Genomic DNA, 57,671 nt, shown 5'->3' with positions numbered 1-57,671 from the left:
ATGCTCATATTGCCCAATGTGAAAAGTTATTCAGCGCAGCTAAAACAGAATTCAAAACACTTGAATACTTTTATTTCCACAATTGTCTCTATGACTATGTTTGGAAAGATAACTACCGAAGAACAGCTACGCGTATGAATACATGGGATTTGTTTCATACTTACGGACGCGACTATCGTGTAATTGTGGTAGGTGATGCCAGTATGGCACCGTATGAGCTGAAATCGGTAGGTGGCTCGGTTGAATATATGAATGATGAGGCAGGTGAAATTTGGTTACGCCGCCTACGTCAGCATTTTGATAAAACAGCATGGTTAAATCCTGAAACAGAAGGGTATTGGCATTACACACAAACAATTGGTTGGATTAAAGAGATTTTTGAAAACCATATGTATCCAATGACCCTAAAAGGCATTGAGGATTTAACGCGTTACCTTTCTCGATAAACTTGATAACTTTAATAATTTAAAATAGAGGGATGATATGCAACATCAAATTAATGGTATTGCTTTACCGAATGAACAAGGATTTTTTGGTGAGTATGGAGGGCAATTTATTCCTCCACATTTAAAAGAAGCAATGGATGAAATTAATGTTGCTTATGAAGAAATTCGCCACACACCAGAATTTCAAAATGAATTATCGGATCTCTTTGCAAATTATGTAGGTCGTCCTAGTCCTTTATTTTATGCAAAACGTCTTTCAGAACAGCTAGGCGGCGCACAAATTTATTTAAAGCGTGAAGACTTAAATCATACGGGTGCCCACAAAATTAATCACTGCTTAGGTGAAGCTTTACTTGCTAAATATATGGGCAAAAAGAAAGTCATTGCTGAAACTGGAGCAGGTCAACATGGAGTTGCTTTGGCAACAGCGTGTGCTTTAGTGGGTATTCCGTGTGAAATTCACATGGGTCAAGTTGATATTGAAAAAGAACATCCAAATGTCGTCAAAATGAAAATTTTGGGTGCACATTTGGTGGCAGTTACACGTGGTACAGCAACCTTAAAAGATGCGGTAGATAGCGCATTTGAAGAATATTTAAAAGACCCTAAAAACTTTATTTATGCCATTGGTTCTGTGGTTGGACCACATCCATTTCCTAAAATGGTTCGAGATTTTCAATCTATTATTGGTAATGAAATTAAAGATCAAACGCATCAGCGCTTTGGTAAAAATCCAGATTATGTGGTGGCATGTGTTGGTGGCGGTTCAAATGCTATCGGTGCGTTTACTGCGTTTTTAAATGATTCGGATGTAAAACTTGTTGGGGTTGAACCAGCTGGACATGGTTTAGAAACCAATATGCACTCGGCAACCTTAACTTTAGGTAAGCCAAGTCAAATTCATGGTATGGCGTGTTATGTGCTTGAAAATGAGGCTGGTGAACCTTTACCAGTGCATTCTATTGCTTCAGGACTAGACTATCCGGGTGTTGGGCCACAACATAGTTTCTTAAAAGATTTAGGTCGTGTGGAATATAGCACTGCAACCGACCAAGAATGTTTAGATGCTTTTATGACACTTTCTCGTGTAGAAGGAATTGTTCCAGCGCTTGAAAGCTCACACGCTGTTGCATGGGCAATTCGTGAAGCGCCAAAGCTGCCGAAAGAAACCATGATTGTGGTGAATCTTTCTGGACGAGGAGATAAAGACTCCGATTATGTTGCAGAAAAGCTTAAGCTTTAAGCCAACTAGAGTTCATAAGCGGTCAGTATTTAAAGGCCGCTTTTTTGTTTCAGAGACTACATATTGCGCTACTTATAAAGTTCATTATTTCTTAATTAAAACAAAGTATTCTAATTTAAAGCCGTGATTTATATAGATTGGGATGTAAAACACTGGTTCACAAGGCAAAGCGTTGCGTTGCTTTGTCTCACTCAGTAGAATAGTCACTTTGCAAAAATTGCCTTTGGAGACGCCTAAGTGGAGCGACCGACGATTAGCCCTGAACATTTACAGGAAGCTGCTGAAAATCTATCAACAATTCGGGACTTTATTCGTTTTGGGGTATCAGCATTACGTCAACATGATGCACATTTAGGACAAGGTACTGAAGATTATTTTGCAGAAAGCTCTGCATTAGTTTTACAAACCTTATCTCTTGAATGGTCAGCAGATGCAGAAATTCTAGATGCTAAGCTTTTACCAAGTGAAAAAGCAGAATTCTTAAGCTTGCTGGAGCGTCGTATTAATGACCGTATTCCAACTTCTTATTTATTAAATTTAGCTTACTTCTTCAATAAGCCATTTTATGTTGATGAACGCGTACTTATTCCTCGTTCACCAATTGCAGAGTTAATTGAGCAACGTTTTGCACCATATTGCTTAGATGAAAATGGTCAAATGCGTGAAGCACTCAACAACTTACCAGAAAATACCAAGCCTAAGACTCCGCAACGTATTTTAGACATGTGTACAGGTTCTGGTTGTATTGCTGTGGCTTTAGCTTATGCTTATCCAGATGCTGAAGTGGATGCAACAGATATTTCTAAAGAAGCTTTAGAAGTAGCTTCAATCAATGTTGAACACCACAATAAGCAATATCAAGTTGCGTTACTTGAATCTGATTTATTCGCCAAGATTCCAGCTGAAAATCAGTACGATTTAATTGTAAGTAACCCGCCATATGTTGATGCCGAAGATATGGCTGACTTACCAGAAGAGTTTTTACATGAGCCTGAACTTGCATTGGCAGCGGGTCAAGATGGTTTAGACTTAGTACGTAAAATGCTTGCTCAAGCAGCAGATTATTTGACAGAAGATGGTTTAATTGTCATTGAAGTGGGTAACTCTGAATGGGCAATGCGTCAGAACTTCAATACAATTGACTTCAACTGGCTTACTTTCCAAAAAGGCGGTTCAGGTATTTTTGCTTTGACTGCTGAACAATGTCGTCGTTATAGAAAATTATTTCCAGAACAATCTTAAGGAGTTGTACGTATGGCAGGGAACACTATTGGACAACTCTTTCGTGTAACTACATGTGGTGAATCACATGGTGTTGGCTTAATGGCAATTGTTGATGGCGTGCCACCGGGCCTTGCATTGACCGAAGAAGATCTGCAAATAGATTTGGATCGCCGTAAGCCTGGTACATCGAAATTTGCAACTCAACGCAAAGAACCTGATCAAGTTGAAATTATTTCAGGTGTATTTGAAGGGAAAACCACAGGTACTCCAATTGGTTTACTCATTCGTAATACTGACCAAAAATCGAAAGATTATGGAAATATTGCGCAAACCTTTAGACCGGGTCATGCGGATTATACCTATACACAAAAGTATGGTTTCCGTGATTATCGTGGTGGCGGTCGTTCAAGTGCTCGTGAAACTGCTATGCGCGTTGCAGCAGGCGCTATTGCGAAGAAATATTTAGCAGAAAAATTTGGTGTCTTGATTCGTGGTCACGTCACTCAAATTGGTAATGAAGTTACCGAGAAACTAGATTGGAATGAAGTTCCAAATAATCCATTTTTCTGTGGCGATGTAGATGCTGTTTCTCGCTTTGAAGCATTGGTTACTTCTTTACGTGAACAAGGCACAAGCTGTGGCGCTAAACTAGAAATTTTAGCTGAGAAAGTTCCTGTAGGTTGGGGTGAGCCTGTTTTTGACCGTTTAGATGCTGACATTGCACATGCAATGATGAGTATTAATGCGGTGAAAGGTGTGGAAATTGGTGATGGTTTTGCAGTTGCTGGACAGTTTGGTCATGAAACACGTGATGAATTGACGAGTCATGGCTTCTTAGCAAATCATGCTGGTGGAATTTTGGGTGGTATTTCAAGTGGTCAAACCATTCGTGTAGCGATTGCCCTAAAACCAACAGCAAGTATCACAACTCCGGGGAAAACGATTAATTTAAATCGTGAAGATACTGATGTATTAACTAAAGGGCGTCATGATCCGTGCGTCGGCGTTCGAGCAACTCCAATTGCGGAAGCAATGCTGGCTATTGTTTTAATGGATCATTTCCTACGCCATCGTGCTCAAAATGCAGATGTTGTTCCTCCATTTGCTCCGATTGAACCTTAGCCATAGCTCTGGTTGAATTAAGAAAAGCCACATAATTTAAAGTATGTGGCTTTTTATTTATTGATAGCAATTTTTTTAATTATATAAACTTATAAATAACTAAGTTAAGTCTACAATTTGTTCTTCATTTACAGCAATTTGATATTGATTACGACCATTTGTTTTTGCTTGATAGAGTGCATGGTCTGCGCGGCTAACAAAGGCAGAAATTGAATCATTTAAACGCGGAACAGTCGTTGCGACACCCACACTAATGGTTACATACGGTGAAACACTGCTACATGGATGAACAATTGCAATTTTTTTAATTGCGTTCATTAATCTTTCAACTTGAATTTGAGCCTGTTGTGGGTTTGTCATAGGGAAAAGAAGTAAAAACTCTTCACCACCATAACGAGCAACCAAATCTCCACTACGAGCGGCAATAGATGAAATTGCAGTAGCAATATCTCTTAAGCACTGATCACCCTTAAGATGGCCCAAGGTGTCGTTATATGACTTAAAAAAGTCGATATCGACCATCATAATGGTAAGTGATGTCTCATGACGTAGTGCACGTCGCCATTCATTATCTAGTGTTTCATCAAGATAACGTCGGTTAGCAAGCCCAGTTAAAGCATCTTGTTGTGAAAGCAAAGATAGCTGCTGCGCTTGTTGCATAAGTTCAATACGGTTGAGCTCAATCATACAGTTTTGTAAATAGTTTTCTCGGTGTTGACGGTCTGTCGCGTAAGCAAGGGTCATTCCTAAGAAACTACTAAACGTATATGAACGGTTTAAAAAGGTCCAATCAATGTCACCTTTTACATAAGTACTGACTAAAATACCAACAAAACCACCAATCCATCCGGCAATAATGGCAGTATAAAAGCGCATACCTACAGCACCGTAGATAATCACAATTGCATACATCATCGCTGCATGAAAAAGAACATTATCTTGGCCATTTTCTAAAACGTTAATTAAAATAAAGGTGATAGCAACGGCGGAAGCAGAGCCAATTCCGACATAATAATCAAACCACTGATTTAATTTTTTAATAAATGATAAAATCCATGCAATTAAAACTATTATACCCACCCAAGAATAATAGTTTAACCAGGATAAAACTTGTTCAGTCGGTAAAACTTGGTATATACCAAAGCTTAAAAATAAATATAATATTAAAATAATAGGTGCTCTATAGCGAAACTCATAGGCCGCACCTTCTTGATATTGAAAACGATAAATCGTTTCAAGTTGCTTTGGAAACCTGAGGAAATTTAATCCGCGTGTGGTTAATAAATCTATTTGTTCCTGTCCCAATATATTGGAACCTTGCAACTTCATAATTAATGCTCTCTATATTGGAAGTTGGCATAAAATGAGACTTGGTTTATTAAAGTTCCATCTAAAAGTATTGGTTATATAATGTGTGGATTATTTAAAAATAATAATACAGATTTTTTAAAAAAGTAATGATTTTTATACTCTCTAATTGTGATAAAAATCACGACATTTCAATGATTAGCGTCACAATTATCTAAAGACCCCAAACCTTTGAGAAAAAATGACAAATGGTCGATTAAAGATTGTATCTTTATCATTTTCGGATAGACTTATAGCCGTGAAGTACAGATGATTGCTGTCATATAAATAGGAAAATTAGCAATGACTGCTTTAAATCAATATGGAATTAATTTAGAAATTACAGCGCATAATGAATGGTCTCAGCGATTTTGGGATGATCTTTTACCAGTTAAGGAGCGAGTCAGTAAACATCCGTTTTTTACTGAAATGGCCAATGGGGGATTGAGCCTAGAGAGTTTCCGTTATGCATTACTTAATTTCTATCCATTAGTAGCGCACTTTCCATCATATATGGCTGGTGCATTAGCTAAAGCGACTGCTTTTGCTGAACCAGGTGTAACGGAAGCACGAGACTGGTTAATTCAAAATATTAAAGTCGAAGAACGCCATTTGCGGTGGTATCGTGATTGGGCTAAAGGTTTTGGATTAACTATAGAACAGCTTGATAGCGTGAGACCGCCGGCTGCAATGAATGCGGTGAACCATTTTCTATGGAACATGAGTCATCGTGGTAATTTAGCTGAATGTTTAGCTGCCACCAACTTAGCAATTGAATGGGCGACAGGTGACTGGTCTATTCAAGTCTATAAAGGTATTCATGCTTATACAGATCACCCTGAAGTTACGATTGATAAGCGCTCTTTAGCTTGGTTGCGTGCCCATGCGCATTATGATGATTTACATCCTTATGAAGCCATGGAGTTGATTAAACGTTTGTCGAATGACCGCCCCGATTGGCAGCAAAAAGCATTTCATGCTGCTGAAGAAGGATTGCGTTATTATGAGCTGGCTTTAGATGATTGCTATAGGATACAGCTTAAAGCTTCTGCTTAAACTGATCTTGAAAAGGGAGAATATTTATACAATATTCTCCCTTTTATTTTATTCAAGCAATTTTAAAAGCTTTACTCTATAAGGTGTATCCTCAGGTAATAATTCAAGTAAGCGTTCAACAGCATCAACTCGATCAGGCACACGACTGACTACACGTAACAGTTGATCTATATCATCAATTTGATAAATCACATGGCTCAATCGAGCATCAAAACAATCTCTCCAAGCGCATAAGAATGGGCTTTCTGATTTGGCTAAAAAACTACCTCTGTAGAGTGTTAAAGTGGTTGCAGTAAACCCTAAGTTTAACGCCTGCTCAGCCATAAGAAAGTCACATTGAATTTCACAGTTGAGTCTATATGGCCGTGACTCGATAACATCTGGAATTAAGTTTCGAAGTTGAGAGAGTTCAGATTTTAATGTGGTTGTACTCACTGGGCGGTCGCCATATAAAGCGTAGTGCAGTTCTTCTAAGTTTATACCTTCTGGACACAAGGCAAGAATACATAATATTTCGATTTGACGCTGCGTGAGTGTTAAGCCATGTTGATTGTATTGAATTTTAGGTGTGCCTAGAGCCTTAATATATAAAATGTTTTTTTGATGAAGTTGAATGGCTTGTTTTACAAGATCTGCACAGCGTTCAACTGCTAAAATTCCAAGTGAATTATGCTTTTGATACTTAGTTGATAAGTTCATAATGCCATAAAACTGGCCTGTGTTTGCATCGGTGATTGGGGCTGCATAACATACCCAGTCTCTAACGCTGTTCATCTGGTTTTCGTGTGAGTAAACACAGCTTGCTGAATGTGTATTTAGGGCAAGACCAATTGCATTTTGACCAACCGCTTGAGTGGACCATTGCCCACCTTCAACAAAGTGAACTTGTTCAGCAGATGAACGCATAGGTGTACTACTCCATGTCCAGAGTAAAGTACCGTGAGGATCTGTCACGCCAATTGCCATATCCGCATCTTCAGCAATATGCATCAAATTTCTATGGCACTCTTGGATTGAACGACCAAATAAGGAATGTTGCCATTCCTGATCAAGGTCAAATAAAGGGGCTGCATCTAAATCGAGTGATGGCTTTTTCACTGAATAGGCTGTTTCAGAGGTTATTTCCGTTCTAAAGAAAGACGGAAGGTTATCTGTAGAAGGCAATAATAGTTGTTTTGACATATCCATATCGAAATTCCTTTATCGTTGAAATGACGTATCCTTAGCCGCTCAACAGGTTTAACTTTATTATTGTGACAATTTCCTCTTATTTCATTTACCTTAAATAGTTTTAATGGGTTTGACCATTAGCCAATTGGATAAGTTTTGTTATTTCGGATTGCGCTAAGACAAAACATCTTCTCTTGAAAATGGCTTCGGTACAGGTTCTCCAAAGTATTGCCGATCGGCAAAATAGCTAGAACGTACCATTGGTGCACTCCAAATATTTTTAAAGCCTAAACGCTTTCCATGCTGAGTGTATCTTTCAAATTCTTTTAAATGGACAAAACGATGAATAGGGGCATGTGACTTTGAGGGCTGTAGATATTGCCCAATAGTGATTAAATCTACATCGTGATCTTTTAAATCATTGAGTAGAGCAAGCACCTCAGCTTCAATTTCTCCTAATCCAACCATCAGACCACATTTGGTTTTAATATCTGGACAGTATTTCTTAAAACGTTTTAATAAATTTAACGAATGCTGATAGTCCGAACCAGGGCGCATCGCACTATATAAACGCGGTACTGTCTCAATGTTATGATTAAACACATCGGGTGGCGATAAACTTAATGTCGAAAGTGCAGTTTCTAAACGACCACGAAAGTCTGGAACTAAAATTTCAATCAGCGTGTCTGGACAACGGTTTCTGATTTCTTCAATGCATTTTACAAAATGTGCTGCACCACCATCGTGTAGATCATCGCGGTCTACAGAGGTAATCACGACATATTTTAAGTTTAAGTTTGCGACCGTTTCTGCCAGATGCTTAGGTTCATTTTCATCTAAAGGCATTGGACGACCATGAGCTACATCGCAGAAAGGGCATCGTCTTGTACAAATATCTCCCATAATCATAAATGTTGCCGTACCGCCACCAAAACACTCAGGTAGATTTGGGCATGCGGCTTCTTCGCAAACACTATGTAGTTTTTGTTGACGTAATAAATTTTTGATACGTTGAATTTCTTCGAAATCCGTTATTTTTGCTCGAATCCATTCTGGTTTTTTAGGTAATTCTTCGGTAGGTAAAATCTTAATCGGAATACGAGAAACTTTATCTATTCCTCTTAATTTAATACCTGCCTCTATTTGCCTTTTTAAGTTCATATATAAAATTCCATTTTATATTAAATTCATTTGAAATTAGGTTGTGTATAATAGAATCTTAATTTATAAAATAATAAAAAATGAATTTATTAATACACACAGTACACAGCAAATATTATAAATTAACAAAGGTTGGTTAAAGGTTTGTTTTATAAGTTAATGAAATGAATTAAAATTTTTTGATTTTATTTTTGCATTGTAAGTTTGTGAAAAATAAAAACTAATAGTTAAAAAACTTATTTAAAACTTTTTAGTCTAATAGCATATTAAATTAAATTGAGCTTTATTGTTTATAGAGAAATATATATCTCTCGCTGAAACTTGGTTGATTTTCAATAATCAAGATAATAAAGGAAAAGGATATGCAATTAACGGAAGAGCAATTACTCGCAGCATACAAACGCATGCGTGATATTCGTGAATTTGAGGATCGACTTCACGAAGAAAATACCAATGGTGATATTCCCGGTTTTATTCATTTATATAGCGGAGAAGAAGCTGTTGCAGTCGGGATTTGCGAAAACTTAACCGACAAAGACTATATCACTTCAACACACCGTGGACATGGACACTGTATCGCAAAAGGCTGTGACATTCACGCCATGATGCTGGAAATTTTCGGTAAAGATGACGGACTATGCCGTGGAAAAGGCGGTTCTATGCATATTGCCGATTTAGATAAAGGTATGCTTGGTGCCAACGGGATTGTGGGTGGTGGGCCTCCTTTAGCAATTGGTGCAGCGTTGACAGCGAAAACCTTAAAGACTGGCGGCGTCGGACTGTCTTTTACAGGTGACGGCGGTTCAAACCAAGGTCTTACTTTTGAAGCAATGAACATGGCGGTTGTGCTTAAACTTCCAGTGATTTTCGTTTTTGAAAATAACGGTTTTGGCGAGGGGACTGGTCATGATTACGCTGTAGGAAGTAAGGACATAGCTGGTCGTGCAGCAGGTTTTGGTTTACCTGCGGTTAAAGTTGATGGTACAGACTTCTTTGCTGTCTATGAAGCTGCTCAAACTGCCATTGAACGTGCACGTCGTGGTGAAGGACCAAGCGTGATTGAAACCATTACAAACCGTTTTTATGGCCACTTTGAAGGTGACCCTGGCTTGATTCGTTCTAAGGAAGAAGTCGAGTTTATTAAAGAAAACAAAGATCCTTTGAAAATTTTCCGCGAAAAAGTCAAAGGCAAAATTGATGATGCCAAACTAGACGAGATTGATGCAGCTTCAAAGGCAAATGTTGATGATGCCGTTGCAAAAGCTCGTGCTGCGGCATATCCAAAACCAGAACAACTCCTTACCGACGTCTATGTCTCTTACTAAAGGAATAGTAAAGATGCCAAATAAAAATTTTCGTAATGCAATTAAAGAAGCCATTGAATCAGAAATGCGCCGCGACCCAACCGTATTTGTTGTTGGTGAAGATGTTCGCGGTGGACACGGCGGTAAAAACACTGAAGACAACCAGTTAGAAGGTTTCGGTGGGGTACTTGGCGTAACCAAAGGCTTATGGACAGAATTTGGTTCGGAACGTGTTATTGATACGCCAATTACCGAGTCTGCAATTATCGGTATGGCCGCGGGTGCTGCTGCAACAGGTTTACGTCCTGTTGCCGATTTAATGTTTATGGATTTCTACGGCGTGTGCCATGACATGCTCTATAACCAAGCCGCTAAATTCCGTTATATGTTTGGCGGAAAGGCAAAAGCACCCATGGTTGTACGTGGCATGATTGGCGCAGGTTTTTCTGCGGCAGCCCAGCATTCTCAGTCACCATATAACGTATTTGCCGCGGTTCCGGGCTTAAAAGTTGTAGTTCCATCTAGCCCATATGATGTGAAAGGGCTGTTAATTCAGGCTATTCGTGATGATGACCCTGTGGTGTTCTGCGAGCATAAAATGCTTTATGACATTAAAGGCGAAGTTCCTGATGAGGCCTATACCATTCCTTTTGGTGTAGCAAATTACACCCGTGAAGGGACAGACGTGACCATTATTGCTTTAGGCCTGATGGTACACCGCGCCAATGAAGTAGCAGACAAACTGGCAAAAGATGGTATTTCGGTTGAAGTAGTAGACCCTCGTACGATTTCCCCTCTGGATGAAGAAGGAATTTTAGAGTCTGTTGCGTCGACTGGACGAGTGGTTATTGTGGATGAATCAGCAGCACGCTGTGGTTTTGGACATGATGTGGCTGCACTAATCGCCCAAAAAGGTTTCCACTATTTGAAAGCACCTGTTGAACTCGTAACGCCACCACATACGCCTGTTCCATTCTCTCCAGTTTTAGAAAAAGAATGGATTCCAAGTGTAGAGCGTATTGAGCAAGCTGTGCGAAAAACATTGGAGGCTTAGGATGAGCGAAATTAAAACGCTGGAGATCCCAAAATGGGGATTATCCATGGAAGAAGGTACGATCGCCCAATGGTTGATTAAAGAGGGTGATGGCTTTAATAAGGGCGATGAGATTTGTGAAATTGAAACCACAAAAATCGTCAATGTGTTAGAAGCGCCTTTTGCTGGAACGCTCCGTAAAATTTTAGCAAAAGACGGTGATACTTTACCTGTTGGTGGTCTTATTGCCGTATGTGCTGATAGTGAAGTTTCTGATGCAGAAATTGAAAAGTTTATCGCATCACTAGGTGGTTCAGCAGCTCAAGCACCTGCAGCACCTTCGGAGCAAAGTAAAGCAGAAACATCTGCACCTATTGTTGAAAAAGCAGAACAGCCACAGACTTTAACAGCTAGCGCTCCAGCTCCTGAAAAGGTAGCGAAAGATGATTACGCTGTACCAGAGTCATTACTAGGTTATCAAATATCTAATGAGCTGTTTGTAACACCGCATGCGTTAAAGCTTGCAGAAAAGTACAATGTAAACTTGGCAAAAGTTACAGGTTCTGGTCGTGAAGGACGTATTAGTGTTCAAGACATCCAGAAGGCTGTACAAGCTGCTGGTGGTCAGTGGCCTGATGTTAAGCAGCAAACTCAAGCTAAAGTAGTTAAATCTACTGCCGATGATAGCCAAGTTTTAGCGACACCTGTAGCACGCCGTTTAGCAAAACAGTGGGGCATTAACCTAAATGATTGCCGTGTTTCAGGTACTCGTGGCCGTGTCTGTAAAGAAGATGTTGAGGCAGTTTACTATCGTAACAACCCAATGCCAGTAAATGAACAATCTGTGCAATGTGCTGCTCAAGCACAATCGACCGTTACTACTGTCGCGATGAATGGGATGCGTAAGGCGATTGCTTCACGGCTACAGGCTGCAAAACGTAATGCACCACATTTTCGCTTAGTGGTCGATCTAAACGTAGAAGCTTTGCAAAATTTACGTAAGCAGATTAATGAGACTGTTCCACAAGTGAAACTTTCTATTAATGACATGCTAATTAAGGCAGCGGCAGCGGCGCTGATTAAAGTACCTGAGGTGAATGTTCAATTTGATGAGGCGACTCAATCAATTTTACAGTTCTCTCAAGCGGATATTTCGGTGGCTGTAGCGATTCCAAACGGTTTAATTACACCGATTGTAAAAGCAGCAAATCAGAAGTCATTAGCACAGATTTCCGATGACATGCGTGATTTGGCAACGCGTGCCAAGACTGGCAAGTTACAACCTGATGAGTTTCAGGGCGGCAGCTTTAGCATTTCAAATTTAGGAATGTTAGGCATTAAAGAGTTCGATGCCATTATTAATCCACCGCAAGGTGCAATTATGGCATTAGGTGCTTCTGAATCACGTGCTGTTGTTGAAAATGGCAATGTAGTGGTTCGTGAGATTGTCACAGCGACATTGTCTTGCGATCACCGAGTCATTGATGGTGCAGTTGGGGCGAAATTCTTGGCCAGCTTTCAGCAGTTTGTTGAAAACCCTGCTTTAATTTTGGTGTAGGAGAACCCGCATGTCAGAAGCTCAATTTGATTTAATTGTGATTGGCGCGGGACCGGGTGGGTATGTGGCTGCAATTCGTGCAGCCCAGCTCGGGTTAAAAACCGCAATTGTAGAAGAGCAACATTTAGGCGGAATTTGTCTAAATTGGGGCTGTATTCCAACTAAAGCTTTGCTTGCAGGGGCAGAGCTTGCAAACCAGTTTAAACATGCTGGACAGTTTGGTTTTCAGGTATCCCAACTCGATTTTGATATTCAAAAGCTTGTGCAACATAGCCGACAAGTGTCAGCTCAATTAGTACAAGGCATCGACTACCTGCTGAAAAAGAATCATGTGACAGTGCTTAATGGCCGTGCTCAACTTACGGCTAAAGAAAAACTTGAAGTGACAGATGCTCAAGGTAAAAGTCAGGCTTTGAGTGCACCGCATATTATTTTGGCAACTGGAGCTAAAGCTCGACATGTTCCTCAGCTTCCTGTCGATGGAACCTATGTCTGGAGCTATAAAGAGGCTCTTGTTCCAGAGCAGTTACCGAAAAGTTTACTGGTTGTAGGTTCAGGTGCAATTGGTAGTGAGTTTGCGAGCCTTTATCAAGACTTGGGTTGTCAGGTCACGCTTATTGATTTAGCCAAGCAGATTTTACCAACTGAAGATGCGGAAGTTGCTCAATTTGTTAGAAAGCAATTTGAACAAAAAGGCATGAAAGTCTTAACCGATGCTGTTGTTCAAAGTATTCAAATTGAAAATGATCAAGTCCACTGTGTAATTGAAACGGCAAATGACGTTCAAACCCTTGTTTTTGACCGTGTGCTTTCGGCAATTGGTGTACAGCCGAATACCACAGGGTTAGGACTAGAACGTTTAGGTGTAGAACTTAATCCACAAGGTTTTGTGGCAATTGATGACTATTGTAAAACCAACGTAGCAGGGCTTTATGCCATTGGTGACGTGGCTGGAGCACCGTGTCTTGCCCACAAAGCAAGCCACGAAGCCATGATATGTGTCGAGAAAATCGCTGGTGTGATAAACGTCCATTCACTCGACCGTAGTCAGATACCGGGTTGTATTTTTACACATCCACAAGTGGCCAGTATTGGTTTAACGGAAAATGCAGCAAAAGCTCAGAATTTACCTATACGAATCGGAAAGTTCTCTTTAACTGCAAATGGCAAAGCTTTGGCAATTGGAGATGCGTCAGGTTTTGTGAAAACTATTATTCATGCAGAAACGGGCGAACTGCTTGGTGCACATATGGTAGGCCATGAAGTAACCGAACATATCCAAGGATTTGCTATTGCCAAATACCTAGAAGCAACTGATGAAAGTTTAGCTCAAGTGATTTTCCCGCATCCAACATTATCAGAAGCTATGCATGAATCCATTCTAGCTTCAATGCAACGAGCGATTCATATGTAAAAATTCTGCATTTACAGGAGTTGAACATGGTTAAGGGATTAAAAAATAAAGTTGTTTTAGTGACGGGGGCAGCTCAAGGCATTGGCCGTGGGATTGCCCTGCGCTTGGCGCAAGAAGGGGCACATATTGCATTAGTGGATATGAAACAAGATCGACTGAACGATGTGCAGCAGGAAATTCACGCTTTAGGTGTATATGCGAGCACATTTATTGCCGATGTCAGTGACCGCGAGCAAGTGTATGCCGCTATAAATCATGCTGAGCAGACACTTGGCGGGTTTGATGTCATGATTAATAATGCTGGAATCGCTCAAGTTCAAGCGATTGCCGATATCACACCTGATGAATTTCAAAAAATTGTTGATATCAATATTGGTGGAGTGCTGTGGGGCATACAGGCTGCAGCAGCAAAATTTAAGCAACGCCAACATAAAGGTAAAATCATTAATGCCTGTTCAATTGCAGGCCACGACGGATTTGCTTTACTCGGTATTTACTCGGCAACCAAATTTGCGGTACGAGCACTTACGCAAACTGCGGCAAAAGAATATGCCAGTCATGGTATTACGGTAAATGGATATTGCCCCGGAATTGTCGGAACTGACATGTGGCTTGAAATTGATAAACGTTTTGCTGAAATTACGGGTGCCGCAATTGGTGAAACTTATAAAAAGTATGTAGAAGGCATTGCTTTAGGTAGAGCCCAAACACCAGATGATGTAGCTGCATTAGTTGCTTTTCTGGCAAGTGAAGATTCGGACTATATTACAGGTCAATCCATTTTAACGGACGGTGGAATAGTCTATCGCTAAAACAACATCCTGATTTGAGGGAGATAATAATGAAAGCAGCGCGTTTTTATGACAGAGGTGATATTCGTATTGAAGATATCCCTGAACCAAAAGTCAGTCCTGGCACTGTAGGCATTAAGGTAGCTTGGTGTGGAATCTGTGGTACAGATTTGCACGAATTTATGGAAGGGCCAATTTTTATTCCACCGTGCGGACATCCGCATCCTATTTCAGGCGAATCTGCGCCGATTACTATGGGACATGAATTTTCAGGGGTGGTCTATGCCGTAGGTGAAGGTGTTAATGATATTGAAATTGGTCAACATGTGGTGGTAGAGCCTTATATTGTGGCCGATGATGTACCGACTGGACCGGGCGATAATTATCATCTTTCCAAAAATATGAACTTTATTGGTTTAGGTGGTCGTGGAGGTGGTTTATCGGAAAAAATTGCAGTTAAACGCCGTTGGGTACACCCAATTTCCAATAAAATTCCACTGGATCAGGCAGCCTTAATTGAACCGTTATCGGTGGGTCACCATGCTTTCGTGCGTAGTGGTGCAAAGGCTGGTGATATTGCACTGGTTGGCGGTGCTGGGCCAATTGGTTTATTGCTTTCGGCAATTTTAAAAGCGAAAGGTCTTAAAGTCATCATTACCGAATTAAGTGCCAAACGTAAAGAAAAAGCCAAAGAGTCGGGAGTCGCAGATTATATTTTAGACCCATCTGAAGTTGATGTTGTTTCTGAGGTTATGAAAATTACCAATGGCGATGGTGTCGATGTCGCATTTGAATGTAGTAGCGTTAACAAGGTATTAGATACTTTAGTTGCAGCAGTGAAACCAACTGGTGTGATTGTCATAGTTTCGATTTGGAGCCACCCAGCATCAATTAATGTGCATAGTGTGGTAATGAAAGAGCTTGATGTACGAGGCACAATTGCCTATGTAAATGACCATCAGGAGACGATCAAACTGGTTGAAGAAGGTAAAATAAATCTTGAACCTTTTATTACGCAGCGTATTCAACTGGATGATTTGATTTCACAAGGTTTTGAAACCTTAATTCATAACAATGAGTCGGCAGTTAAGATTATTGTACAACCCTAAATAGAAACTTAAACATGTAAAAAAGAGCGAATCATCGCTCTTTTTTATTAAAGTAAATTGTTGTTTTTGGCTTCAATAATAGGAGGTAATGGCTGTCCTAAAGAGCTTAAAGATTCTCGCTCAATCAAACGTACAATAGAATCGAGCGGTAAATCATTTTCTTGCAAACCGAAAGGTTCTTCAATTTGAGCACTTAAAGCATCTAGCCCTAAAAACATATAAGCGATTAAGCCAACAATAAGCGGTGTCCAAATACCTAAAGCTGCTTCAAGGCTAAACGGTAATATGAAACAGAAACAATAAACAGCGCGATGTAAAAGTACAGAATAAGAGTAGGGTAAAGGTGTACCGGCAATACGGTCACAACCTGCTTGAATATTGCCTAACTCAATAATATGTCGACTTAGCGTGCTATAGATAATGTCACTAATTTCGCCGTCCTTTAGTATTTTAACTAAATCTTTTTGAATGTTTTCGAGTACAAACTGCGGTGCATTAATATGATCATTTAAATAATCGAGTGAAGAGTTATTTAAATAAGCATGTTCAAGAAATTTGGTCGGCTCAGCGGTTTGCTGGCGCAGTCGATCACGTAGTAAATTACTAAAAATTAAGACCTGATGAATTAAATGTTCACGTTGTTCATTAGATAGAACATGGCTGTCTCTAACAATGTGTCTGGCATTCGCAATTAATGCACCCCAAAGTTTGCGGCCTTCCCACCAACGGTCATAACAGGCGTTATTTCTAAAACCCGTACAAATGGAAAGAATCACACCAAAGATTGTAAATCCAATTGCGGGTACAGTAGGAATTTGAATCCAATGATAATAAGAAAGCCAAACTACACATGCTGAAATAAATACAACAAAACTCAATGCTGGCAAGACCTTGGGTAGAACAGTTCCTTTCCATGCAAATAAGAGTTTAAAAACGTTGCTTTTATCGCGAACAATCATAGAAAGCCTTTGAATTTAATGGAACTAACCAACTACAATATGATACGCCTTAGATCTAACAAATACCTAGCTAAAGCTTATGTTTTTGTCTATATCGCCAAAGCGTTGTACGGCTAATACCAAAAATATTAGCAACCATATTCAGGTTATGGTCATATTTTTCTAAAGCAGCTTGTACATTTTCTGGACTAAGCTCGGTATTTGTCTCAGGCAATTTAACGTAATCGTCAGCATTTAAAAGTTCATTTGGTAAGTCTTCAACTTCAATCTCATCCTTACCATTTGCCATCGTTAATGCATAAAGTAGGGTGTTTTTAAGCTCGCGAACATTTCCCGGCCAGTCATAATTTAAAAGAACTTGCATAGCTTTTTGATTGACATGATGAGGCATGGTGTCGAGTTGAGTTGAGCTTTCTTTTAAAATCTGATCGACAATCAGTGGAATATCGACTTTTCGTTCTCTGAGTGGTGGTATAAAAATTGGAATTACGCGTAAACGGTAAAGTAAATCATGACGGAATCGTCCGGCTTTAGCTTCTTCGCGTAAAGCTTTATGTGTTGCAGTAATAATTCGGACATTGGCTTGAATCGGTTTTTCACCACCGACAGGCGTAAATTCACCTGTTTCTAGCACCCGTAATAATTTAGCTTGAAGCTCTAAAGGAATCTCGGCAATTTCATCCAGAAACAGTGTTCCACCAGCGGCACGTTCAAACACGCCTTTATGGTCACGAATTGCTCCTGTGAAAGCACCTTTAACATGTCCAAACAGCTCACTTTCTAAAATATTGGCATTGAGAGCAGCACAGTTAATCGCTACAAAAATTTTGTTTTTGCGCTGGCTATAATCGTGAATGGCTTTTGCTACCAATTCTTTACCACTCCCAGATTCACCGCGGACAAGCACTGGAAATTCAGTAATAGCTACTCTTTGAATAATCGAAAACATACGAGCCATTTCTGGTGAGCAGCTATTAAAAACTTTGGCTAAGTCTTTCAATTGCTCTGTTATTTCTAACGGTTCTGTAATGTCATTTTCATTGCTTATCGGCTGTAAAATATGTAGCTTCCCAATAATCCGATGCTCGGCAATATAAATATCATGTTCTTGATAGATAAATCGCTTTCTAACTTTAGGAGTATTAATTTCAAGATATTGATTGTGATGATCTTGAGTAAGCGCTGCCATGCTCTCGACAGAAATATCATCTGTGTTAAATTTATAGTGAATTGCGTGAGTCGTTGTGTCTGCTAAAAACAGACTCGCATTTGGGAATAAAGCCTTAAGTTGCTCAAATAAAATATAAAAATCTTGTTCTGACTCAAAATTTAGCTTTGCCATTTCACATGTTTCACAATCGTTTCATTGAAACATACTTGAGTTTCACAGAAACATCAAGAAAAGTTTATATTCTGATTCTAATTTTAAATTTTTAATTAACTATATGATTTTTAAACTTATTATTTAAATAAAAATAATTGGCATTGTATTTGCAAAATATAGGATAGAAATAAATTATCGGGGTATAAATCATGTTCTTTAAGCAATTTTTTGAACAAGAAAGTTCGACTTATACATATATGCTTGGATGTGAAGAAACACGAGAGGCTGTTTTAATTGACCCAGTTGCATCAGATATAGAAATCTATGCAAAAGCATTAGAAAAGCATCAATTTACGCTCATCTATACCTTAGATACACATGTTCATGCAGATCATATTACTGCTGCAAATTTACTGCGTGAACGTTTTCATTGTAAATCGGTTTTACATAGAAGTTCAGATGTAAGTTGTGGAGATATTCTTATTACAGATGGTTGTACGCTGAAACTAGGCAAACTTAGTATTGAAGCACGTTATACACCAGGTCATACCAATGCTTGTACGAGTTATTTGGTGGGAAATATGGTTTTCACTGGTGATGCATTATTAATTGATGGCTGTGGTCGAACCGACTTCCAGCAGGGAAATGCGGGCACACTTTATGACAGTATTCATAAACAACTTTTTAGCTTGCCTGACGACACTATTGTGTATCCGGGACACGATTATAAAGGTCGTTTATCTTCAACCATTGGCAATGAACGTTTAAATAACTCACGTATAGGCCAGAATCGTTCGCGTGAAGATTTTATTAAATTAATGAATAATTTAAATCTTCCATATCCAAAGCAGATCGATAAAGCACTTCCTGCTAATCAGGCCTGCGGCTCAATTTCACAATCATAAGGTGGCAATATGGAAATTAAACGAGTTAATCAAGAATTTTATGTTGCTGCTCAAATCACCGCTGATGATGTCGCAAAAATTGTAGATCAGGGAGTAAAGACTCTGATATGTAACCGCCCGGATGGAGAAGGTGCAGACCAACCCAATGTGATTGAAATTGAAGAAGCAGCTCAGCGACATGGCCTAAAGGTAATTTATCAACCTGTTAGCAGTGGCAAAATTACCGATCAACAAGTTGCCGAGTTTAAACAGCTTTATCAGAATGCCCAAAAACCTGTTTTAGCGTATTGCCGTTCTGGTATGCGTGCAATCAGTTTATGGGCTTTGGCCGAAGTTGCTCCAAAAGATGCAGCACTGTTAGTTGAATCTGGTAATAAACTTGGTTTTAACTTAAAAGGCCTCGTTCCTCGTATTTTAAAACGCGATCACGAACCAAGCTCAGTTCCTTGCTATAGCGTTGTGATTGTGGGAGCAGGCGCAGCTGGAATTTCTGTAGCATCGAGTTTACTGTCTCGTGAACCTCATTTGGATATTGTCATTATTGATCCGGCAGATACCCATTATTATCAACCAGGATGGACCATGGTGGGTGGCGGCATTTTTAAACCGCAAGTTACTGCACGCTCCATGGCAAGTGTGATTCCTTCAAAAGTGAAATGGATGAAAGCTGCGGTTGCTGGATTCGACCCTGAGCATAATCAGGTTATTTTGGAAGGATGCCAGCCCATTCAATATAAAGCTTTAGTCGTCTGTCCCGGTTTAAAACTCAATTGGCATGGCATTGAAGGTTTAGTCGAAACCTTAGGTAAAAATGGGGTAACGTCTAACTATCGTTATGATCTAGCGCCGTATACATGGGAACTGGTGCAACAGCTAAACGGTGGAAAGGCTATCTTTACTCAACCGCCTATGCCAATTAAATGTGCTGGTGCTCCTCAAAAAGCAATGTATCTTTCAGCCGACTACTGGTTAAAGCAAGGCAAATTAAAAGATATCTCTGTACATTTTTATAACACCGGCGGTGTTTTATTTGGTGTGAAGGAATATGTGCCTGCACTCATGCAATACGTCGAAAAATATGGCTCTGAACTTCATTTTAATCATCAACTGGTCAAAGTAGATGGGCCTGCAAAAAAAGCATGGTTTAAGTTAGTAAACGATGAAAATGCAGTATTGGTCGAGACCGATTTCGATATGTTGCATGTTGTTCCACCGCAACAAGCGCCAGACTTTATTCGTGCAAGTACTCTTACTGATGAAGCAGGCTGGGTGAGTGTGAATCCTCAAACCTTACAACACACACAACATACCAATATTTTCGCTTTAGGTGATGTGATGAATGCGCCTAATGCCAAAACGGCTGCTGCTGCACGCGCACAAGCTCCGATCGTCGCTGTGAATGTGATAACGCAGCTCAAGGGTGAACAAAACTTCTGTGAATACAATGGGTATGGCTCATGTCCACTCACAGTAGAGCGTGGAAAAATCGTTCTAGCCGAGTTTGGTTACGGCGGTAAATTGCTTCCTAGTTTTCCAAAATGGGTGATTGATGGACAAAAACCATCTCGTTTGGCTTGGTTGCTTAAAGAACAGATTTTGCCACCGATTTACTGGCAAGGCATGCTCAAAGGTCGCGAGTGGATGGTCAAACCTGAGCGAGGATAAGTAAAGCAACGCTTTACCCGAGCGCAAGACGAGAGCTGTGCTCGAGTGGAAGAGGATAAACAAGCAACGCTTTATCCTGAGAAGCGGTTGAAGCTTCGCAAGAAGGCGAAAGCTGTGCTTGAGCGGAAGAGGTTAAGTAAAGCAACGCTTTGTCCTGAGAAGCGGCTAAAGCTTCGCAAGAAGATGAGAATTTGCTTACTCATTAAATGGCAGTCCACAGCAAATGAAATATATGCAATTTTAGGCTTTTGATATGTTACTACTTGTCGTTGAAGGCATTGTGATTGGCTTTTTACTTGGTCTTACTGGTGCGGGTGGCGGTATTCTCGCTGTACCCGCACTCATGACAAGTCAAGGCTGGACAGTGGCTCAAGCAGCGCCTATTGGTTTGCTGGCTGTCGCGCTATCTACCCTGATTGGGACTATTGAAGGCTTATTTAAAAAGATTGTGCGCTATCGCGCTGCAATCTGGATAGCAATTATTGGTACTCCAATGGCCCATATTGGAATCTTAATATCCAATACGATTTCACCTGTCTGGCTCATGTTAATGTTTAGCTTGGTTATGTTTACAGTGGGTTATCGACTCATCAGTAATCGAGTTTCAGATTTCCATAACCCGCCGTGTCAGGTCAATCCAAGTACAGGGCGATTTATCTGGAATTTTAAAACTGGAGGTGTACTTGCCGGCATTGGAATTATTGCAGGGCTTTTAACTGGTATGCTAGGTGTTGGTGGTGGCTTTGTAATTGTACCAGCGCTTAGAAAAGTCACAAATTTGGATATGCATAGCATTGTTGCAACTTCACTTATGATTATTTTTCTCATTAGTGGCATAAGTATTGTAATGCATATTGCAGAGGGTTTTCATTATCCAGTCGCCATTACCAGTACATTTGCTCTCGCATGTGTAGCAGGCATGCTATTAGGTCGCCGAGCCATTCTCTTTATTCCACCTGCGATTGTACAAAAAGTCTTTGCTTTAATGGTTTTTGCTGTCGCAATTTATATGGTTATTAAGATTGTTAATCTAACAAATATCTGAGCGATATAGTATTTTAACTTATCTATATAAATACAAAGTTTCCAGAGATGATGCATTGAAATTGTCTATGGAAACTTTTGATTTAAATCATATAAATTTTTGAGAAAGCGATATGAAGCGAGTTAACGTGGCAATTTGTGGTTTTGGACGGATTGGGCAACAAATTGCAGAGCTTCTTTTAAATCGATCGACATACTATAAACAAAAATATCAAGTTGATGCCCGTTTAGTGGGTGTCTGTAATTCATCTTCAGGTTTAATTGACCAAGATGGTTTACAAGCTTCAAAGTGGCTAGATAAAGCACAATATCGAGCAGGTCTCACTGAACAAAAGTTTTTACAACAGGTTCAGGCGGATGTCATTATTGAGACTGGCCCAAGTGATTATGTGACAGGTGGAAAAGGCCTATTTTATTTAAATTATGCTTTAACACATAACATGAATGCGATTGCAGTATCTAAAGGTGCTTTAGTCGTAGAAGGTAAAAAACTAATTAACTTGGCACATCAGCACAATAAAAAACTATTTTTTAGCGGCGCGACGGCTGCGGCTTTACCGACTGTTGATTTGTTTGAATATAACTTGGCTGGTTGCCAAATTTTAGAAATAGAAGGTGTGTTTACAGGCACCACAAATTTTATTTTGAATGATATGTTGCAACACGAATGTGCATTTACAGAATCTCTTGAAAAAGCTCAAGTAAAAGGTATTACGGAACCTGACAGTTCTTTCGATGTAGATGGATGGGATACCGCTGCTAAAATTACAATACTAGCCAATACTGTTTTGGGAGCTGATATAAAAATTAAAGATATTCCAAGACAAGGAATCAGTCATGTAACTGCCGATCATATACGTGATTGGAAAAATGAAAATCTAACTCCTCGTTTGGTTGGTTTTATTCATATTAAAAATCAGCAAATTCAAACGGGTGTTGAATTAAGACTAGTTGCAGCAAATCATCCTTTTGCTCATTTGCAAGGTTCTAATAAATGCATACGAGTGTTAACGCAAGAGATGGGTGAGTTTGTGGTCAGTGGAGGGGCATCTGCGCCTTTAGCTACAGCAGCTGCAGCTTTAAAAGATTTCGAGTTATTGCTAAAAACGGGCTGTTAAAATTAATTATGATTTATAAAAAAGCAGGCTTAGGCCTGCTTCTCACAACTTTTTTGACTATTAAATAACTTTTTTCCAATTTCTAACTTACTAAACATTAAGTAATTGCCAAGTAAAATTAATAAAATTCCAAGTACAGCATTTAAAGTCCACTCATATCCTTCAAAGAAAGTAGAAACTGTTAAAGCAACTAAAGGGAAGAGCAACGTGCTATAAGCTGCTTTGGCTGCGCCAATTCGTCCAACCAGAGAAAAATAAGCAGAGAACCCAATAACTGTACCAAAAACAGCCAAGTAAAGTACCGAACTTAAGAATGGGAAATTCATCGGTGGCATTAAATCTTGTCCTGTAAATAAAGCTAGACTTAACATCACCAATGCACCATAAGTCATGGCATAACAGTTTGTTGAAAAGATATTTAGACCACGTTTTTGGTGTCTAACACTAATCATATTTCCTAAAGAAAAACCGTAAGTGCCTATTGCACATAGCCCAATACCCATTAATAACTGCGCATTAAACTGACTATTAATCAGGTCATGCCAAAACAGTAGAACAATACCACTTAGACCCAAAAGTGCAGCTGGCGCAAAGTTTGGAGAAGGTTTCTGTTTAAAAAAGACAAGCGCATTAATGGCATTAAAGAAAACAGCCATTGAAAAAATGACAGACTCTAAACCGCTATTTACATATTTAACCGCAGTATAAAAACAAATAAAGTTTAGGCCGAAAACACAGAGTCCTTGTAGCATACAAAACAAGTGATCTTTTAAAGCAATTCGCTGTAATTTTCCTGAAAATAGTAAAACAACCCACAGTAATAAGGCTGAAATGGCAAAACGCCATAAAATTGCGACAACGGGTGTTGCATAGTGGCTTTGAACGGCAATTCCAATCCATGTTGTTCCCCAAATCAACACCACCGCAACATAGAGTAAAATATTCATAACTTCATCCTCGATTACCAAGCTTAAGTATCTAGGAATGCTTCATTTTTCACGTATATATTCTTGTGTTATACATGCAAGATCTTGCGCTTTTTATATAACTGAACTAGCTGAATTTTGCTGAATATGGTTAACTTAAGCCCAATGATATTCGTTTTAATTTTGCATGGCCTATCAAACTTTAGAACAGCTACAGCAATCTAAAGCCAAGCTTCACGAAACTGTGGTGCTTGATGAAAATATGCAACTTGCATTTTGGTCTAATCAGCAAGATCGTGTAAGTGTCTGTAGCGATCATCACACTCTAAGTCTGTATATTCAAGATGGCTATGAAAGCTATCAAAAAACCCCTGCAGGCTGGAAAAACGGCGGTGGGCCGGGTCGTTTTTGTTTGTTGCCTGAACATCAGGAGTCTACTTGGGACATACGTGGTGGGCTTAAATTCGTTCACTTGTATTATACCGACCAACATTTGCGTGATGTTGCCGAAAAAATATGGGACAAAGAACCGAATCAAATTCAACTAAACGAAGTTGCATTTAGTGATGATGAACGGATTCGAGCACTTTATCAGTTCTTCTTACTAGATTGTGATTGGCAAGATTCTTCAAACCATTTACAAATGAGTACAACAGCAAGTTTGTTGTTGAATCATTTAATTCGAAGATACAGTAGTGTTCAATGGCAACAGCCTGCCATTAAAGGCGGACTGGCACCTCATAAACTCAAATATATTCAAGAATGGATTGAAGATCATCTAGGTCAGGCGCTCGCTTTGTCAGACTTGGCAAATGTTGTGAATTTAAGCGAATACCATTTTGCTCATATGTTTAAACAGTCCATGAATATGGCGCCTCACCAATATGTCATGCAAAGACGTTTAACTAAGGCAAAAGGGCTAATTCAGTCATCTCAGCTTTCTTTACAAGATATTGCCCTAGTTTGTGGGTTTAGTTCAGCGAGTCATTTAAGCCATCGCTTTAAACAGTTTTATGGCATGAGTCCTTCACAATTACGTTAAAAGACCCATGACTCATTTTTATAAAAGATAAATACCTAAACCAATTAGTGCTGATGCAAAAATGACATAGAGTACATTAATGTTAAAGCGGAATAAGGCAATAAATGCAGCCACAGTAATGATCGCAGCGACAACATCAAAGTGACCAGAAAAACCGTGTGGCCATAGCACGTGATAACTAAAAAATAATGCTAGATTTAAAATGACACCGACCACAGCCGCGGTAATCGCAGTGAGTGGTGCCGTAAATTTAATTTCATTATGAGTAGATTCAATAAAAGGGCCACCTGCAAAAATAAATACAAATGAAAAGAGAAAGGTAAACCAAGTCACAATGACAGCACCGAGCGCTCCAGCAAAAAATAGATGCTCGGGCCCAAGTAATGAATGATTAACACCTCCTAAAAAACCAACAAAGGCAACCACCATAATCAGTGGACCGGGTGTAGTTTCACCTAACGCTAAACCATCAATCATTTGCGTAGGTGAAAGCCACCCAAAATGATTCACAGCCCCTTGATAGACATAAGGTAAAACCGCGTAAGCGCCTCCAAAAGTGAGTAATGCAGCTTTAGTAAAAAACCATGCCATTTGAGTATAAGAATGATGCCATCCAAAATATGCGCCTAAAGCTAAAATTGGCAATAACCATAAAACGATAGCCATAAAAATAATTTTAGCTAACCGTAACCAATGGAATTTAGCATGCTCTGGTGTCGGGGTATCATCATCAATAAATGCTGGGCCATAATCTTTTTGACTGACTTTATGCCCAGCTGTTGAGGAAAATAGTTCTGGGTACTTTTTACTAACTAAATAACCTGCAATGCCTGCTGATAAAACAATAAGCGGGAAAGGAAGTTTTAAGACAAAAATGGCAAGAAACGCAGCAATTGCGACGAGCCATAAAAATCTATTTTTAAGTGAACGACTGCCTATACGGTAAGTTGCATGGAAAACAATTGCGGTGACGGCAGGTTTAATCCCGTAAAAAATACCCGCAATAACCGGAACATCTCCAAATTTTATATAGACCCAAGACAGCCCAATTAAAATAAATAAAGACGGTAGTACAAATAGAATGCCTGCGACTAATCCTCCAGCAGTTCTGTGCATGAGCCAACCAATGTAGGTTGCTAATTGCTGTGCTTCAGGACCGGGTAACAACATGCAGTAGTTCAGTGCATGTAAAAATCTTTTTTCAGATATCCAGCGCTTTTGTTCAACGAGTTCCTGATGCATTACAGCGATTTGTCCAGCTGGCCCCCCAAAGCTAATAAAGCCGAGCTTGAGCCAAAATAAGAAGGCTTGCCAGAAGGTAACTTGAATAATACTTTCAGGTAAAGGGGATTTTTCGTTTTCCATTTTTTATCCCATCAAAAAAATTGATTTATATAGATCAGCAGCATCAAACTCAAAATTGCCAATGAATTAAGCAGGTGCGTTGTACTAAGTAGTTATAAGATACAGAACAAAAATGAATTTCTTATTATTTTAAAAAGATATTCTTCTAAAAAAAGCTCTAGAAGAATATCTAACTTTTAGTTTTTAGTGATCATGTTCTAAATAATCTGGATTTTTCGGAAGCGCAAGGCTACATAAGAAACAGATAATCAGCATGACAATGACGTAAATAAAGAAAGTATTTTCAATTCCAGCAGCTTTGAACTGTAAGGCAACTGAAGGTGCAGAACCACCAAACAGCGCATTACCTACTGCATACGAAAAACCTACGCCTAAAGCTCGTACATGAGGTGGGAACATTTCAGCTTTTACCAAACCACTAATAGAGGTATAGAAACTGAGTAACATCATCATAAAGATGAGTAGGAGGGCAATAATAATCGGAGAGTCAATATTGGCTCGCATCCCGACCACCATGACTGGATAGATAAATATGGCGGACAATAAGCTAAATGCCAACATTGAAGAGCGGCGCCCAATACGATCGGATATTGCACCAAATACAGGTTGAGCACACATATAGACAAATAGCGCGAAGGTCATGATATAACCAACGGTTTTTCCATCCATCCCTAAATTGGTCAAATAAGTTTTTGAATAAACAGTTTCTACATAAAACGTTAATGAACCAGCAGAAGTGTATCCGACCACCAATAAAAAGGTTTTCCAATGCTTTTTAAAGAGTTCTCTTAAGCTACCAGACTCTTTACGCTCACTATCTTGATGAGAAAGTGTTTCTTCTAAACGACTACGAGCAAGTAAAGATAAAATTGCCGCGATACCACCAATCACAAATGGAATACGCCAACCGCCGTCATGTAATTGTTGCTCACTTAAAAATGCCAACAAAATAACGCCAAGTAAGCTTGCGAGTAACTGACCACCAGAGAGGGTGACATACTGGAAAGACGAGTAAAAACCACGCTGACCTTTTAAGCCTAGTTCACTCATATAAGTTGCAACTGCACCATACTCGCCACCAACCGATAAGCCTTGAAGTAATCGCACTACAAGTAAAAGAAAGGGTGCAAATAAACCAACTTGGTCATAAGTTGGCAAAGCTGCAAACAAAAATGAGCTTAGGGCCATCAAACAGATTGAGATAATCATCGACTTTTTTCGACCATGTCGGTCTGCGATGCGTCCAAATACCCAACTACCAATCGGACGCATAAAGAAACTTGCAGCAAACACACCCCAAACATAGATAGACTTAGTCGTACTATCCATATCTGGTGCGGTTAGGGCTTGAGTAAAGTAGGCAGCAAATACTGCATAGATATAAAAGTCGAACCATTCAACTAAATTACCAGAGGCTGCGCCTACAATCCCACGTATCCGGCTACGTTTTTCTTCCTGAGTATATGTCATATTTATTCCATCGTTTTGTAGACAAAAACTAGGAATTTTTTAGGTATGCTATACAGAAAATAGAATGAAACATTAAAAATCACTCGACCTTGAGCACTTCCTTAAAATTCCTAACCATTCATTTTTTCTAATTTTAAAATTCGATTCTAGTAAAATTACGTCCTTTTGTTCGATTTAAAGATAAATTAACCAATGATCGAACATTTCCTTTCATTCAATTTGATAATGAATTGCATTTAAAATCATTGAGCTAATTTTAAAAATATATCTATTGTTAAATTTCTCCTGACTCCTCTAGTTTTGAGCTTAGTTTCATTTTTGCTATTTTGTAATACTTAAAAAGTTATAACCTCAATTTCAAAGAAAATAAAAGAAATTTATATATTGATAAGTAAGTGCATAAAAGTTGCATCAAATTCACTTAATCGAAAAAATACAGAATGTGTTGTTTCTCAATATGGGTGCCTGTATTCTTGCGTGGCTGAAAAATAGGGCATATAACCGTTTTTTAGCTTTATAAATTATGCTCGCTATGGCAGGTAACTATTCAATGGAAAGACGCGCGTTAAATCTTTACTTCATAACATGCTCTAAAACAGCATTGGCTTCATCTATTGCACTTATAAGCTCTGTAGTTTATGCAAATGAAGCGGAGGTTTCGCAGCTCCCAACCATTACTGTGAATGCCACACAAAATAGTGATGCGCTATACACCTCAAAGAAAGTTAATCTATCTGGTTTTCAAACTGGCGATGTAAAGAAAGTTCCTGCCTCCATTACAACCATTACTTCTGAGCGTCTAGCAGATCAGCACGCAAAAACACTCACCGATGTTATTAAAAATGATTCATCGCTAGGCGATGGCTACGCTGCTATTGGCTATTATCCAAACTTTGTCGCTCGTGGTTTCGCACTCGATTTAGGTTCAAGTTATCTCATTAATGGTCATAGTATACGTGGTGAGCAAAATGTTGCTTTAGAAAATAAAGAGCAAGTTGAAATCTTAAAAGGTATTTCTGCGATTCAAAGTGGAATGTCGACACCCGGTGGTGTGGTTAACTACGTGACCAAAAGACCTGCCGATGTTAAAAATATTACGGTCGATGCAAATTCAGAAGGTGGCTATACACTGGCAACAGATATAGGCGGCTTTTTAAATGATAACTTTGGCTATCGAATCAATTTAGTGCATGAAAGTATTCACCCAAATGTTGATCATGCAAATGGTAAGCGTGAGTTTGGTTCAGTTGCTTTAGACTGGAAAATTAATGATCGCTCTAACTTACTGTTTGATATTGAAGCTCAGCGTCAAAGCCAACGCTCTGTACCGGGCTATCAACTGCTTGATGGGCAAGAAGTACCAACGAACGTAGATCAAGACCGTTTATTGGGTTATCAGTCTTGGAGTAAACCAGTTGTAAATAACAGTGTAAATGCGAGTTTGAAATATCAATATGCATTTAATGATCAATGGAATGGTAGCTTAAGTGCGTCTCAAAGCCGTGTTGTGATTGATGATTACAGCGCTTTTCCATGGGCTTGTTATAGTAATGGAATCTGTCAAAATAATACTTTTGATAAAGATGGTAATTACGGTATTTACGATTTTCGTAGTCCAGATGATACACGTATTACCAGCCAATTTGCTGCTGGGTTAAATGGTCAATTCAAGACTGGCAATATTCAGCATCAGGTAGCTTTTGAAGTACAACATACTTATAAAACATTGAAGCGCTACAACTCAAACTCAATGGAGCTTGACCCTATCGGATTAGGTAATATCTATCAAGAAACAAAGGATTATTCACCAGCTCAGATTGACTTAAGAAATTACTATAAAGCTTTAGAGAGTGATCAGACTGCTTTCACTGTATCTGACCGAGTTCAATTTAATGATCAGTGGTCAACTTTATTGGGTGGGAAACTTATTCACCTTGATGAGCAAGCTTATAATTCAGATGGGCAGCAAAGCCGTGATACGGATTTAAACAAATTCTTGCCACAATTAGCGCTCATGTATAGCCCAACTACTACAACTAATCTTTATGCTTCATATGCTAAAGGTTTATCAGATGGTGGTGAAGCACCATGGTTTGCTAATAATGCTTTAGAAGTTCTATCACCTAAAAATTCTGAACAATATGAACTTGGAGTTAAACAACAGATACGCAACTTCTTGGTAACAGCAGCTATTTTTGATTTAAAACAAGATAATCAATATAGCAAAGTAAATGCAGATGGAACTTTCGATTTTGTTGAACAAGGTGAGCAACACAATCAAGGTATTGAATTAGGTTTAACAGGAGCCTTAACCGATACACTCGATGTAAGTTCAGGTGTTACCTATACCAAATCTCGTCTTGTTGATATTGATACTGACAGCTACAAAGGCCATCAGACTCAAAATGTGCCGAAAATCCGCGCAACTGCGCAATTATCTTATAAATTACCTTCTGTTGAAGGATTACGATTACTGAGTGGTATGCAATATAGTAGCAGTAAATATGCAAATAAAGAGGGCACGGCAAAAGTAGGTGGCTATAGCGTCTTTAATATTGGTGCTGCCTATAAAACAAATTTTGCTGGGCATGACACGACATTCAGATTCAATATTGATAACTTATTTAATAAGAAGTATTGGCGTGATGTGGGTGCATTTATGGGAGATGACTATCTATTCTTAGGTAATCCACGTACAGCCCAGTTCTCTACAACTTTCAGTTTTTAAAATACAGAATAAATAAAAAAGGAGCTTATAAAAGCTCCTTTTTTATTTTCAGGAATTAAGCCGACATTTTTGGTTTAACCATATTATTAATCGACAAGATATCATCAAGCACTTGAGTTGATAATAAACCTTCTTTTTGAACTAAAGCCAATACGCTTTGTCCAGTTTCGTTTGCAGTTTTAGCAATACGAGTTGTAGTTTCATAACCTAGGTATGGATTAAGTGCAGTCACAATACCAATTGAGTTTTCAACTAAAGCTTTACAGTGTTCAGGATTCGCTGTAATCGTATCAATACACTTGCTTTGGAACATTGCCATTGCTCTACCAAGTAAGTCCATAGACTCAAATAGTTTAAATGCAATAAGCGGTTCCATTGCATTTAACTGTAATTGGCCAGCTTCAGCAGCTAAAGTTACAGCCAAATCGTTTGCAATAATTTGGAAGCAAGCAAGGTTCATCGCTTCAGGAATAACAGGGTTTACTTTACCCGGCATGATCGAGCTACCCGGTTGACGCGCTTCTAAGTTAATTTCATTAATGCCAGTACGTGGGCCACTTGAAAGTAAACGCAAGTCATTAGCAATTTTTGAAAGTTTCGTAGCAGTACGTTTTAATAAACCAGATAAAAGAACAAAGTCACCCATATCTGAAGTTGCTTCAATTAAATCTGGAGCTGACTTAATTTTCTTATCAGAGATTTTTGCAAGTGCCTGAATAGCCAGTTCACGGTAATTATATTCGGTCGTAATTCCCGTACCAATCGCTGTACCACCAAGGTTCATATAAGCTAAAACATTTGGAATAAGCGTATTAATTTGCTCAAGATCTTTCTGCAAGGTAACTGCAAATGCACCAAACTCTTGACCTAAAGTCATAGGTACAGCGTCTTGTAATTGAGTACGGCCCATTTTTAAAATGTGTGCAAACTCTTGAGATTTGTTAAGAAAACTTAAAATTAAATTGTTAAATGGAAGATTTAACTCATCTAAGCTTAATAGCAGACCTAAACGGATTGCAGTAGGGTATACGTCATTTGTTGACTGCGACATATTAATGTCGTTATTTGGATGCAAGTATTGATATTGCCCTTTAGAATGGCCCATATATTCCAAAGCAACATTTGCCAATACTTCATTTGCATTCATATTAGTTGAAGTACCAGCACCGCCTTGCATCATGTCGATTGGGAACTGGTCATGGAAATTACCACGAATAAGCTGATTACAGCTGTATTCAATCGCTTCAAATTTAGTTTGATCTAAGCTTTTAAGATTATAGTTTGCTTCAGCACAAGCTAGTTTAACCATAGCTAATGCTTTAATTAAATTAGGAAAATTTCCAACTTTGCTATTTGTTAAGTTGAAATTTTCTAAAGCACGTAATGTTTGAACTCCGTAATAATGGTCATTGTTGATTTCTCGATGACCAATAAGATCCTTCTCAATACGGGTAGTAATATCAGCGTTCATCATTAAACTTCGATTCATTAAAGATGATTCATCTTAGAATTCGAAATGCTTCACTTCTAATGCATTTATTAAACTAATTATGCATTTTTTGCATATCAAAAAATGAGTTAAGCTAAAAAGAATAGTTAAAAATTGAATAGATCAATAGACTTAATTTCTATTAATATTTAATTATTTCAAATAATTATATTCATAGTTGATGTGCAGAATTGTAAAAATGATTACGTCAATTGAGTGTTTTAAATATGGTTAGGCCATAATTTTATTTTTTAAAAACAGTAAATTTAATTGAAATTTCATGTGAATATTAATTTTAAAGAATAAATAATGAGCTTTGTTTAATAAATTTTAATAAAATTGTGATGCATTTCACATAAAAATACATATAATACAGAAAATTTTGATTTATTAAGTTTATGTTAAAAGTAACTGCTGGATTATTAATATTGGGAAGTTTTGCTTGCTATCTTCTTTGGGGCACTGAAGAAAAAGCTGAAACCAAAAGTTCACACATGCTTAAAGAGGCTGAGCAATCAATAAAAAATGCTGAGCTATCCATTCAAAAAGCAAAGCAAAATATTCCAACTGCATCGTATCGATGAGTTATAGCTTGAGATTGTTGTCTATTAAATAATCTCTTGATTCAAAATTATTGAGATGTAAGCGCTGTAAGAGACAAATGCATGAGAATGAAGTTTATTGCATATGACCCTAATTCTGGTGAAAAATTAAGCTTAAAAGAGCATGTTCATCACATGGATAAATATACAACTTATGTTTTTTTTAGCGATGAAAAAGACAACATGGTATTTAATCCACAAAAAAAACAAATATTTGAAATTAGTCAATATACTGCAAATATGATGGTTGAAATTTCAAGAAAATTATACTACTTGATTGGAGAGTATTAGTTTGCTTTGAATATCTCCTTTGTCCATAAAGTCATTATTGTGAATGATGACTTTATAAGTTCAAAATAAGCAAATCGATACTTTAGTATAATAGTCGGAATTGAATTTTCGCCTTATACTCTTTATAAATATTGTATGAAATACAATTAATTATTATCACTACATAGAACTTGGAAATAAGTTGTAGTAATTATTCATTAAATTTATTTTTACTTTATAAGCTATTGTAAGAGTAAATAAAAGATTCTTATTTCTTAGTGAAATAAAAATGGAAAATGTTGTTTAATCAGATTTTATGATTGCTCTTAAAGTTGAATAGTGTACTAATTTAATAGCATCAAAATTTAGTCAATAACTTAACAATGGGTTATTGAAACAGTTCATAGTCCGCATTCTTCCCCAAGGTGCGGACTTTTTTTATCCAAATTTTACTTCATTCCTGAAGCTATATTTTTTATAAAAAATGATTAAATAAAAGCCTATAGTTATTTCTAAAACTTATTTGGTTGAACTGAATTATTTATTTTTCTGATGTTCTTTTATTCATTGATTTCAAAAATTTTTTTTATTAGATCGTACTTATGTTCATCTCTTAACGTGTTAAAACAAAACCTATTATTCTCTTATCTTGTTTTCTATGTCAGAATTATTAAATACTGATCCTAGCCAAAATAATGGACAGTACTTCCCTCTAAAGATAACGTAACGTTAACTTTGGAGATCCAAGAAATGGCCAAACGTTTTAGTGCTGAATTTAAACAGCAAGCAATTGATTATGCACTTTCAAACTCACACGAGCCTATAGCTGCAATCGCCCAGAAATTAGGTGTGGGTTATTCAACTTTAGACAAATGGATTCGTGAAACCAATCCAGTGGGTTCAAGCAAACGTCAACTTTCACCAGAACAACAGCGGATCTTGGAATTAGAGAAAGAAGTCAAACAGCTCAAGGAAGCCAATGACATCTTAAAAAAAGCGCATGTGTACTTTCTAACAGATCATGCCAAGAAAAGTACACGGTAATTCAAGATCTAGATATGAATGAAGTCACGGTATCTTCTGCCTGTAAATACCTAGGTGTCAGCACTTCAGGCTATTATGCCTGGCGAAAACGTCAGGCCAATACGGTAGAGAAATATAATGATTTAAAAGCCGTATATTGGCAGCATCATGCACGATTGGGTGCACCTTCATTGGTACATGACATGCATGATTTAGGTTACAGCATGAGTGAACGCACTGTTGGAAGAATGCTGAAAAATCTGGGTTTACGCAGCAGGATTGCGCGTAAATACAAGCATACGACTGATTCAAACCATCGTTTGCCTACAGCACCCAATCTGTTAGAGCGTCAATTTACAGTCATTCAGCCTAACAAGGTTTGGACAACGGATATTACCTATATCCGTACCAAGCAAGGTTGGCTGTATTTATGTGTGATGCTGGATCTATTTAGTCGTCGTATCGTGGGGTGGCAAACCAGCCATCGAATAGACCGCCAGTTGGTGTGTGATACGTTTAACTATGCAATGGCTCGTCAGGGTTATCCAACTGGTGTTATGGTTCATTCGGACCAAGGTTCACAGTACTGTAGTCGTGATTTTAGAGCGCTGTTACTGACAAATGATTGTACTCAGAGTATGTCTAGACGTGGAAACTGTTGGGATAATGCAGTGACTGAAAGCTTCTTTCATACATTGAAAGGTCATGTGGTCCATGGCAGTGTGTTTGCCACTCGAAAAGAAGCGAATGCTGTCTTGTTTGACTATATTGAGATTTATTACAATCGGGTCAGAAGACATTCTGCAAATGGCTGGTTAAGCCCTGAAGCCTTTGAGAAGAAATATTTTAAGAATTTAGAGGGATTTGTTGTCCACGATACTGTCTAGGATCATACTTCATTTTCATAGTTTGGCATTGTCCAATCTTTTCTCGCATTTTTGCAGGTACTCCCTATGTTTTATCATTTTTATTCATCTCTACATTTATTCATACGACTTCCCAAAAATATCAATTAATAAAATTATAAATATAAAAGGGAATAGATAAGATGAATTTAGAAGTTCGCTGGGTAGAGGATCTCCTCACTCTAGAGCGTGAACGCTCAATTTCAAAAGCAGCAGAGAAAAGGTTCATTAGCCAATCTGCCTTTACTCGAAGAATTCAGCAAATTGAAGAAATGATTGGTGCTGAAGTCATTATTAGAAACAATAAGAACAATATCGAATTTACAGACATTGGACGAATTTTGTTGGTAATGTCTAAAAATATTGAAAAGCAAGTCGAGGAGACCGCAAAACTCATTAAAAATATTAAAAATGAAAGTGAATCTACTATTCGTTTTTGTGTTGTTCACTCACTAGCTTCAGGTTTTTTAACAACATTTTTAAAGAAATTTCCTACTCTTATTCGTGATTTAAAAATTGAAATTGTCGCAACGAATAGTGGAGAAGGCCTGTCTTTGTTAAAAGAAGGTGCCTGTGATTTCATGATTTGCTATGCAGATAAAAGCAATATTAGAAAAGTTGGAGATGATATTTTAAGTGGTATTAAAATTGCCGAGACAGTTATTGTTCCTGTTTCTGCTACAGAACCTGACCATAGCCCTAAACATACAATAAAAAGTAATTTTGCATTGCTTGCTTATAGCAAACATGCTTACTTAAGAAAACTGGTAGACCAACTGATAGAAGGTAAACTTGTTTATAAAACGTTATATGAAACGGACAATGCAACTAACTTAAAAGAACTGGTTTTACAAGGTTTAGGGGTTGCATGGATTCCGAAAATTAACGTTGAAGAAGACCTTGCAGCTGGAAAATTAGTCATTTTAGATCAGCAAGAATATTGCCTTGCGCAAGATATTTATATCTTTAAAAATAATTTGAGCGATAATAAATCGGTACAACAAATATGGAATGGTTTTAAAGCCCAGCAAGAACAATAACGCATACTTATTCGCAAGATGAAGTACACGATATTTATATATAAATTAATCAAATAAGTAGATTATGCTTGGGTCTTTATGATGAAAGGCATGATAAAGCGTTGCCCCTCATCTAAGTTCTTTGCTAATTTAGAGTAAATTTCAATAAGTCAAAAGTAGGGTATAGGAATCTTTCTATCATTTATACCTGCTTTTGACTTATTTCACTGGATTATTGAGTCCAAGCGGAGACAATTTTGTTTGATCTAGACAGTAGATTATTAAATATTTTTTATCATATTTATCGGTTCAAAAGTGTTTCAATGGCTGCAGATGCTATTGGTTTAACACAGCCGAGTGTAAGTAACGGTCTAAACAAAATTCGCCAACATTTTAATGATCCTTTGTTTATTCGAGTTGGAAATGAAATGATTCCGACCGAACTTGCAAAGCAGATTTTTCCTCTGATTAGTGAAGTGATTGATAAAGTTGAAAGTATTAATAACTTTAATGTGAACTTTGATCCGCTAACGTCAGATCAGCTGTTTACCATTGCGATGACTGATGTATCACATTTGGTTTTATTGCCACAATTAACTAACTATTTAAAAGAAAAAGCACCTCTCATTCGTTTAAATATTAGACCGATTACGCCAGAAACCAGCTATCAAATGGCAAATGGTGAAATTGATTTGGCGATAGGTTTCTTGCCACAATTAGAAGAAGGTTTTTATCAGCAGAAGTTTTTCCGTCAACACTATGTCGTGATTAGCTCGAAAAGCCATCCGCGTTTAGATCCAAATAGTTTTACTCTAGAAGATTACATGCGTGAATATCATATCGATATTGATGCAGGTATTGGGCATTATCACATTAAAAATGAGCTACAAAATAAAGGGTTGGATCGAAATATTTTAATTCGCTTACCAAGTTACTTAGGTGTAGGTTTAGTTGTTCAGGAAACAGATGCGATTGCCACTGTTCCATATTATTTAAGCCAAGTTTTATTGGTTAGAGAGAACTTACAAATTTTACCTGCACCGCTTGATTTTCCAACTTATGATGTTAAGCAACATTGGCATATGTCTTGCCACCATAAGAGTAGTCATAAATGGTTCCGTCAAACTTGCTATGAGCTATTTAAAACAGCTTAAGAATTTTATTTATAAAAAAGAAGATGTAAGGAAAGTCCTTACATCTTCTTTTATTTTTTAATTAGATTTCAATTGCAACAGCAGTTGCTTCACCGCCACCAATACATAGGGCTGCAACACCTTTCTTTTTACCTAAGCGTTTTAATGCATAAATGAGAGAAAGAATAATTCTTGAACCTGTAGCGCCAATTGGATGACCTAACGCACAAGCGCCACCATGTACGTTAACTTTTGCTTCATCTATTCCTAGCTCATGAATTGGTGCCATTGCCACCATTGCAAAAGCTTCATTAATTTCCCAAGCATCTACTTCGTCAACAGACCAGCCAGCGCGCTCAAGCACTTTTTGAATCGCACTAATTGGAGCAATTGTAAATTCGCTTGGATGCTGCGAGTGAGTAGACGTTGCAACAATTTTTGCTAAGGTATTTAAACCATGAGACTGTGCATATTCTTCAGTAGTAAGTACTAACGCAGCAGCACCGTCAGAAATTGAGCTTGAGTTCGCTGCTGTAATTGTACCATCTTTACTAAAAGCGGGACGTAGAGTCGGAATTTTCTCAAGATTTGCTTTTAATGGTTGCTCATCTTGATCAACAACTTCCACACCTTTACGAGTTTTTACTTCAACAGGAACAATCTCTTCTTTGAAATAACCTTCTGTAATGGCAGTTTGCGCTTTTTTAAGTGAAGAAATCGCAAAGTTATCCATTTGCTCACGGGTAAAGCCTTTGGTGTTTGCCATGTCTTGAGCAAAAGAACCCATTAAACGGCCTGTTTCAGCATCTTCAAGGCCATCTAAAAACATGTGGTCCTTAATTTCGCCGTGGCCCATACGGTAACCACCGCGAGCTTTCGGCAAAATATAAGGTGCATTGGTCATAGATTCCATGCCGCCAGCCACAATAATATTGGCACTGCCTGCTTTTAAGGTATCCGATGCCATTAATACAGCTTTCATCGCAGAGCCGCAAAGCTTGTTTATGGTCACAGCTCCGACATGATCAGGTACACCAGCTTTACGCATAGCTTGGCGAGCAGGGCCTTGACCAATACCTGCACTGAGTACGCAACCGAAAATAACTTCATCTACTTGTTCAGGTTTAACACCTGCACGTTGGATCGATTCACGGATGACAGCAGCGCCAAGATCTGGAGCGGTTAGAGAAGATAAACTACCCTGAAAACCACCCATTGCCGTACGGCTACCTGAAACTATAACTATTGAACTCATCTTAATATCTCTTATTGGTGTTTTTGCTAAATTTGCCTTTAGCCTAAACCAAAGGCGCCACTAAATTAAAAAGTTGGAGGGGTATAGCTGAGTGTTCTTCCAAAGAACCACAGCAAGAATAAAACTAATGGAAAATGCACAACGAGCTGAGTGACTGTAAACCCAATCACATCTTTTGCTTTTAGTTTTAAAATGCCTAACATTGGAAGCATAAAAAATGGATTGATTAAGTTTGGTAAAGCTTCGGCTGCATTATAAATTTGTACAGACCAGCCCAAATGAACCTTTAAATCATTTGCTGCTTGCATAACATATGGGGCTTCAATAATCCATTTTCCACCACCTGACGGTACAAAGAATCCAAGTACAGCAGAGTAAACTCCCATCACAATCGCAAAGGTTTCTTTTGATGCGATTGAAACAAAAAACTCGGCAACATAATGAGACAGCGATAAATCCTGACTGTTTAAAGCTTGCGTCATAATAAATGCAATACTTCCATACAGAGGGAACTGAATTAAGATTCCTGATACGGCTGGAACTGCCTTTGCAACAGCATTTAAGAAGTTTCGAGGCGTGCCATGCAACGCTAGACCAAGCATTAAAAAAACAAAGTTGTATGTGTTTAAACTTGAAATCGCAATGATTGGATTGCTTTTTGAAAATTCAAAAAACATCCAGATTAAGCCTAAAGCCACTACAATAATCGTTAAAATAGGTGAGTTTTCTAACCAATCGCCTGGGCGTGTTGATTTTTCCTCATGTGGCTTGTCTTCTTCAAACTGCACATCAAAACTATCAATCGTTTTAACACTATTGCCTTTTGGAGCTGAAAAATATGCAATCGCGATTGAAACAATCACCAAAATAATGGTCATCGCAATTGATTGCCAAAGGAAAATCGTTTCAGTAAATGGAATAACACCAGTTAGGTTGTAAATTGACTCAGGTAAGCTACTTTTATTTGCCTGAAGCTGTGCTGCTGAAGAACTGATTCCTAGTGCCCAAGTCGCCCCCATACCAATGATTGCTGCCGCAGCTGCTGCACGGTAATCCATATTCAGCTCTTTACGTTTAGCTAATGCAATCACTAAAAGCGCTGTAAGGATTGTACTAACAGCCCAATTGACCAGTGAAATTAATAAGCTGACAGTTGCTACCAAAACAATGGCACCGCGACCAGAGCTTGGAATACGTGCCATTTTTTGGATGAGGTATTTGACGGGCTTAGATACAGAAACGACATAACCTACAATAATGAGCATCGTCATTTGCAGGGTAAATGGAATAAGACTCCAGAAACCATTACCAAATGAAGTCGCTACATCATGGATTGGGGCGCCAATACTCAAAGCAGCAATAGACACAATAATGACGCCAAGCAAAGCAAAAATATATGAATCAGGAAACCATTTTTCAGACCAGTCACTAATCCGAAGAGCAAATCTTTCAAAAATTCCTTGCTGTTTTTCCATAGCTGAAAAATCCTTCTCGTTCTTATTTATAAACAGCACATCCGGTGCTTAAAAGGGCTAAGACTCAAGCTCACTTTCTAACTTGAGTCTTGTACAGCTAACTAAATCTTAGAATTTACGCGACTAACGTTTTATAAAACTCGACACCTGTAGCGGCTTGAATTTGTTCAAGCGTGACATCTTTAGCAAGTTCAATCAGCTCTACGCCTTGTGGGGTAATATCCATTACACCCAAGTCAGTAATGACTCGATGAACTACGCCTTTACCTGTTAAAGGTAAACTACAGTTTTTTACGATTTTTGGTGTACCATCTTTTGCACAATGTTCCATAAGCACTACAACTTTTTGGACACCAACAACCAAGTCCATTGCGCCGCCCATACCTTTGACTTTCTTACCTGGAATCATCCAGTTGGCTAAGTCACCATTTTCAGAAACCTCCATTGCACCTAAAATTGCAGGTGGTGTTTCAAAAAGTATGCTGACATTAAATGAAGCCATTATTGATGTAAAAAAAGGTTAAGTCGAAAGCTTTAAAATGGTTTTCAATCTTTTTTGAAAAATTACAACTCCTTCTAAAACCACGCCTAATTCGATGCCTTATTTTGCAATTATTACCTTCAATACCTACAGTAAAAAATTTACCAATACTTTGCTTGCAGTTTTTAAAAGCAGTTATGAAACTGTCCCAATGATCACTTGCAATTCGGGTGTAGTGAATACCTAATTGTTTAAGCTTTGTTTTCAATCGTTGAACTGTAGCTAAGTCTCTTTTACCCCAAACATAAGCAACAATCTCACCTGTTTCTCGATGGTAGGCGTAAATAAGCCATTGTTTATTATTTTTATTTCCCACAAAAGTCCAAAACTCATCAACTTCAAGAGACTCATAATGACTTTGTTTAGGCTGAATTTGGTAGGTCGATTCGGTTAAAGTACGTAAAACTTTACCGATACTGATTCGCTCAACTTCAGCGATATCTCGTATACCACTACCTCTGACCATCAACTGTAATATTTTTCGAGTAATGCCTGAATTACATCCTAGATAGCTCAGAGCATGGTCACCAATAAACTGACGTTTACAGTCTTTGCACTGATAGTTTTGTTTCCCATCTACTTTGATGCCATTTTTCTTTATACTGTCACTGAGGCAGGTTGGACATTTGATTTCTAGAGTTATTCGCATTTCTCTATTTTATCAAAATTCAACCTGCTTTGTTTCAGCATACTTTTTGAAACACCACCAAAAATTAATTGAAAAGAATGTTGAGAAGCTTCTGAGTAAATAAATTTTAGAACATTTAAGCCTCGCATTGGCGAGGTTTTTTTTGTCGGAATATTTAAACATTCTCTAGGCAATTTTTTCTAAAATTTCTTCTAAAAGAAATAGTAATAATTATTTTTAAAAACTCAGAAAATAAATTATGCATGATTGACGTGATGATAGTGATAAGAGGATCCTTAAAATATTTAGGCATAAATTAGCAAGAAAATAATTAATGTTTAAAAAATGAATTATTTCAAGTATAAAAGAATCTATTACTTTATAAAAATGAGTTATTAAAAATGTCTCCTATCAAAGTACTTTTTGTTGCTGGATTTGGACCAATTACAAGAGTTAATGAAGAGAGTAAAGCACACTATCAAGACACATTAAACCTTCCAATAAAAGCGATGGAAGGTAATGAATCTTATATGAGTACAGAAGATGGCGAGCTGGGCGGTGTAAAACACTTTGCACTGTGGCCATTACATCAAGCAGCAGAGTCCTGCTTTGGTCGAAAGGAATGGCCCGAGGAGTTTACTGTTCCTCAAAGTTGGATTGAGTTTGAAGTTGAGGATATTAATCAAGCTTCAGCTCATATGATTTCTAAAGGATATCAACTACTGGTAAATAATCGTTTAGAAATATGGGGGCAGTCAGTTACTCGCTTTTTAAGTCGGTGTTAAGCTCCTTGATTTGCTTGAAAATCTAACTATTCCATTAGATCAAGATAAGAAAAATGCAATAACGAATTACCATACCAATAATTTTTTTGGTCATGTAACTGGTTTGGCATATGAGATTCCTCTTTATACAAAAGAAGATGAAAAACAAAAAGCTGCTACAGATTTTGGTTTGAGAATTGAAAGAATTTGTACAAAGGATAAGACGGCATTATTTGCTCCTCCGCAATTTCAGACTTTTGAGGAATAATTAATCTAATGCAAAATCAAAATGAACAGATTAATATGATTGAGCAATTAGATACCGAAAACGAGCAAAAGCAAGAAAACTCGGTGCTTAATTCTGTGAATCCTGATCTAGTTGAAGTAAAAGATTTAATTGTAGAAATCGGAAAAGATATAGCTGATTTTGCGTCATCTATTTTTGATAACATCGATATCAATTTTTAACCTAAGAACTCGTTAATAGTGAGTTTTTATATGTTATAAAAAGATTTCCCATAATAAGGAGATCGAAGTGGAACTTACGAAAATTCAGGCAACAATAGATCGAGAATATGATCTCTTTGTAAATTCACATAAATTTAAAACGTATCAGCATGATAAAGAAAAGCAAGCTAGATTTTTAGACAATGCATTAACAACATTGAGATATCCTCATACAGACATCATTATTTTAGGTGGTGGTAGATATAAAGTTGTAGGTCATCATGATCTAAATGTTGATATAGATCTATTCCAAGCTCCGTCTTTCGTATCAAAGCAAGCCTTTAATACTTGGTTGGCCAATATCCTATTTCAACATTTATATTCTTAAAATATATTGTAAATACATATTTTAATTTGTATTATCAGTATCAAATACTGCGCTGAAAGTTTTTTTTATGGCCCGTTTCTATTTGGAAGCGGGTTTTTAATGTTTATGTTTTTACTTGCCGGACATATCAGCACAATAAAGCCCTGCTAAATATAGATTATTGGCGGGGCTTTTGGTTTATAATTCATATCCAATAAATTTTTAACAGTAATATCAATGAAGTTATTTTCAATTTTCCTTTTTATTATTATTTGTAGTTCAACATGTCTGCATGCTGAAAAACTAGGCAAAGAGAAAATTGAAGTTTATGCAAAATTGATGGAAAATTATCGAATTGCTGATCAAAATTTAATAAATTACATAAGTGAAATTCACACGATAGGACAAGCTAATTTTAAAGATCAAATGAAGTTGGCTGATCTTTACTGTGAACTAGGGAAGTCACAAAAACCCCTAATAGAATTTATGAAGTTAAATAAAGCATTTTTTGGATTGAAAGATGAGGAAGTGATAACTCTTTTTCCACCTGAACGACAAAAATTACTTGAAGAATTGGAAGAAGTAAAAGATACACCCTATGAATGTGATAAGCAGAGTTATAAACACTTACTGTAATGATTTTAAAAATTATTTGTTTTAAAACTATTTCCTCTTTAGCGATATACTTTACCAATAAATTTATCTCCTTATAGTGTTGATTAATATGAAATTGCATTTAGCAATAAGTTTGTTACTTTTGGGACTTGTTTCATCTCAGGCATATCCAAAATCAAAATTAGAGTTTTTAACAGAGGCCAGTGAGCTATTTGATGCACGTGCAGATGCTATCAATAGATTTCAAGCATTGGGAATGCTTTCAGAGAAAAGACAACTTAATTTTAAAGAGCAGTTGGAACTTACAAATTCAGTTTGTGATCTTGCTAAGGCAAATGAGCAGATTAAAAAATTTTATGATGATAATTTTGAACAATCTCAAGAATTAGCAAAAGAGAAAACCACTCGTGAACAATTGAATCTGGAATTAGAAAAAGAAAATCAGTCTTATCTTGATATTGCTAAACAATTAACTGGTACTCCTTATGAGTGCGGTAAGCAGAATTATAAGAAGTTACTGTGATACTTTTTGATATTTAATAACCACCTTTGAGGTGGTTTTTTTATTGGACTTAATTTATGAAAAACGAAGTTGGCTTTCATTTTCCTGATTGTCGGAATAGATAAGACCGTTTTTTAAATATGGTTAACTGTTTGAGCTAATTTAAGTATTTAGGTTTAATATGTTATACCATGTTCTTCAATTTTTTTCCATATAAAAATCAATTAATTCCTTATTAGCTTCATAGTCTTCTAAAGCGGGGTCTTCAATCCAAACAACTGTGCCCCAAAGATTTTTATATAATCCAAATAAGGCTAATCTAGCTCCTGTATAGCCTAATTTTCTAAACTCAGAGTCAAGGTAAGGAACGATCTGTTCAAAGCCTTTATATGTGTAATCGTTTAATTCATTATGAAAACAACTACCATTTTTGATGAAATTTTCATATATAGCAACTACTTGTTCAGGTGTGGGATATTCAACATGCAATTCCATATTTTGTTACTCTATAAAATTATAATTCTTTAATACATATAGCAGAGTATATTGTATAAATAAATATTTAATGTAAATAATTTCTTATAATAAAAAGGCGTGGATAATTATGGAAATTAACCAATACAACAGCTTTACAAAAAAGAAGCCAATTAAATTAAAACCAAGAACAAGACCACTACCTAAGGCTAAACAAAATTATCTAGAAGCTGAAGAAACATTATTTCAAGAATTAGAAGAGCATCGAATTGGTTATCGAAGAAAATTTCAATTTGAATCAACTAAAAATTGGCGATTTGATTTTTATATTGTGAAGTTGAAACTTCTTATGGAAATTGCTGGCAGTCCTTGGGCCGTTGGTCGCGGTCGCACAAAGATAGCAAATTTACTAAGCAAACATGATCTAGCTCTAGATAGGGGTTATGTATTTGAATGTCTAGAGCCTCATCAAATTGAATCAGGTTATGCAATCAACTGGATTAAAAGCGAAGGAGCGAGAATTGAAGATGGATCAGATCAGACCATTTCCTCCACAGGACTTGATTGATAAAGCCGAAGAGGAGGAAGCAATTAGACTAGCTCCAGCACCTGACTTAATGAATTGGTTTATTACAAACTTTTTAATTATTGGTGGACTGCTACATAACCCCGATCAGGATCATATTGCTGAACTACTTCATGACAATGAAGAGTTTTTAGCTTGTGTATGGGCTTCATCTGCGTGCGTAGCTAAAAAATGCATGGTTCTAGGTCAGTGTGAAAAGGTGAGATTTATGGCGGGTTTTTCTTTATGTGACTTTTAGTAACCAGTTTGTTAAATTGGCGAACTTTATAACAATTGGTGAAATCATGAAGAAAATTATTTTATTAGGGTTAATTTGTTTGTCTTCTTCTTCATGGGCAGAACATAAAAACCTTGGTGCTTGTGAGATTTCAAAAGATAAAATTATTATTGGCGATGTGGGGTTAGGGAGATCAGTTAAGGAGTTAGTATCAAAAGATTATAGACAGCTTAAACTTGAGAATGATGTTTTTAACAAAATAGCGGCTAAGGAATATCGTGTTTCTATCTTAAATAGGAATAATAATATTTGGTTGGGTGGTCAACCAATCAGTGATTTTAACTTCATAACCTATGATCCAAAAAATTATAAAATTTTAAGTTTTGGATTAAGTCTAACAATGGATGATTTTCCAGTTGGCAAAGTTAAAGATGCCCTTACAACCTTATATGGTTTACCTAAAGTTGGTTGGAATTTGACGCAAGAAAGTGATCCTAAATACGGTGAAGTCAATGAATATCATTATAGATGTAAGGACTACGTGATTGATATATCACAATCTGGATTAGGAACTAGTATAAGAATGTATGATAAAGGTGGATTGAACCGTACCGGGTTTGTCGGAGACTTTTTTATTTAAGTTAGGCCACCTGACCTAACGGGTTAATCTTATCATAGTACATTGCTTCAAACTCAAAAGGCGATACATAACCCAGTGCACTGTGTACACGCTTTTTATTGAACCAATCTACCCAGTTTAGTGTCGCAAGTTGTACATCTGCTAAACCTTGCCAATCTGCTTTTAAATATTCAATCACCTCTGTTTTGTATAAGCCATTCACCGTTTCAGCCAAAGCATTATCGTATGAATCACCAGTTGTACCGACTGATGCTCGTAAATTTGCTGCTTCCAAACGATGGGTGTAACGAATAGAAAGGTATTGCACGCCTCTGTCGGAATGATGAATTACATTCTTTGGCATACCGCGAGCATGTAACGCTTGTTCCAGTGCATCAAGGACCATGTCTGTATTCATCCGTGTTGATACTTTCCAGCCAACAATTGCCCGTGAGAAAACATCAATCATAAAGGCGGTATACACCCAGCCTGAATGGGTTTGAATATATGTGAAGTCTGCGACCCACAGCTGATCTGGATGATCAGCACTAAAATTCCGTTTCACCAAGTCGGCTGCTCGTTTTTGATCATCTCTGCTACGTGTCGTTTGTTTGTTCTTACCACGCCAAACACCTTGTATTCCTAGCTGTTGCATCAATCGAGCAACTGTACAGCGCGCAACAATATAACCTTCCCGTTTCAGTTTTTGCCAGACTTTACGTACACCATACCGACCTGAACTTTCCTGCCAAATTCGTTTAATTTGTTCAGCATGATGCAGGTCATGTAGATCTCTTTTCGCTCGATGTTCTGGATTGTCCGCAAGATCTAAAGTTCGATAATAGGTTGAAGTTGCGATTGGTAGAATTCTACAAATCGCCTCAACACCGTATAGGTCTTTATGGTTATGAATGAAATCCACCATTATTTGTGTGGGCGGTCGAGCTCCGCCTGGGCGAAAAAAGCAGCTGCTTTACGTAGAATTTCATTGGCTCGCTGCAGTTCTTTATTTTCGCGTTCAAGTTGTTTAATGCGTTCTTGGTCTGAAAGCTGCTGTACTTTAATTGGATTCTGTTGATTCAAATGCTTCTGATGCCAGGAACGTAGTGTTTCAGGAGTACAGCCAATCTTGGGAGCAATTGCTGTGATTGCAGCCCAAGTAGAAGGATAATCTTTTTCGGATTCAATCAATAATTGAACCGCTCTATCTCTGATTTCAGGGGTGTATTTTACTTTTTTCATCGGGACATTCTCTCAAGAAAAGTGGTCTCCGACAAACCCGGTACGGTTCAGATTAAGATGAAGAAGATTGTTTTAGGGAGTATCTTAGCGGCTGCTTTTACTACATCATTTTCACATGCTTTAGCTCCAAAAAATGGAGATAAGCCAACTTATTGTGAGCAGATTGTTTCGGTCCATGGCTTATTAAGTAGAGCACAATTTGAATGTGGATATAGTGAATATAACAATGAATTAATCTCGGATTCAGCCAAGTGTTTTCAGCATGAGCTCGGTGATGAATATGGGAAAAAAGTTCTTATGTTTGGCATGAAAGAATTTGACCGAAATGTGAAAAAAGACGGGAAGAATAGGACTTGTAATAATTTATTGAAAGAATTTCCAGAGTATGTAAGGAAGTAAAATGAAATTTATTTGGATCATTAGCTGATTTTTTTAAATTGTGATATTTGATAGGTTTTTTATGAAAAAGATTATTTTATTAAGCTTAATTTGCTTACCAGTTTTTACGAATGCGATTAATCCACAATCTCTTAATGATTCTGAAAACTGTAAATTAAGAGGTTTTAATATCCTAGCCTATGGCTCCTACTTCAAATATGCTTTTGATACCAGACTAAAAGAGTTTGGAGCAATGAAATCAACAGATTTTGATGAAGATGGGTGTATTAATGATAGCAATCTTTATGGAGGGGTTGTAACAGCTGATTTTTCACAAAAAAAAATAAAATTGTCGGTCATCATCTAAAAAGTTATGTAGCATTTGATTCTAAAACAAGACATATTCTTATTATCTTAATTGATGACGATTTTAAAACTTACATAATTGGAGATAATGAAGCTAACTTAGTTAATGCACTAAAGTCATCATTTAATTCTGATAATAGTTTTAAAAAAGTAAATTTCTCATCGATTTATACTTTTAAAGACATAAACGAGAATTATGAAACTAAACAAGTTGAAAAAAAGCATTCTGAAATTATTGAAAAAAGAATAGAAGAGAACAAAAAACTTTTTAAGTTGGCAAATGAAAACCTTAAAAAAAAGAATTTAAAGGATTTGATTCATAAAGATACAAAGTACATTGCTCAACTTAAGGATGGAGAAGGGAAACAAACTAACATTAGTGTAATAACAGTATTAGATCCAAATATTAATATACCCCTGAACCGTACCGGGTTTGTCGGAGACCACTTTTCTTGAGAGAATGTCCCGATGAAAAAAGTAAAATACACCCCTGAAATCAGAGATAGAGCGGTTCAATTATTGATTGAATCCGAAAAAGATTATCCTTCTACTTGGGCTGCAATCACAGCAATTGCTCCCAAGATTGGCTGTACTCCTGAAACACTACGTTCCTGGCATCAGAAGCATTTGAATCAACAGAATCCAATTAAAGTACAGCAGCTTTCAGACCAAGAACGCATTAAACAACTTGAACGCGAAAATAAAGAACTGCAGCGAGCCAATGAAATTCTACGTAAAGCAGCTGCTTTTTTCGCCCAGGCGGAGCTCGACCGCCCACACAAATAATGGTGGATTTCATTCATAACCATAAAGACCTATACGGTGTTGAGGCGATTTGTAGAATTCTACCAATCGCAACTTCAACCTATTATCGAACTTTAGATCTTGCGGACAATCCAGAACATCGAGCGAAAAGAGATCTACATGACCTGCATCATGCTGAACAAATTAAACGAATTTGGCAGGAAAGTTCAGGTCGGTATGGTGTACGTAAAGTCTGGCAAAAACTGAAACGGGAAGGTTATATTGTTGCGCGCTGTACAGTTGCTCGATTGATGCAACAGCTAGGAATACAAGGTGTTTGGCGTGGTAAGAACAAACAAACGACACGTAGCAGAGATGATCAAAAACGAGCAGCCGACTTGGTGAAACGGAATTTTAGTGCTGATCATCCAGATCAGCTGTGGGTCGCAGACTTCACATATATTCAAACCCATTCAGGCTGGGTGTATACCGCCTTTATGATTGATGTTTTCTCACGGGCAATTGTTGGCTGGAAAGTATCAACACGGATGAATACAGACATGGTCCTTGATGCACTGGAACAAGCGTTACATGCTCGCGGTATGCCAAAGAATGTAATTCATCATTCCGACAGAGGCGTGCAATACCTTTCTATTCGTTACACCCATCGTTTGGAAGCAGCAAATTTACGAGCATCAGTCGGTACAACTGGTGATTCATACGATAATGCTTTGGCTGAAACGGTGAATGGCTTATACAAAACAGAGGTGATTGAATATTTAAAAGCAGATTGGCAAGGTTTAGCAGATGTACAACTTGCGACACTAAACTGGGTAGATTGGTTCAATAAAAAGCGTGTACACAGTGCACTGGGTTATGTATCGCCTTTTGAGTTTGAAGCAATGTACTATGATAAGATTAACCCGTTAGGTCAGGTGGCCTAACTTAAATAAAAAAGTCTCCGACAAACCCGGTACGGTTCACCCTTTCAAAAAAGGGCATTTCCCAGAACTTATATTTTGTGTCAGTTTTAGAAAAGATTGGTTTAAAAAATCCCTATTCATTTAAACCAAGAAGCGCAATTGTAAAGCAAGAAGGAGCACTGCTTAAAATAGGTATTGAATATACAGCTCAAAACTCTTATGGAGCTGATGTAGTTGGAGTTGCAAATAAAGTATTATTTTTAGGAAGTGATGGTCAATATCATCCTGATCCAGAGAAGTAATTTTTCATGTAAAAGAACCCGCGAAAGCGGGTTTTTTATTGCCTAGAGGAAAGTAAAAATGGCACAAGAATCCCGTCTGGTCATTGTTATTGATTCACAAAATGCCGAACGCAATGCACGTAATCTAGGCAATCAACTCGACAGCATAGAAAGAAAAGGTGATTTTGCATCCAAATCAACCGATTGCTTATCTGTAGCTACTCGACAACTTGCTGGTTACATGGCTGGACTAGTAACTGTAGGGGCAGTTATATCTAAAATGGATGCTTATACAGGGCTACAAAACAGACTCAAGTTAGTAACCAATAATCAAACTGAGTTGAATAAAGCCAATAAAGATACTTTTAGAATTGCACAGAAAACTTATTCAGCGTGGGGTATCACAGTAGGTGAGTTGCGTTCTGTAGCTGCACAAGGAAAAATTACTTCACAAGAAATCGTTAAAGCTCTCAAAAATGTTCAAAATGATGTTGATGCACTGTTTGCTAAGACCGATATCACTATTGGACAATCTTTAACACTTTTGAATAACCAAATCACCAAATTTGTAGGTGAAGCGGGGAAAGGAAGTGGAGCTGCTCAAACCTTATCTGGCTCTATTCAGATTTTAGCTGAAAACTTACAGTCAATTTCTTAAGTTGCTATTTTGGGTGGTACGGCATTATTAACAAAAGCAATCGCAACACAGGTATCAGCTTTAAATACCAAATTAGGATCGGTAGTTGCAGACAATGCTGCTTCACAATTGCAAAAGCAAAAGTCTATTGATAGCGCAAAAGCGGCATTGGTTGAAGCTGAGGCGCATTTAGCTAATGTACGAGCAACGAATGCTGAGGCACAAGCTAAATATGGAGCAAGTGCAGCTAGTGCAAGATATGTTCTCGCAGCTAATAATGTTGAGAAAGCAACGAAAGCGGTCTCATTGGCCCAAGGCAAAAGTGTTTCAATGGCAGGTCTAGTAAGTGGTGCATGGGGGTTAATTGGAGGTCCAATCGGAGCAATTACCTTGGGCGTTACAGCTTTAGCTGCTACCTATATGTATTTCTCAAGTAAATCTGCTGAAGCTACAGCAAAGTTAAAAGAGCAAGCAGAAGCTGCTAAGTTGACGAAGGATGAAATTAAAGCTCTTAATGATGAACAACGGAAGGAAAAACTTGGTGATTTAGCCGCGACACTGGAGGACCAAAACATGAATTTTTGGTGGTGTTTCAAAAAGTATGCTGAAACAAAGCAGGTTGAATTTTGATAAAATAGAGAAATGCGAATAACTCTAGAAATCAAATGTCCAACCTGCCTCAGTGACAGTATAAAGAAAAATGGCATCAAAGTAGATGGGAAACAAAACTATCAGTGCAAAGACTGTAAACGTCAGTTTATTGGTGACCATGCTCTGAGCTATCTAGGATGTAATTCAGGCATTACTCGAAAAATATTACAGTTGATGGTCAGAGGTAGTGGTATACGAGATATCGCTGAAGTTGAGCGAATCAGTATCGGTAAAGTTTTACGTACTTTAACCGAATCGACCTACCAAATTCAGCCTAAACAAAGTCATTATGAGTCTCTTGAAGTTGATGAGTTTTGGACTTTTGTGGGAAATAAAAATAATAAACAATGGCTTATTTACGCCTACCATCGAGAAACAGGTGAGATTGTTGCTTATGTTTGGGGTAAAAGAGACTTAGCTACAGTTCAACGATTGAAAACAAAGCTTAAACAATTAGGTATTCACTACACCCGAATTGCAAGTGATCATTGGGACAGTTTCATAACTGCTTTTAAAAACTGCAAGCAAAGTATTGGTAAATTTTTTACTGTAGGTATTGAAGGTAATAATTGCAAAATAAGGCATCGAATTAGGCGTGGTTTTAGAAGGAGTTGTAATTTTTCAAAAAAGATTGAAAACCATTTTAAAGCTTTCGACTTAACCTTTTTTTACATCAATAATGGCTTCATTTAATGTCAGCATACTTTTTGAAACACCACCGAATTTTTAACTTTATTGATAAACAGGAAGGGAAGACAATTGTCGAAGTAATCAAAGAAGTAAAAAAAGCCAAAGATGAAATTAAAAATAGTTAACCACCTACGGGTGGTATTACTAACTAGATCACATATATTTCTGTCATTTATCGGATTTAATCAAAAGATTTAGTGACTTGGTTATACTGAATGTTCAAAATAAAAACAGGATAATGCCGTGAAAAAAATTATTTTAGCAACAGTAATGGGTTTCAGTGGAGTAAGTAGTACTTTTGCAGAATGTACTTATAACTTTGATGCAACCTTAACCCAGTTACAATCTTTCGGTAATACTTCTGTTCAGAAATTCCCAACGATTATAGGAAATAAGTTTTCCTATAAGACTTCTCAGCAAAGTCCGGTTTATATGGCTTTTAGTCAAGATTACATTTCACGTTTTTTAGCAGCAAATGATTCATCAGCAATGTTATATACCAGAGGGGATAAGATAATACCAACTTCTGGAATTATAGCATTTGAATATAAAATTAAAGTTCCTACACTAGGTAATACCGGTTATGTAAATATTTTCCCAGCTCTAGCAGCCGGTATTATGCAAAATGGTAAGGCTGTGAATTTTATAGTTGCGTACCAACATGGGCCTACAGTTAATAACTTTTATATTAAAACTACATCAAATGATGATGCATTGGTTTCCGATCTCTTTAACTTAGCTCCGGAAGCTACTTCTGATGGTTACCAAAAGATTGGTATCTATATTAATCAGAACTCTAATCAAGTTGGCTTAGTTTTTAATGGAGTTAACAAAGGTTATTTTGCAACGTTCCCTTCCAAACTCGATAATCTATATTTTTCATTAACCTCTAATTTTTATGATTTAGCTGCAACTGATGCGAACAAAGATGTCTCAATCGAGTTCTTGCTGGATCAATCAAAAATTACACAAACTTATCCAACAAGTACTAAAGATATTTGCGGGGTAGCTTTGTAAAAAGCAAGTTGAATTAACTGATTTTTCTTAACAGCCGCCTTCGGGCGGTTTTTTATTACATGGAAATCGGGCCGGAGGAAACTCATAGCTAATTTTTCTATGATCAAAAAAGCAAAAACCCCAGTGTTGGCGCACTGAGGTTTTTTATCAACTTAACCAGAGCTAGATTAAGGAGAAGAAATATCTATATGGAGCATATTAAACCAATAGTTGAGCTTATGAAAGTATCTATTGAAAAGTACGGATTATGGCAAACAATAGTTGCATTTATTCTTTTGTTTTTCATACCAATCTTAATGTGGAAGTTGGATGTAATAATTGCTTCTATAAAAGCATAAACCAACTTAAAAAACTGTGCCACCTTCGGGTGGCTTTTTTACGTCTAAAGGAAACCGAAATGAACATCGAACAATATCTTGAAGAACTCATCAAACGTGAGGGTGGTTATGTAAATAACCCAGCAGATCGAGGTGGTGCAACTAAATACGGTATTACTAAAGCTGTGGCTAGAGCAAATGGCTACAAAGGAAACATGAAAGATTTACCGCTTGATGTGGCCAAGTTCATTTATCGGAAACAGTATTGGATAGAACCACGTTTTGACCAAGTGAATGCAATGTCTTCTGCTGTAGCTGAAGAGCTTTTAGATACAGGCGTGAATGTGGTACCAACTTTGCTAAGCCTCTTTTACAGCGTGCAATTTTGAGAGCATTTAGAGTAGCTGGTCCATAAATACCATCGACCGTAAGATCTGGCCAACCTACTTTTCCTTGGTTATTCAATAGATTTAATGCACTATCAAAAAGGGGGAAAGGTCGTTTAAAAGAACATACAATTGGCGTTAACAGAGGTACTTATGCTTTAAGATTGAGTAATTGGTTTTAGGGGCAATATCAAATTCATATTAAAGAATATGATGTAAGTAGAGAAGTTCTTCAATTAATTGAAGATGATCTAGCTTTTGAACTTAAGCCAGCCTTTGGAAAAAGAGGACCAAATAGTAAATAAACGGCCTAAGTAGTCTTTCGTACATGCAATATAGTTTTTGCAATTGCTGCAGCACAAAAATATTTTTCTTAAAAAGATGGAATCGACTATTACAGGATTAACTCCATATTTTGAATGAAAGCAATTTATATGTACCATTAAGCCCCACACATTAAACAGATTAAAAATGAATTATTTGAAAACATTTATTCTTACTTTAGTTTTACTAGGTTCTACCTCTGCATTTGCTCAGGCTAAAACGGAGAAACCTCAATTAGAGGAATGTGAAGATAATGGAGACATGCTTGGTTACGCCCTTGCTATCGAAAATATTTGCATAGTTAAATTGAATGACCGATATGAATCATATCTGCAAAAGCTTAATAAACAGTGTATAGCGGCTTATGGTGAGAAAAAAATAGCAAATGCTACAAAGATAGGGATTATGTCTGTAAAAGCCGAAATGGAGGAAACTGGGCGAAATTCTACGTGTCTTAGAGCTCTAAGCGAGTATAAGGATCTTTTTAATTAATTAGAATGAACAAACGCCAGCATTTAGCTGGCTTTTTAATGTGTTATGCCAGATTAAAGCCTATTTGAATTATTCAGATCTAATAATTAGCGACCATGATCTAAAGCAACTTTAAGGTCAGCATTTTTAATGATTCTCGTATGCCTATCTTAACCATTTCCAAACGGTAAAACTTTAATTAAAAATGGTGGAAATTCTGCCCATAGTAGACTTTTTTGTTGAGCAAATTATGTTGAAATATCATAATCTCTTTTTTAAGTAAATTATTGGGATATTATGAAAAGAATTTTATTAATTGCCTCTTATTTTCCTATTGCTGTTTGGGCTTCTGTTTGTGAAGTACCTAAAGATCAAATCGTAATTGCTAATGTTGGTCTTGGGCATGATGTTAGGAAATTAGAAAAATATAAGGTAGAAATAGATAATAAAGTTTGGAATAAGAATAATAATAGTAATTTTGGGGAAGCTCTTATTGGTCCTAAAGTTGAGAAATATTGGCTATTAGGAACTGAACCGTACCGGGTTTGTCGGAGACCACTTTTCTTGAGAGAATGTCCCGATGAAAAAAGTAAAATACACCCCTGAAATCAGAGATAGAGCGGTTCAATTATTGATTGAATCCGAAAAAGATTATCCTTCTACTTGGGCTGCAATCACAGCAATTGCTCCCAAGATTGGCTGTACTCCTGAAACACTACGTTCCTGGCATCAGAAGCATTTGAATCAACAGAATCCAATTAAAGTACAGCAGCTTTCAGACCAAGAACGCATTAAACAACTTGAACGCGAAAATAAAGAACTGCAGCGAGCCAATGAAATTCTACGTAAAGCAGCTGCTTTTTTCGCCCAGGCGGAGCTCGACCGCCCACACAAATAATGGTGGATTTCATTCATAACCATAAAGACCTATACGGTGTTGAGGCGATTTGTAGAATTCTACCAATCGCAACTTCAACCTATTATCGAACTTTAGATCTTGCGGACAATCCAGAACATCGAGCGAAAAGAGATCTACATGACCTGCATCATGCTGAACAAATTAAACGAATTTGGCAGGAAAGTTCAGGTCGGTATGGTGTACGTAAAGTCTGGCAAAAACTGAAACGGGAAGGTTATATTGTTGCGCGCTGTACAGTTGCTCGATTGATGCAACAGCTAGGAATACAAGGTGTTTGGCGTGGTAAGAACAAACAAACGACACGTAGCAGAGATGATCAAAAACGAGCAGCCGACTTGGTGAAACGGAATTTTAGTGCTGATCATCCAGATCAGCTGTGGGTCGCAGACTTCACATATATTCAAACCCATTCAGGCTGGGTGTATACCGCCTTTATGATTGATGTTTTCTCACGGGCAATTGTTGGCTGGAAAGTATCAACACGGATGAATACAGACATGGTCCTTGATGCACTGGAACAAGCGTTACATGCTCGCGGTATGCCAAAGAATGTAATTCATCATTCCGACAGAGGCGTGCAATACCTTTCTATTCGTTACACCCATCGTTTGGAAGCAGCAAATTTACGAGCATCAGTCGGTACAACTGGTGATTCATACGATAATGCTTTGGCTGAAACGGTGAATGGCTTATACAAAACAGAGGTGATTGAATATTTAAAAGCAGATTGGCAAGGTTTAGCAGATGTACAACTTGCGACACTAAACTGGGTAGATTGGTTCAATAAAAAGCGTGTACACAGTGCACTGGGTTATGTATCGCCTTTTGAGTTTGAAGCAATGTACTATGATAAGATTAACCCGTTAGGTCAGGTGGCCTAACTTAAATAAAAAAGTCTCCGACAAACCCGGTACGGTTCAAACACCGGTTCAATCTTTTAGTTACATTCAGTATTATAAACGTAATTATCTTATTTCTGGTTATAGTGTGAGTTTTAATTTGGATGATATTAACCACATTAAGTTAAGAAAAATTCTTACAGAGTTATATGGATTACCTAAATCCAATTGGAAAATAAAAAAAGGTGTTGATGGAAAATACGGTGAATTCGTTGATCAAAAATATGAGTGTGATAATTATACAATTCTTATTAATTCAGGTTCAGCTGCTGGAAGTTTTATGGTGATCGACGAAAAATAATTTTTTAGTTCAAAAACCCGCAAATATATGCGGGTTTTTATTATTTGGAGTAAAGTTATTATCCTTTGAGCAGTTGATACGATTGCAAAAGGGAATGAATCTGCTGCTAAAGTTGATGTATGGATAGAAATAAGAAAAGCCCTCAAGTGAGTTTGTTGCTTGGTCATTTATTGAAAAAGATAAAAGAGCTGAGCTACATAAACGTATAGATACTCATCCTTGGCATTTACCTCCAATGGACCGCTATCATTTACTAAATAGAAACTAATAGCTCAGTGGAGATGATGGGAGTTGAACCCACGTCTTTATAAGCTCTCTTCGGAGGGCTTTTTTATGTAATGGGCATATAAAAACTAGAAAATTAATACTTTTATGCTTTTGTAATTCCTCTCAAATATCAGTACAAAAAAGACTCTAATAGATGTAATGTCTAGATAGTTATTTACATGAAAATTACAACATCTTATACAAGAAATCTTTATAGAAAACTTCAAAATGGATGTTGTCATTTATGTCAGTAAAATGATTATTAGATTTAACTGTTTTGCAGGAATTTTGCATTTATTTTGCAGGACATCGAAATAAATCTAATAAAATTAAAATTAATCAAATAGATATGGAATTTCTAAAATATTTATTCTTTAGGGAGAAGGAATATATGTGGGAATTATTTGTAATTCTACTTTCGCTTGGGCTGTTAATGTATACAGCTTACAAGGGCTTTTCAGTCATTCTCATGGCACCCATTTGTGCCTTACTTGCAGTTTTACTCATTAACCCAGCCAATGTTTTACCGTTTTATTCGGGTGTCTTTATGCCCAAAATGGTGAACTTTATTAAAGATTACTTTCTTGTATTCTTGCTCGGGGCAATTTTCGGTAAAGTTGTTGAAATGTCAGGAATTGCTGAGTCTATTGCTAGAACCATTGTAAGATGGATTGGAGCAAAAAAAGCAATTTTAACCGTTGTATTGTTAGGTGCAATTTTAACATATAGCGGTGTAAGTTTATTTGTTGCTGTATTTGCAATTTATCCTTTTGCAAACCAGCTATTTAGACAAGCCAATATTCCAAAACGTTTAATTCCGGGAACTATCGCGCTTGGTGCATTTACATTCACCATGGATGCATTGCCGGGTACTCCACAAATCCAAAACGTAATTCCAACCACTTTCTTTGGTACCAATATTTATGCCGCACCATTTCTAGGAATTATTGGTGCTATTTTTGTTTTGTGTATGGGTTTAAGCTACTTAGAATGGCGTCGCCGTGCTGCTGCAAAAGCTGGGGAAGGATTCTCTGGTTTTGGTATAGACAATATGCAGTCTCAAGAAATTGAAGCTGATATGGCTCTACAAAATAATGGAAGTAAGGCTCGTCAGTTTCTAGCATTTGTACCGCTCATTCTTGTTGCAGTAATGAACAAATATTTGTCTAAAGCAATCAAAGAGTGGTATCCAAATGGCTTTGATTTTGCCTCAGTTGGTCTTGCTGATTACACCGTAGACGTTGCAAAAACTGGTGCGATCTGGGCGGTTGGTCTTGCGCTCATTGTCGGGATTATTACTGCAATTTTGTTTGATTACCAACGTGTAGTGACGAACTTTAAAGAAGGCATTAATGCCAGTATTGGTGGCTCACTTTTAGCAGTGATGAATACGGCTTCTGAGT

Annotated in this window: 53 protein-coding genes, 7 pseudogenes and 3 other annotated features (2 of these 63 running past the window's edge); of the genes and pseudogenes, 45 read left to right on the top strand and 15 right to left on the bottom strand. The window is 37.5% G+C overall.

Features of this window, described 5'->3' with window-relative positions; genetic code table 11:
• From F985_RS13585 to aroC, 4 genes are all read left to right on the top strand, one after another.
• Nucleotides 1–446, top strand: partial view of a vWA domain-containing protein gene (locus F985_RS13585; protein ID WP_004701805.1) — the 3' end only. The gene continues 742 nt to the left of window position 1, outside the view; 446 of the gene's 1,188 nt are visible here — the last part of the coding sequence; its start codon lies beyond the left edge, outside the window; the stop codon is at nucleotides 444–446.
• A gap of 37 nt (nucleotides 447–483) precedes the next feature.
• Nucleotides 484–1,689: a tryptophan synthase subunit beta gene (trpB, locus tag F985_RS13580; protein ID WP_004701803.1), complete on the top strand. Its 1,206-nt coding sequence runs from the start codon at nucleotides 484–486 to the stop codon at nucleotides 1,687–1,689.
• 237 nt (nucleotides 1,690–1,926) lie between these two features.
• Entirely contained in the window at nucleotides 1,927–2,931 is a 1,005-nt protein-coding gene (gene prmB, locus F985_RS13575; protein ID WP_004701802.1) for a 50S ribosomal protein L3 N(5)-glutamine methyltransferase, read from the top strand.
• A 12-nt stretch (nucleotides 2,932–2,943) separates the two neighbouring features.
• Nucleotides 2,944–4,035, top strand: a complete 1,092-nt coding sequence (aroC, locus tag F985_RS13570; protein ID WP_004701801.1) for a chorismate synthase — start codon at nucleotides 2,944–2,946, stop codon at nucleotides 4,033–4,035.
• Nucleotides 4,036–4,134: 99 nt separating this feature from the next.
• Here the strand turns inward: aroC and F985_RS13565 are convergent, their stop codons facing one another.
• Nucleotides 4,135–5,364: a GGDEF domain-containing protein gene (locus F985_RS13565; protein WP_004701799.1), complete on the bottom strand. Its 1,230-nt coding sequence runs from the start codon at nucleotides 5,362–5,364 to the stop codon at nucleotides 4,135–4,137.
• Between the two features lie 321 nt (nucleotides 5,365–5,685).
• On the opposite strand from F985_RS13565, the gene F985_RS13560 reads away from it, so the two are divergent.
• Nucleotides 5,686–6,438: an iron-containing redox enzyme family protein gene (locus tag F985_RS13560; protein ID WP_004701797.1), complete on the top strand. Its 753-nt coding sequence runs from the start codon at nucleotides 5,686–5,688 to the stop codon at nucleotides 6,436–6,438.
• A 48-nt stretch (nucleotides 6,439–6,486) separates the two neighbouring features.
• Here F985_RS13560 and F985_RS13555 read toward each other — a convergent pair whose 3' ends face one another.
• Nucleotides 6,487–7,626 (bottom strand): transcriptional regulator, encoded by a 1,140-nt coding sequence (locus F985_RS13555; protein WP_004701795.1) that lies wholly within the window; start codon nucleotides 7,624–7,626, stop codon nucleotides 6,487–6,489.
• A 156-nt stretch (nucleotides 7,627–7,782) separates the two neighbouring features.
• Nucleotides 7,783–8,769: a lipoyl synthase gene (lipA, locus tag F985_RS13550; protein WP_004701794.1), complete on the bottom strand. Its 987-nt coding sequence runs from the start codon at nucleotides 8,767–8,769 to the stop codon at nucleotides 7,783–7,785.
• A 362-nt stretch (nucleotides 8,770–9,131) separates the two neighbouring features.
• Between lipA and F985_RS13545 the strand changes: the two genes are divergently transcribed.
• The 6 genes from F985_RS13545 to F985_RS13520 are packed head-to-tail and all read left to right on the top strand — an operon-like array spanning nucleotide 9,132 to nucleotide 15,978.
• Nucleotides 9,132–10,094, top strand: a complete 963-nt coding sequence (locus F985_RS13545) for a thiamine pyrophosphate-dependent dehydrogenase E1 component subunit alpha (RefSeq protein WP_004701792.1) — start codon at nucleotides 9,132–9,134, stop codon at nucleotides 10,092–10,094.
• 13 nt (nucleotides 10,095–10,107) lie between these two features.
• Nucleotides 10,108–11,127, top strand: coding sequence for an alpha-ketoacid dehydrogenase subunit beta (locus tag F985_RS13540; protein WP_004701790.1), 1,020 nt, complete (start codon nucleotides 10,108–10,110; stop codon nucleotides 11,125–11,127).
• 1 nt (nucleotide 11,128) lies between these two features.
• Nucleotides 11,129–12,664, top strand: coding sequence for a 2-oxo acid dehydrogenase subunit E2 (locus tag F985_RS13535; protein ID WP_004701789.1), 1,536 nt, complete (start codon nucleotides 11,129–11,131; stop codon nucleotides 12,662–12,664).
• Between the two features lie 10 nt (nucleotides 12,665–12,674).
• The gene (gene lpdA / locus F985_RS13530) at nucleotides 12,675–14,078 is read left to right on the top strand and encodes a dihydrolipoyl dehydrogenase (RefSeq protein WP_004701787.1); all 1,404 of its coding nucleotides are present in this window, start codon (nucleotides 12,675–12,677) and stop codon (nucleotides 14,076–14,078) included.
• 26 nt (nucleotides 14,079–14,104) lie between these two features.
• Entirely contained in the window at nucleotides 14,105–14,890 is a 786-nt protein-coding gene (locus F985_RS13525) for an acetoin reductase (protein ID WP_004701785.1), read from the top strand.
• 29 nt (nucleotides 14,891–14,919) lie between these two features.
• A complete protein-coding gene (locus tag F985_RS13520) occupies nucleotides 14,920–15,978 on the top strand; it encodes a 2,3-butanediol dehydrogenase (protein WP_004701783.1) in 1,059 nt (352 codons plus the stop codon).
• A gap of 47 nt (nucleotides 15,979–16,025) precedes the next feature.
• Here F985_RS13520 and F985_RS13515 read toward each other — a convergent pair whose 3' ends face one another.
• A complete protein-coding gene (locus F985_RS13515; protein ID WP_004701781.1) occupies nucleotides 16,026–16,937 on the bottom strand; it encodes a bestrophin family protein in 912 nt (303 codons plus the stop codon).
• 70 nt (nucleotides 16,938–17,007) lie between these two features.
• Nucleotides 17,008–18,279 carry a sigma-54 interaction domain-containing protein gene (locus F985_RS13510; RefSeq protein WP_004701779.1) on the bottom strand — a complete coding sequence of 424 codons (1,272 nt, stop codon included), beginning with the start codon at nucleotides 18,277–18,279 and terminating at the stop codon, nucleotides 17,008–17,010.
• A gap of 191 nt (nucleotides 18,280–18,470) precedes the next feature.
• Here F985_RS13510 and F985_RS13505 point away from each other — a divergent pair, with 191 nt between their 5' ends.
• From F985_RS13505 to F985_RS13490, 4 genes are all read left to right on the top strand, one after another.
• Nucleotides 18,471–19,166 (top strand): MBL fold metallo-hydrolase, encoded by a 696-nt coding sequence (locus F985_RS13505; RefSeq protein ID WP_004701778.1) that lies wholly within the window; start codon nucleotides 18,471–18,473, stop codon nucleotides 19,164–19,166.
• Between the two features lie 9 nt (nucleotides 19,167–19,175).
• Entirely contained in the window at nucleotides 19,176–20,831 is a 1,656-nt protein-coding gene (locus tag F985_RS13500) for a bifunctional protein tyrosine phosphatase family protein/NAD(P)/FAD-dependent oxidoreductase (RefSeq protein WP_004701775.1), read from the top strand.
• Between the two features lie 253 nt (nucleotides 20,832–21,084).
• Entirely contained in the window at nucleotides 21,085–21,876 is a 792-nt protein-coding gene (locus F985_RS13495) for a sulfite exporter TauE/SafE family protein (protein ID WP_004701774.1), read from the top strand.
• Nucleotides 21,877–21,988: 112 nt separating this feature from the next.
• Nucleotides 21,989–22,993: a homoserine dehydrogenase gene (locus F985_RS13490; protein ID WP_004701773.1), complete on the top strand. Its 1,005-nt coding sequence runs from the start codon at nucleotides 21,989–21,991 to the stop codon at nucleotides 22,991–22,993.
• Nucleotides 22,994–23,022: 29 nt separating this feature from the next.
• Here the strand turns inward: F985_RS13490 and F985_RS13485 are convergent, their stop codons facing one another.
• A complete protein-coding gene (locus F985_RS13485; RefSeq protein ID WP_004701772.1) occupies nucleotides 23,023–23,940 on the bottom strand; it encodes a DMT family transporter in 918 nt (305 codons plus the stop codon).
• A gap of 166 nt (nucleotides 23,941–24,106) precedes the next feature.
• Between F985_RS13485 and F985_RS13480 the strand changes: the two genes are divergently transcribed.
• Nucleotides 24,107–24,961 (top strand): helix-turn-helix domain-containing protein, encoded by an 855-nt coding sequence (locus tag F985_RS13480; RefSeq protein WP_004701771.1) that lies wholly within the window; start codon nucleotides 24,107–24,109, stop codon nucleotides 24,959–24,961.
• Between the two features lie 18 nt (nucleotides 24,962–24,979).
• On the opposite strand, the gene chrA is transcribed toward F985_RS13480, so the two are convergent.
• Both chrA and F985_RS13470 read right to left on the bottom strand, forming a co-directional pair.
• Nucleotides 24,980–26,326: a chromate efflux transporter gene (gene chrA, locus F985_RS13475; RefSeq protein ID WP_004701770.1), complete on the bottom strand. Its 1,347-nt coding sequence runs from the start codon at nucleotides 26,324–26,326 to the stop codon at nucleotides 24,980–24,982.
• Nucleotides 26,327–26,509: 183 nt separating this feature from the next.
• Nucleotides 26,510–27,796: an MFS transporter gene (locus F985_RS13470; protein WP_004701769.1), complete on the bottom strand. Its 1,287-nt coding sequence runs from the start codon at nucleotides 27,794–27,796 to the stop codon at nucleotides 26,510–26,512.
• Nucleotides 27,797–28,319: 523 nt separating this feature from the next.
• Here F985_RS13470 and F985_RS13465 point away from each other — a divergent pair.
• Nucleotides 28,320–30,524 carry a TonB-dependent siderophore receptor gene (locus F985_RS13465; RefSeq protein ID WP_025469142.1) on the top strand — a complete coding sequence of 735 codons (2,205 nt, stop codon included), beginning with the start codon at nucleotides 28,320–28,322 and terminating at the stop codon, nucleotides 30,522–30,524.
• A 55-nt stretch (nucleotides 30,525–30,579) separates the two neighbouring features.
• On the opposite strand, the gene F985_RS13460 is transcribed toward F985_RS13465, so the two are convergent.
• Nucleotides 30,580–31,998: an aspartate ammonia-lyase gene (locus F985_RS13460; protein ID WP_004701767.1), complete on the bottom strand. Its 1,419-nt coding sequence runs from the start codon at nucleotides 31,996–31,998 to the stop codon at nucleotides 30,580–30,582.
• A 413-nt stretch (nucleotides 31,999–32,411) separates the two neighbouring features.
• Between F985_RS13460 and F985_RS13455 the strand changes: the two genes are divergently transcribed.
• From F985_RS13455 to F985_RS13430, 5 genes are all read left to right on the top strand, one after another.
• Nucleotides 32,412–32,597, top strand: coding sequence for a hypothetical protein (locus F985_RS13455; protein ID WP_004701766.1), 186 nt, complete (start codon nucleotides 32,412–32,414; stop codon nucleotides 32,595–32,597).
• An 87-nt stretch (nucleotides 32,598–32,684) separates the two neighbouring features.
• The gene (locus F985_RS13450; protein WP_077164232.1) at nucleotides 32,685–32,906 is read left to right on the top strand and encodes a hypothetical protein; all 222 of its coding nucleotides are present in this window, start codon (nucleotides 32,685–32,687) and stop codon (nucleotides 32,904–32,906) included.
• 729 nt (nucleotides 32,907–33,635) lie between these two features.
• Nucleotides 33,636–34,795 (top strand): IS3 family transposase gene (locus F985_RS13440; protein ID WP_085945698.1). Its coding sequence is split into 2 segments (ribosomal slippage): nucleotides 33,636–33,870 and nucleotides 33,870–34,795, totalling 1,161 coding nucleotides; the frame shifts between segments, so codons are not numbered across the junction.
• 161 nt (nucleotides 34,796–34,956) lie between these two features.
• On the top strand, nucleotides 34,957–35,853 hold the full coding sequence (locus F985_RS13435; RefSeq protein WP_004701763.1) for a LysR substrate-binding domain-containing protein: 897 nt from the start codon (nucleotides 34,957–34,959) through the stop codon (nucleotides 35,851–35,853).
• A gap of 236 nt (nucleotides 35,854–36,089) precedes the next feature.
• Nucleotides 36,090–36,986, top strand: coding sequence for a LysR family transcriptional regulator (locus F985_RS13430; RefSeq protein ID WP_004701761.1), 897 nt, complete (start codon nucleotides 36,090–36,092; stop codon nucleotides 36,984–36,986).
• Between the two features lie 61 nt (nucleotides 36,987–37,047).
• On the opposite strand, the gene F985_RS13425 is transcribed toward F985_RS13430, so the two are convergent.
• From F985_RS13425 to F985_RS13410, 4 genes and pseudogenes are all read right to left on the bottom strand, one after another.
• The gene (locus tag F985_RS13425) at nucleotides 37,048–38,220 is read right to left on the bottom strand and encodes a thiolase family protein (RefSeq protein ID WP_004701759.1); all 1,173 of its coding nucleotides are present in this window, start codon (nucleotides 38,218–38,220) and stop codon (nucleotides 37,048–37,050) included.
• Nucleotides 38,221–38,285: 65 nt separating this feature from the next.
• Nucleotides 38,286–39,695 (bottom strand): short-chain fatty acid transporter, encoded by a 1,410-nt coding sequence (locus tag F985_RS13420; RefSeq protein WP_004701757.1) that lies wholly within the window; start codon nucleotides 39,693–39,695, stop codon nucleotides 38,286–38,288.
• 115 nt (nucleotides 39,696–39,810) lie between these two features.
• A pseudogene (locus tag F985_RS13415) lies at nucleotides 39,811–40,155 on the bottom strand (succinyl-CoA--3-ketoacid-CoA transferase); the annotation flags it as partial.
• 28 nt (nucleotides 40,156–40,183) lie between these two features.
• Nucleotides 40,184–40,885: an IS1-like element ISPa14 family transposase gene (locus tag F985_RS13410; protein ID WP_001223318.1), complete on the bottom strand. Its 702-nt coding sequence runs from the start codon at nucleotides 40,883–40,885 to the stop codon at nucleotides 40,184–40,186.
• Between the two features lie 380 nt (nucleotides 40,886–41,265).
• Here F985_RS13410 and F985_RS13405 point away from each other — a divergent pair, with 380 nt between their 5' ends.
• The 6 genes and pseudogenes from F985_RS13405 to F985_RS13385 all read left to right on the top strand — a co-directional run bounded on the left by F985_RS13405 (nucleotide 41,266) and on the right by F985_RS13385 (nucleotide 43,580).
• Nucleotides 41,266–41,649, top strand: a complete 384-nt coding sequence (locus F985_RS13405) for a VOC family protein (RefSeq protein WP_004701754.1) — start codon at nucleotides 41,266–41,268, stop codon at nucleotides 41,647–41,649.
• Nucleotides 41,642–41,896, top strand: a pseudogene (locus F985_RS0104425) (hypothetical protein); the annotation flags it as partial. The gene F985_RS13405 and the pseudogene F985_RS0104425, both read left to right, overlap by 8 nt.
• An 8-nt stretch (nucleotides 41,897–41,904) precedes the next feature.
• Nucleotides 41,905–42,096 (top strand): hypothetical protein, encoded by a 192-nt coding sequence (locus F985_RS13400; RefSeq protein WP_004701752.1) that lies wholly within the window; start codon nucleotides 41,905–41,907, stop codon nucleotides 42,094–42,096.
• A gap of 67 nt (nucleotides 42,097–42,163) precedes the next feature.
• A complete protein-coding gene (locus F985_RS13395; RefSeq protein WP_004701751.1) occupies nucleotides 42,164–42,463 on the top strand; it encodes a hypothetical protein in 300 nt (99 codons plus the stop codon).
• Nucleotides 42,464–42,679: 216 nt separating this feature from the next.
• Entirely contained in the window at nucleotides 42,680–43,078 is a 399-nt protein-coding gene (locus tag F985_RS13390) for a hypothetical protein (RefSeq protein WP_004701748.1), read from the top strand.
• Between the two features lie 88 nt (nucleotides 43,079–43,166).
• The gene (locus F985_RS13385) at nucleotides 43,167–43,580 is read left to right on the top strand and encodes a hypothetical protein (RefSeq protein ID WP_004701746.1); all 414 of its coding nucleotides are present in this window, start codon (nucleotides 43,167–43,169) and stop codon (nucleotides 43,578–43,580) included.
• A 177-nt stretch (nucleotides 43,581–43,757) separates the two neighbouring features.
• Here the strand turns inward: F985_RS13385 and F985_RS13380 are convergent, their stop codons facing one another.
• A complete protein-coding gene (locus F985_RS13380) occupies nucleotides 43,758–44,054 on the bottom strand; it encodes a hypothetical protein (protein WP_004701744.1) in 297 nt (98 codons plus the stop codon).
• A gap of 109 nt (nucleotides 44,055–44,163) precedes the next feature.
• Between F985_RS13380 and F985_RS13375 the strand changes: the two genes are divergently transcribed.
• The 3 genes and pseudogenes from F985_RS13375 to F985_RS13365 all read left to right on the top strand — a co-directional run bounded on the left by F985_RS13375 (nucleotide 44,164) and on the right by F985_RS13365 (nucleotide 45,476).
• On the top strand, nucleotides 44,164–44,601 hold the full coding sequence (locus tag F985_RS13375) for a hypothetical protein (RefSeq protein ID WP_004701740.1): 438 nt from the start codon (nucleotides 44,164–44,166) through the stop codon (nucleotides 44,599–44,601).
• Nucleotides 44,561–44,836 (top strand): annotated as a pseudogene (locus F985_RS13370) (putative metallopeptidase); the annotation flags it as partial. The gene F985_RS13375 and the pseudogene F985_RS13370, both read left to right, overlap by 41 nt.
• Before the next feature lie 67 nt (nucleotides 44,837–44,903).
• The gene (locus F985_RS13365) at nucleotides 44,904–45,476 is read left to right on the top strand and encodes a hypothetical protein (RefSeq protein WP_004701736.1); all 573 of its coding nucleotides are present in this window, start codon (nucleotides 44,904–44,906) and stop codon (nucleotides 45,474–45,476) included.
• A 1-nt stretch (nucleotide 45,477) separates the two neighbouring features.
• Here the strand turns inward: F985_RS13365 and F985_RS13360 are convergent.
• Nucleotides 45,478–46,697, bottom strand: a protein-coding gene (locus F985_RS13360) for an IS3 family transposase (RefSeq protein ID WP_085945696.1) whose coding sequence is annotated in 2 segments (ribosomal slippage) — nucleotides 45,478–46,421 and nucleotides 46,421–46,697 — 1,221 coding nt in all. Because the reading frame shifts where the segments join, the coding sequence is not laid out codon by codon here.
• Nucleotides 46,306–46,422: a sequence feature (AL1L pseudoknot), on the bottom strand. (Overlaps the previous gene by 117 nt.)
• Before the next feature lie 57 nt (nucleotides 46,698–46,754).
• Between F985_RS13360 and F985_RS13350 the strand changes: the two genes are divergently transcribed.
• The 14 genes and pseudogenes from F985_RS13350 to F985_RS13290 form a co-directional block, all read left to right on the top strand.
• Nucleotides 46,755–47,096 (top strand): hypothetical protein, encoded by a 342-nt coding sequence (locus F985_RS13350; RefSeq protein WP_004701733.1) that lies wholly within the window; start codon nucleotides 46,755–46,757, stop codon nucleotides 47,094–47,096.
• A 61-nt stretch (nucleotides 47,097–47,157) separates the two neighbouring features.
• Nucleotides 47,158–47,442, top strand: coding sequence for a hypothetical protein (locus tag F985_RS26145; protein WP_004701731.1), 285 nt, complete (start codon nucleotides 47,158–47,160; stop codon nucleotides 47,440–47,442).
• A gap of 467 nt (nucleotides 47,443–47,909) precedes the next feature.
• A protein-coding gene (locus tag F985_RS13340) for an IS3 family transposase (RefSeq protein ID WP_085945696.1) occupies nucleotides 47,910–49,129 on the top strand; the annotation gives its coding sequence in 2 pieces (ribosomal slippage) (nucleotides 47,910–48,186 and nucleotides 48,186–49,129; 1,221 coding nt in all).
• Nucleotides 48,185–48,301 (top strand) — a sequence feature (AL1L pseudoknot). (Overlaps the previous gene by 117 nt.)
• A 29-nt stretch (nucleotides 49,130–49,158) precedes the next feature.
• Nucleotides 49,159–49,410, top strand: a pseudogene (locus tag F985_RS13335) (hypothetical protein); the annotation flags it as partial.
• Between the two features lie 58 nt (nucleotides 49,411–49,468).
• Nucleotides 49,469–50,599, top strand: a pseudogene (locus tag F985_RS25215) (tape measure protein); the annotation flags it as partial.
• Between the two features lie 69 nt (nucleotides 50,600–50,668).
• Nucleotides 50,669–51,370: an IS1-like element ISPa14 family transposase gene (locus F985_RS13320; protein WP_001223318.1), complete on the top strand. Its 702-nt coding sequence runs from the start codon at nucleotides 50,669–50,671 to the stop codon at nucleotides 51,368–51,370.
• Between the two features lie 29 nt (nucleotides 51,371–51,399).
• A pseudogene (locus F985_RS26140) lies at nucleotides 51,400–51,492 on the top strand (hypothetical protein); the annotation flags it as partial.
• Nucleotides 51,493–51,610: 118 nt separating this feature from the next.
• Nucleotides 51,611–52,384 carry a DUF4882 family protein gene (locus F985_RS13315; RefSeq protein ID WP_004701721.1) on the top strand — a complete coding sequence of 258 codons (774 nt, stop codon included), beginning with the start codon at nucleotides 51,611–51,613 and terminating at the stop codon, nucleotides 52,382–52,384.
• 397 nt (nucleotides 52,385–52,781) lie between these two features.
• Nucleotides 52,782–53,086, top strand: a pseudogene (locus tag F985_RS13310) (glycosyl hydrolase 108 family protein); the annotation flags it as partial.
• Nucleotides 53,087–53,558: 472 nt separating this feature from the next.
• Complete coding sequence (locus F985_RS13305) at nucleotides 53,559–53,903, top strand: hypothetical protein (RefSeq protein WP_004701716.1); 345 nt, start codon at nucleotides 53,559–53,561, stop codon at nucleotides 53,901–53,903.
• Nucleotides 53,904–54,179: 276 nt separating this feature from the next.
• On the top strand, nucleotides 54,180–54,488 hold the full coding sequence (locus F985_RS0104405; protein WP_004701714.1) for a hypothetical protein: 309 nt from the start codon (nucleotides 54,180–54,182) through the stop codon (nucleotides 54,486–54,488).
• Nucleotides 54,463–55,682, top strand: a protein-coding gene (locus F985_RS13295; protein ID WP_085945696.1) for an IS3 family transposase whose coding sequence is annotated in 2 segments (ribosomal slippage) — nucleotides 54,463–54,739 and nucleotides 54,739–55,682 — 1,221 coding nt in all. Because the reading frame shifts where the segments join, the coding sequence is not laid out codon by codon here. Before F985_RS0104405 ends, F985_RS13295 begins: the two co-directional genes overlap by 26 nt.
• Nucleotides 54,738–54,854, top strand: a sequence feature (AL1L pseudoknot). Its footprint overlaps the gene before it by 117 nt.
• Before the next feature lie 118 nt (nucleotides 55,683–55,800).
• Nucleotides 55,801–56,001, top strand: coding sequence for a hypothetical protein (locus F985_RS0104395; protein ID WP_004701711.1), 201 nt, complete (start codon nucleotides 55,801–55,803; stop codon nucleotides 55,999–56,001).
• Nucleotides 56,002–56,659: 658 nt separating this feature from the next.
• Nucleotides 56,660–57,671 carry the 5' portion of a GntP family permease gene (locus F985_RS13290; RefSeq protein WP_004701709.1) on the top strand. 410 nt of this gene lie beyond the right edge of the window, so 1,012 of the gene's 1,422 nt are visible here — the first part of the coding sequence; the start codon lies at nucleotides 56,660–56,662; the stop codon falls past the right edge of the window.

Source organism: Acinetobacter seifertii (assembly GCF_000368065.1).
In the GTDB taxonomy this organism is placed as follows: Bacteria; Pseudomonadota; Gammaproteobacteria; order Pseudomonadales; family Moraxellaceae; genus Acinetobacter; species Acinetobacter seifertii.
This window is presented reverse-complemented; position numbering and strand designations above follow the sequence as displayed.

Excerpts from the sequence above, each read along its gene's own strand:
- F985_RS13495 (WP_004701774.1), top strand. The coding sequence starts at position 21,085 with ATGTTACTACTTGTCGTTGAAGGCATTGTGATTGGCTTTTTACTTGGT.
- trpB (WP_004701803.1), top strand. The coding sequence starts at position 484 with ATGCAACATCAAATTAATGGTATTGCTTTACCGAATGAACAAGGATTT.
- F985_RS13350 (WP_004701733.1), top strand. The coding sequence starts at position 46,755 with ATGAAGAAGATTGTTTTAGGGAGTATCTTAGCGGCTGCTTTTACTACA.
- F985_RS26145 (WP_004701731.1), top strand. The coding sequence starts at position 47,158 with ATGAAAAAGATTATTTTATTAAGCTTAATTTGCTTACCAGTTTTTACG.
- F985_RS13385 (WP_004701746.1), top strand. The coding sequence starts at position 43,167 with ATGAAATTGCATTTAGCAATAAGTTTGTTACTTTTGGGACTTGTTTCA.
- F985_RS13535 (WP_004701789.1), top strand. The coding sequence starts at position 11,129 with ATGAGCGAAATTAAAACGCTGGAGATCCCAAAATGGGGATTATCCATG.
- F985_RS13500 (WP_004701775.1), top strand. The coding sequence starts at position 19,176 with ATGGAAATTAAACGAGTTAATCAAGAATTTTATGTTGCTGCTCAAATC.
- aroC (WP_004701801.1), top strand. The coding sequence starts at position 2,944 with ATGGCAGGGAACACTATTGGACAACTCTTTCGTGTAACTACATGTGGT.
- F985_RS13560 (WP_004701797.1), top strand. The coding sequence starts at position 5,686 with ATGACTGCTTTAAATCAATATGGAATTAATTTAGAAATTACAGCGCAT.
- F985_RS13485 (WP_004701772.1), bottom strand. The coding sequence starts at position 23,940 with ATGAATATTTTACTCTATGTTGCGGTGGTGTTGATTTGGGGAACAACA.
- F985_RS13305 (WP_004701716.1), top strand. The coding sequence starts at position 53,559 with ATGAATTATTTGAAAACATTTATTCTTACTTTAGTTTTACTAGGTTCT.
- F985_RS0104405 (WP_004701714.1), top strand. The coding sequence starts at position 54,180 with ATGAAAAGAATTTTATTAATTGCCTCTTATTTTCCTATTGCTGTTTGG.
- F985_RS13465 (WP_025469142.1), top strand. The coding sequence starts at position 28,320 with ATGCTCGCTATGGCAGGTAACTATTCAATGGAAAGACGCGCGTTAAAT.
- F985_RS13400 (WP_004701752.1), top strand. The coding sequence starts at position 41,905 with ATGCAAAATCAAAATGAACAGATTAATATGATTGAGCAATTAGATACC.
- F985_RS13320 (WP_001223318.1), top strand. The coding sequence starts at position 50,669 with ATGCGAATAACTCTAGAAATCAAATGTCCAACCTGCCTCAGTGACAGT.
- F985_RS13525 (WP_004701785.1), top strand. The coding sequence starts at position 14,105 with ATGGTTAAGGGATTAAAAAATAAAGTTGTTTTAGTGACGGGGGCAGCT.
- F985_RS13515 (WP_004701781.1), bottom strand. The coding sequence starts at position 16,937 with ATGATTGTTCGCGATAAAAGCAACGTTTTTAAACTCTTATTTGCATGG.
- F985_RS13460 (WP_004701767.1), bottom strand. The coding sequence starts at position 31,998 with ATGATGAACGCTGATATTACTACCCGTATTGAGAAGGATCTTATTGGT.
- F985_RS13405 (WP_004701754.1), top strand. The coding sequence starts at position 41,266 with ATGTCTCCTATCAAAGTACTTTTTGTTGCTGGATTTGGACCAATTACA.
- F985_RS13420 (WP_004701757.1), bottom strand. The coding sequence starts at position 39,695 with ATGGAAAAACAGCAAGGAATTTTTGAAAGATTTGCTCTTCGGATTAGT.
- F985_RS13455 (WP_004701766.1), top strand. The coding sequence starts at position 32,412 with ATGTTAAAAGTAACTGCTGGATTATTAATATTGGGAAGTTTTGCTTGC.
- F985_RS13410 (WP_001223318.1), bottom strand. The coding sequence starts at position 40,885 with ATGCGAATAACTCTAGAAATCAAATGTCCAACCTGCCTCAGTGACAGT.
- F985_RS13545 (WP_004701792.1), top strand. The coding sequence starts at position 9,132 with ATGCAATTAACGGAAGAGCAATTACTCGCAGCATACAAACGCATGCGT.
- F985_RS13510 (WP_004701779.1), bottom strand. The coding sequence starts at position 18,279 with ATGGCAAAGCTAAATTTTGAGTCAGAACAAGATTTTTATATTTTATTT.
- F985_RS13480 (WP_004701771.1), top strand. The coding sequence starts at position 24,107 with ATGGCCTATCAAACTTTAGAACAGCTACAGCAATCTAAAGCCAAGCTT.
- F985_RS13470 (WP_004701769.1), bottom strand. The coding sequence starts at position 27,796 with ATGACATATACTCAGGAAGAAAAACGTAGCCGGATACGTGGGATTGTA.
- F985_RS13425 (WP_004701759.1), bottom strand. The coding sequence starts at position 38,220 with ATGAGTTCAATAGTTATAGTTTCAGGTAGCCGTACGGCAATGGGTGGT.
- F985_RS13435 (WP_004701763.1), top strand. The coding sequence starts at position 34,957 with ATGAATTTAGAAGTTCGCTGGGTAGAGGATCTCCTCACTCTAGAGCGT.
- F985_RS13565 (WP_004701799.1), bottom strand. The coding sequence starts at position 5,364 with ATGAAGTTGCAAGGTTCCAATATATTGGGACAGGAACAAATAGATTTA.
- F985_RS13375 (WP_004701740.1), top strand. The coding sequence starts at position 44,164 with ATGGAAATTAACCAATACAACAGCTTTACAAAAAAGAAGCCAATTAAA.
- lpdA (WP_004701787.1), top strand. The coding sequence starts at position 12,675 with ATGTCAGAAGCTCAATTTGATTTAATTGTGATTGGCGCGGGACCGGGT.
- F985_RS13520 (WP_004701783.1), top strand. The coding sequence starts at position 14,920 with ATGAAAGCAGCGCGTTTTTATGACAGAGGTGATATTCGTATTGAAGAT.
- F985_RS13555 (WP_004701795.1), bottom strand. The coding sequence starts at position 7,626 with ATGGATATGTCAAAACAACTATTATTGCCTTCTACAGATAACCTTCCG.
- F985_RS13450 (WP_077164232.1), top strand. The coding sequence starts at position 32,685 with ATGAAGTTTATTGCATATGACCCTAATTCTGGTGAAAAATTAAGCTTA.
- F985_RS13505 (WP_004701778.1), top strand. The coding sequence starts at position 18,471 with ATGTTCTTTAAGCAATTTTTTGAACAAGAAAGTTCGACTTATACATAT.
- F985_RS13365 (WP_004701736.1), top strand. The coding sequence starts at position 44,904 with ATGAAGAAAATTATTTTATTAGGGTTAATTTGTTTGTCTTCTTCTTCA.
- lipA (WP_004701794.1), bottom strand. The coding sequence starts at position 8,769 with ATGAACTTAAAAAGGCAAATAGAGGCAGGTATTAAATTAAGAGGAATA.
- chrA (WP_004701770.1), bottom strand. The coding sequence starts at position 26,326 with ATGGAAAACGAAAAATCCCCTTTACCTGAAAGTATTATTCAAGTTACC.
- F985_RS13390 (WP_004701748.1), top strand. The coding sequence starts at position 42,680 with ATGAAGTTATTTTCAATTTTCCTTTTTATTATTATTTGTAGTTCAACA.
- F985_RS13540 (WP_004701790.1), top strand. The coding sequence starts at position 10,108 with ATGCCAAATAAAAATTTTCGTAATGCAATTAAAGAAGCCATTGAATCA.
- F985_RS13380 (WP_004701744.1), bottom strand. The coding sequence starts at position 44,054 with ATGGAATTGCATGTTGAATATCCCACACCTGAACAAGTAGTTGCTATA.
- F985_RS13490 (WP_004701773.1), top strand. The coding sequence starts at position 21,989 with ATGAAGCGAGTTAACGTGGCAATTTGTGGTTTTGGACGGATTGGGCAA.